Source organism: Pseudomonas reactans, assembly GCF_013385825.1.
Lineage (GTDB): Bacteria > Pseudomonadota > Gammaproteobacteria > Pseudomonadales > Pseudomonadaceae > Aquipseudomonas > Aquipseudomonas reactans.
Genome location: NZ_JACAPG010000014.1, coordinates 510,181 through 564,104 on the forward strand (window position 1 = coordinate 510,181; position 53,924 = coordinate 564,104).

At 56.3% G+C, this 53,924-nt stretch carries 63 protein-coding genes and 1 pseudogene (1 of these 64 running past the window's edge); 23 read left to right on the forward strand and 41 right to left on the reverse strand.

The annotated features are described in order from the left end of the window. Window positions 1-647, reverse strand: the 5' end (the start) of a protein-coding gene (gene pssA, locus HX868_RS18790) for a CDP-diacylglycerol--serine O-phosphatidyltransferase (protein WP_177003941.1). Its footprint begins 697 nt before the window's first position; only the first 647 of its 1,344 coding nucleotides appear in the window; the start codon lies at window positions 645-647; its stop codon lies beyond the left edge, outside the window. A 125-nt stretch (window positions 648-772) separates the two neighbouring features. Between pssA and HX868_RS18795 the strand changes: the two genes are divergently transcribed. Together HX868_RS18795 and HX868_RS18800 are read left to right on the forward strand one after the other, a co-directional pair. Beyond that, window positions 773-1,336, forward strand: a complete 564-nt coding sequence (locus HX868_RS18795; protein ID WP_095016138.1) for a TetR/AcrR family transcriptional regulator — start codon at window positions 773-775, stop codon at window positions 1,334-1,336. Between the two features lie 54 nt (window positions 1,337-1,390). Further along, window positions 1,391-1,870, forward strand: a complete 480-nt coding sequence (locus HX868_RS18800; protein WP_177003942.1) for a nuclear transport factor 2 family protein — start codon at window positions 1,391-1,393, stop codon at window positions 1,868-1,870. Window positions 1,871-1,902: 32 nt separating this feature from the next. Here the strand turns inward: HX868_RS18800 and HX868_RS18805 are convergent, their stop codons facing one another. Then, a complete protein-coding gene (locus tag HX868_RS18805) occupies window positions 1,903-3,060 on the reverse strand; it encodes a PQQ-dependent sugar dehydrogenase (RefSeq protein WP_177003943.1) in 1,158 nt (385 codons plus the stop codon). A 12-nt stretch (window positions 3,061-3,072) separates the two neighbouring features. After that, entirely contained in the window at window positions 3,073-3,387 is a 315-nt protein-coding gene (locus HX868_RS18810; RefSeq protein ID WP_177003944.1) for a hypothetical protein, read from the reverse strand. A 184-nt stretch (window positions 3,388-3,571) separates the two neighbouring features. Between HX868_RS18810 and ku the strand changes: the two genes are divergently transcribed. Together ku and ligD are read left to right on the forward strand one after the other, a co-directional pair. After that, complete coding sequence (gene ku / locus HX868_RS18815) at window positions 3,572-4,402, forward strand: non-homologous end joining protein Ku (RefSeq protein WP_177003945.1); 831 nt, start codon at window positions 3,572-3,574, stop codon at window positions 4,400-4,402. Window positions 4,403-4,405: 3 nt separating this feature from the next. Continuing rightward, entirely contained in the window at window positions 4,406-6,865 is a 2,460-nt protein-coding gene (gene ligD / locus HX868_RS18820) for a DNA ligase D (RefSeq protein ID WP_177003946.1), read from the forward strand. Window positions 6,866-6,886: 21 nt separating this feature from the next. On the opposite strand, the gene lpxO is transcribed toward ligD, so the two are convergent. Next, the gene (gene lpxO / locus HX868_RS18825; RefSeq protein WP_177003947.1) at window positions 6,887-7,786 is read right to left on the reverse strand and encodes a lipid A hydroxylase LpxO; all 900 of its coding nucleotides are present in this window, start codon (window positions 7,784-7,786) and stop codon (window positions 6,887-6,889) included. A 279-nt stretch (window positions 7,787-8,065) separates the two neighbouring features. Here lpxO and HX868_RS18830 point away from each other — a divergent pair, with 279 nt between their 5' ends. After that, window positions 8,066-8,452, forward strand: coding sequence for a TIGR03067 domain-containing protein (locus HX868_RS18830; protein ID WP_177003948.1), 387 nt, complete (start codon window positions 8,066-8,068; stop codon window positions 8,450-8,452). Between the two features lie 8 nt (window positions 8,453-8,460). Here the strand turns inward: HX868_RS18830 and HX868_RS18835 are convergent, their stop codons facing one another. Next, the gene (locus tag HX868_RS18835) at window positions 8,461-9,273 is read right to left on the reverse strand and encodes a class I SAM-dependent methyltransferase (RefSeq protein WP_177003949.1); all 813 of its coding nucleotides are present in this window, start codon (window positions 9,271-9,273) and stop codon (window positions 8,461-8,463) included. A gap of 156 nt (window positions 9,274-9,429) precedes the next feature. On the opposite strand from HX868_RS18835, the gene HX868_RS18840 reads away from it, so the two are divergent. The 7 genes from HX868_RS18840 to HX868_RS18870 all read left to right on the forward strand — a co-directional run bounded on the left by HX868_RS18840 (window position 9,430) and on the right by HX868_RS18870 (window position 15,683). After that, on the forward strand, window positions 9,430-10,668 hold the full coding sequence (locus tag HX868_RS18840; protein ID WP_177004065.1) for an MFS transporter: 1,239 nt from the start codon (window positions 9,430-9,432) through the stop codon (window positions 10,666-10,668). A 698-nt stretch (window positions 10,669-11,366) separates the two neighbouring features. After that, window positions 11,367-12,809, forward strand: coding sequence for an ATPase domain-containing protein (locus tag HX868_RS18845; protein ID WP_177004066.1), 1,443 nt, complete (start codon window positions 11,367-11,369; stop codon window positions 12,807-12,809). Window positions 12,810-12,832: 23 nt separating this feature from the next. After that, window positions 12,833-13,195, forward strand: a complete 363-nt coding sequence (locus tag HX868_RS18850) for a response regulator (protein WP_105523560.1) — start codon at window positions 12,833-12,835, stop codon at window positions 13,193-13,195. 328 nt (window positions 13,196-13,523) lie between these two features. Next, the gene (locus HX868_RS18855) at window positions 13,524-13,733 is read left to right on the forward strand and encodes a hypothetical protein (protein ID WP_177003950.1); all 210 of its coding nucleotides are present in this window, start codon (window positions 13,524-13,526) and stop codon (window positions 13,731-13,733) included. Between the two features lie 459 nt (window positions 13,734-14,192). Then, entirely contained in the window at window positions 14,193-14,879 is a 687-nt protein-coding gene (locus tag HX868_RS18860) for an SOS response-associated peptidase family protein (RefSeq protein WP_177003951.1), read from the forward strand. Between the two features lie 46 nt (window positions 14,880-14,925). After that, window positions 14,926-15,165, forward strand: a complete 240-nt coding sequence (locus tag HX868_RS18865; RefSeq protein WP_177003952.1) for a hypothetical protein — start codon at window positions 14,926-14,928, stop codon at window positions 15,163-15,165. Between the two features lie 200 nt (window positions 15,166-15,365). Continuing rightward, window positions 15,366-15,683, forward strand: coding sequence for a hypothetical protein (locus tag HX868_RS18870; protein WP_177003953.1), 318 nt, complete (start codon window positions 15,366-15,368; stop codon window positions 15,681-15,683). Between the two features lie 37 nt (window positions 15,684-15,720). Here the strand turns inward: HX868_RS18870 and HX868_RS18875 are convergent, their stop codons facing one another. The 11 genes from HX868_RS18875 to HX868_RS18925 all read right to left on the reverse strand — a co-directional run bounded on the left by HX868_RS18875 (window position 15,721) and on the right by HX868_RS18925 (window position 26,517). After that, window positions 15,721-16,200: a DUF2514 family protein gene (locus HX868_RS18875; RefSeq protein WP_177003954.1), complete on the reverse strand. Its 480-nt coding sequence runs from the start codon at window positions 16,198-16,200 to the stop codon at window positions 15,721-15,723. Continuing rightward, window positions 16,197-16,628, reverse strand: coding sequence for a lysozyme (locus HX868_RS18880; RefSeq protein ID WP_177003955.1), 432 nt, complete (start codon window positions 16,626-16,628; stop codon window positions 16,197-16,199). Before HX868_RS18880 ends, HX868_RS18875 begins: the two co-directional genes overlap by 4 nt. Before the next feature lie 56 nt (window positions 16,629-16,684). Continuing rightward, window positions 16,685-16,936, reverse strand: coding sequence for a hypothetical protein (locus tag HX868_RS18885; protein WP_177003956.1), 252 nt, complete (start codon window positions 16,934-16,936; stop codon window positions 16,685-16,687). Beyond that, entirely contained in the window at window positions 16,933-17,223 is a 291-nt protein-coding gene (locus tag HX868_RS18890) for a hypothetical protein (RefSeq protein WP_177003957.1), read from the reverse strand. Before HX868_RS18890 ends, HX868_RS18885 begins: the two co-directional genes overlap by 4 nt. Further along, the gene (locus tag HX868_RS18895; protein WP_177003958.1) at window positions 17,223-17,834 is read right to left on the reverse strand and encodes a hypothetical protein; all 612 of its coding nucleotides are present in this window, start codon (window positions 17,832-17,834) and stop codon (window positions 17,223-17,225) included. Before HX868_RS18895 ends, HX868_RS18890 begins: the two co-directional genes overlap by 1 nt. Before the next feature lie 1,180 nt (window positions 17,835-19,014). Further along, window positions 19,015-22,473 carry a TipJ family phage tail tip protein gene (locus HX868_RS18900; protein WP_177003959.1) on the reverse strand — a complete coding sequence of 1,153 codons (3,459 nt, stop codon included), beginning with the start codon at window positions 22,471-22,473 and terminating at the stop codon, window positions 19,015-19,017. A gap of 590 nt (window positions 22,474-23,063) precedes the next feature. Further along, window positions 23,064-23,666, reverse strand: a complete 603-nt coding sequence (locus HX868_RS18905; RefSeq protein WP_177003960.1) for a tail assembly protein — start codon at window positions 23,664-23,666, stop codon at window positions 23,064-23,066. Between the two features lie 483 nt (window positions 23,667-24,149). Beyond that, window positions 24,150-24,626, reverse strand: coding sequence for a hypothetical protein (locus HX868_RS18910; RefSeq protein WP_177003961.1), 477 nt, complete (start codon window positions 24,624-24,626; stop codon window positions 24,150-24,152). After that, window positions 24,601-25,446 carry a phage antirepressor N-terminal domain-containing protein gene (locus tag HX868_RS18915; protein ID WP_177003962.1) on the reverse strand — a complete coding sequence of 282 codons (846 nt, stop codon included), beginning with the start codon at window positions 25,444-25,446 and terminating at the stop codon, window positions 24,601-24,603. The genes HX868_RS18910 and HX868_RS18915 overlap by 26 nt, the downstream gene beginning before the upstream one ends. Beyond that, window positions 25,443-26,372: a BRO-N domain-containing protein gene (locus HX868_RS18920; protein WP_177003963.1), complete on the reverse strand. Its 930-nt coding sequence runs from the start codon at window positions 26,370-26,372 to the stop codon at window positions 25,443-25,445. The genes HX868_RS18915 and HX868_RS18920 overlap by 4 nt, the downstream gene beginning before the upstream one ends. Continuing rightward, a complete protein-coding gene (locus HX868_RS18925) occupies window positions 26,353-26,517 on the reverse strand; it encodes an Arc family DNA-binding protein (RefSeq protein ID WP_122722362.1) in 165 nt (54 codons plus the stop codon). Before HX868_RS18925 ends, HX868_RS18920 begins: the two co-directional genes overlap by 20 nt. A 112-nt stretch (window positions 26,518-26,629) precedes the next feature. On the opposite strand from HX868_RS18925, the gene HX868_RS18930 reads away from it, so the two are divergent. The 5 genes from HX868_RS18930 (at window position 26,630) to HX868_RS18950 (ending at window position 31,934) form a co-directional block, all read left to right on the forward strand. Continuing rightward, a complete protein-coding gene (locus HX868_RS18930) occupies window positions 26,630-27,298 on the forward strand; it encodes a helix-turn-helix domain-containing protein (protein ID WP_177003964.1) in 669 nt (222 codons plus the stop codon). Between the two features lie 286 nt (window positions 27,299-27,584). Continuing rightward, the gene (locus HX868_RS18935) at window positions 27,585-27,872 is read left to right on the forward strand and encodes a hypothetical protein (protein WP_177003965.1); all 288 of its coding nucleotides are present in this window, start codon (window positions 27,585-27,587) and stop codon (window positions 27,870-27,872) included. 57 nt (window positions 27,873-27,929) lie between these two features. Beyond that, window positions 27,930-28,412 carry a hypothetical protein gene (locus HX868_RS18940; RefSeq protein WP_177003966.1) on the forward strand — a complete coding sequence of 161 codons (483 nt, stop codon included), beginning with the start codon at window positions 27,930-27,932 and terminating at the stop codon, window positions 28,410-28,412. Window positions 28,413-28,826: 414 nt separating this feature from the next. After that, window positions 28,827-29,552 (forward strand): DUF6998 domain-containing protein, encoded by a 726-nt coding sequence (locus tag HX868_RS18945; RefSeq protein WP_177003967.1) that lies wholly within the window; start codon window positions 28,827-28,829, stop codon window positions 29,550-29,552. Between the two features lie 489 nt (window positions 29,553-30,041). Further along, window positions 30,042-31,934 (forward strand): ATP-dependent nuclease, encoded by a 1,893-nt coding sequence (locus HX868_RS18950; RefSeq protein ID WP_177003968.1) that lies wholly within the window; start codon window positions 30,042-30,044, stop codon window positions 31,932-31,934. Between the two features lie 435 nt (window positions 31,935-32,369). Here the strand turns inward: HX868_RS18950 and HX868_RS18955 are convergent, their stop codons facing one another. The 12 genes from HX868_RS18955 to HX868_RS19010 all read right to left on the reverse strand — a co-directional run bounded on the left by HX868_RS18955 (window position 32,370) and on the right by HX868_RS19010 (window position 41,584). Then, the gene (locus HX868_RS18955) at window positions 32,370-32,636 is read right to left on the reverse strand and encodes a hypothetical protein (RefSeq protein ID WP_177003969.1); all 267 of its coding nucleotides are present in this window, start codon (window positions 32,634-32,636) and stop codon (window positions 32,370-32,372) included. 25 nt (window positions 32,637-32,661) lie between these two features. Continuing rightward, window positions 32,662-33,426, reverse strand: a complete 765-nt coding sequence (locus HX868_RS18960) for a C40 family peptidase (RefSeq protein ID WP_177003970.1) — start codon at window positions 33,424-33,426, stop codon at window positions 32,662-32,664. A gap of 2 nt (window positions 33,427-33,428) precedes the next feature. Beyond that, entirely contained in the window at window positions 33,429-34,181 is a 753-nt protein-coding gene (locus HX868_RS18965) for a phage minor tail protein L (protein ID WP_177003971.1), read from the reverse strand. A gap of 11 nt (window positions 34,182-34,192) precedes the next feature. Further along, window positions 34,193-34,531 carry a phage tail protein gene (locus tag HX868_RS18970; protein ID WP_177003972.1) on the reverse strand — a complete coding sequence of 113 codons (339 nt, stop codon included), beginning with the start codon at window positions 34,529-34,531 and terminating at the stop codon, window positions 34,193-34,195. Continuing rightward, on the reverse strand, window positions 34,531-37,881 hold the full coding sequence (locus HX868_RS18975) for a phage tail tape measure protein (RefSeq protein WP_177003973.1): 3,351 nt from the start codon (window positions 37,879-37,881) through the stop codon (window positions 34,531-34,533). Before HX868_RS18975 ends, HX868_RS18970 begins: the two co-directional genes overlap by 1 nt. Continuing rightward, window positions 37,878-38,147: a DUF1799 domain-containing protein gene (locus HX868_RS18980; RefSeq protein WP_177003974.1), complete on the reverse strand. Its 270-nt coding sequence runs from the start codon at window positions 38,145-38,147 to the stop codon at window positions 37,878-37,880. The genes HX868_RS18975 and HX868_RS18980 overlap by 4 nt, the downstream gene beginning before the upstream one ends. A 47-nt stretch (window positions 38,148-38,194) precedes the next feature. After that, window positions 38,195-38,575: a phage tail assembly chaperone gene (locus HX868_RS18985; RefSeq protein ID WP_177003975.1), complete on the reverse strand. Its 381-nt coding sequence runs from the start codon at window positions 38,573-38,575 to the stop codon at window positions 38,195-38,197. A 3-nt stretch (window positions 38,576-38,578) separates the two neighbouring features. Then, window positions 38,579-39,226, reverse strand: a complete 648-nt coding sequence (locus HX868_RS18990; protein WP_177003976.1) for a phage tail protein — start codon at window positions 39,224-39,226, stop codon at window positions 38,579-38,581. A 185-nt stretch (window positions 39,227-39,411) separates the two neighbouring features. Further along, on the reverse strand, window positions 39,412-40,062 hold the full coding sequence (locus tag HX868_RS18995; RefSeq protein WP_177003977.1) for a DUF2625 domain-containing protein: 651 nt from the start codon (window positions 40,060-40,062) through the stop codon (window positions 39,412-39,414). An 84-nt stretch (window positions 40,063-40,146) separates the two neighbouring features. Next, complete coding sequence (locus HX868_RS19000) at window positions 40,147-40,566, reverse strand: phage tail terminator-like protein (protein ID WP_177003978.1); 420 nt, start codon at window positions 40,564-40,566, stop codon at window positions 40,147-40,149. Beyond that, window positions 40,563-41,219 carry a hypothetical protein gene (locus HX868_RS19005; RefSeq protein ID WP_177003979.1) on the reverse strand — a complete coding sequence of 219 codons (657 nt, stop codon included), beginning with the start codon at window positions 41,217-41,219 and terminating at the stop codon, window positions 40,563-40,565. Before HX868_RS19005 ends, HX868_RS19000 begins: the two co-directional genes overlap by 4 nt. Beyond that, window positions 41,216-41,584, reverse strand: a complete 369-nt coding sequence (locus tag HX868_RS19010) for a hypothetical protein (RefSeq protein WP_177003980.1) — start codon at window positions 41,582-41,584, stop codon at window positions 41,216-41,218. The genes HX868_RS19005 and HX868_RS19010 overlap by 4 nt, the downstream gene beginning before the upstream one ends. A gap of 23 nt (window positions 41,585-41,607) precedes the next feature. Here HX868_RS19010 and HX868_RS19015 point away from each other — a divergent pair, with 23 nt between their 5' ends. After that, window positions 41,608-41,910 carry a hypothetical protein gene (locus HX868_RS19015; RefSeq protein WP_177003981.1) on the forward strand — a complete coding sequence of 101 codons (303 nt, stop codon included), beginning with the start codon at window positions 41,608-41,610 and terminating at the stop codon, window positions 41,908-41,910. Here HX868_RS19015 and HX868_RS19020 read toward each other — a convergent pair whose 3' ends face one another. The 4 genes from HX868_RS19020 to HX868_RS19035 are packed head-to-tail and all read right to left on the reverse strand — an operon-like array spanning window position 41,911 to window position 44,812. Continuing rightward, entirely contained in the window at window positions 41,911-42,414 is a 504-nt protein-coding gene (locus HX868_RS19020; protein WP_177003982.1) for a DnaT-like ssDNA-binding protein, read from the reverse strand. 59 nt (window positions 42,415-42,473) lie between these two features. Then, window positions 42,474-43,079, reverse strand: a complete 606-nt coding sequence (locus HX868_RS19025; protein ID WP_246355554.1) for a hypothetical protein — start codon at window positions 43,077-43,079, stop codon at window positions 42,474-42,476. Window positions 43,080-43,105: 26 nt separating this feature from the next. After that, window positions 43,106-44,071: a major capsid protein gene (locus HX868_RS19030; RefSeq protein WP_177003983.1), complete on the reverse strand. Its 966-nt coding sequence runs from the start codon at window positions 44,069-44,071 to the stop codon at window positions 43,106-43,108. Window positions 44,072-44,083: 12 nt separating this feature from the next. Continuing rightward, the gene (locus tag HX868_RS19035) at window positions 44,084-44,812 is read right to left on the reverse strand and encodes a hypothetical protein (protein WP_177003984.1); all 729 of its coding nucleotides are present in this window, start codon (window positions 44,810-44,812) and stop codon (window positions 44,084-44,086) included. 129 nt (window positions 44,813-44,941) lie between these two features. Here HX868_RS19035 and HX868_RS19040 point away from each other — a divergent pair, with 129 nt between their 5' ends. Continuing rightward, window positions 44,942-45,436, forward strand: coding sequence for a hypothetical protein (locus HX868_RS19040; RefSeq protein WP_177003985.1), 495 nt, complete (start codon window positions 44,942-44,944; stop codon window positions 45,434-45,436). A 1-nt stretch (window position 45,437) separates the two neighbouring features. Here the strand turns inward: HX868_RS19040 and HX868_RS19045 are convergent, their stop codons facing one another. The 5 genes from HX868_RS19045 to HX868_RS19065 are packed head-to-tail and all read right to left on the reverse strand — an operon-like array spanning window position 45,438 to window position 50,317. Then, the gene (locus HX868_RS19045; protein WP_177003986.1) at window positions 45,438-46,523 is read right to left on the reverse strand and encodes a minor capsid protein; all 1,086 of its coding nucleotides are present in this window, start codon (window positions 46,521-46,523) and stop codon (window positions 45,438-45,440) included. Continuing rightward, complete coding sequence (locus HX868_RS19050) at window positions 46,498-47,916, reverse strand: DUF4055 domain-containing protein (protein WP_177003987.1); 1,419 nt, start codon at window positions 47,914-47,916, stop codon at window positions 46,498-46,500. The genes HX868_RS19045 and HX868_RS19050 overlap by 26 nt, the downstream gene beginning before the upstream one ends. Further along, entirely contained in the window at window positions 47,913-49,214 is a 1,302-nt protein-coding gene (locus HX868_RS19055; RefSeq protein WP_177003988.1) for a terminase large subunit domain-containing protein, read from the reverse strand. The genes HX868_RS19050 and HX868_RS19055 overlap by 4 nt, the downstream gene beginning before the upstream one ends. Next, window positions 49,201-49,662 carry a DUF2280 domain-containing protein gene (locus HX868_RS19060; RefSeq protein ID WP_177003989.1) on the reverse strand — a complete coding sequence of 154 codons (462 nt, stop codon included), beginning with the start codon at window positions 49,660-49,662 and terminating at the stop codon, window positions 49,201-49,203. The genes HX868_RS19055 and HX868_RS19060 overlap by 14 nt, the downstream gene beginning before the upstream one ends. A 31-nt stretch (window positions 49,663-49,693) precedes the next feature. Next, the gene (locus HX868_RS19065; RefSeq protein ID WP_177003990.1) at window positions 49,694-50,317 is read right to left on the reverse strand and encodes a putative metallopeptidase; all 624 of its coding nucleotides are present in this window, start codon (window positions 50,315-50,317) and stop codon (window positions 49,694-49,696) included. Window positions 50,318-50,513: 196 nt separating this feature from the next. Between HX868_RS19065 and HX868_RS19070 the strand changes: the two genes are divergently transcribed. The 3 genes from HX868_RS19070 (at window position 50,514) to HX868_RS19080 (ending at window position 51,863) form a co-directional block, all read left to right on the forward strand. Then, complete coding sequence (locus tag HX868_RS19070) at window positions 50,514-50,825, forward strand: hypothetical protein (protein ID WP_068936736.1); 312 nt, start codon at window positions 50,514-50,516, stop codon at window positions 50,823-50,825. Window positions 50,826-50,997: 172 nt separating this feature from the next. Continuing rightward, window positions 50,998-51,195 (forward strand): hypothetical protein, encoded by a 198-nt coding sequence (locus tag HX868_RS19075; protein ID WP_246355555.1) that lies wholly within the window; start codon window positions 50,998-51,000, stop codon window positions 51,193-51,195. Between the two features lie 107 nt (window positions 51,196-51,302). Then, a complete protein-coding gene (locus tag HX868_RS19080) occupies window positions 51,303-51,863 on the forward strand; it encodes a hypothetical protein (protein WP_177003991.1) in 561 nt (186 codons plus the stop codon). Window positions 51,864-51,883: 20 nt separating this feature from the next. Here HX868_RS19080 and HX868_RS19085 read toward each other — a convergent pair whose 3' ends face one another. From HX868_RS19085 to HX868_RS19095, 3 genes are read right to left on the reverse strand one after another with little or no spacing between them, the layout of a single operon-like run. After that, complete coding sequence (locus HX868_RS19085) at window positions 51,884-52,075, reverse strand: hypothetical protein (protein ID WP_177003992.1); 192 nt, start codon at window positions 52,073-52,075, stop codon at window positions 51,884-51,886. Window positions 52,076-52,123: 48 nt separating this feature from the next. Continuing rightward, window positions 52,124-52,441, reverse strand: a complete 318-nt coding sequence (locus HX868_RS19090; RefSeq protein ID WP_177003993.1) for a hypothetical protein — start codon at window positions 52,439-52,441, stop codon at window positions 52,124-52,126. Further along, a complete protein-coding gene (locus tag HX868_RS19095) occupies window positions 52,441-52,812 on the reverse strand; it encodes a chemotaxis protein (protein ID WP_025856073.1) in 372 nt (123 codons plus the stop codon). Before HX868_RS19095 ends, HX868_RS19090 begins: the two co-directional genes overlap by 1 nt. A gap of 131 nt (window positions 52,813-52,943) precedes the next feature. Between HX868_RS19095 and HX868_RS19100 the strand changes: the two genes are divergently transcribed. Beyond that, the gene (locus HX868_RS19100; protein ID WP_143192519.1) at window positions 52,944-53,687 is read left to right on the forward strand and encodes a hypothetical protein; all 744 of its coding nucleotides are present in this window, start codon (window positions 52,944-52,946) and stop codon (window positions 53,685-53,687) included. Between the two features lie 21 nt (window positions 53,688-53,708). On the opposite strand, the pseudogene HX868_RS31275 reads toward HX868_RS19100, so the two are convergent. Next, window positions 53,709-53,798: pseudogene (locus HX868_RS31275) on the reverse strand (chemotaxis protein); the annotation flags it as partial. Between the last annotated feature and the right edge of the window lie 126 nt (window positions 53,799-53,924).

Consider the following 53,924-nt stretch of genomic DNA (forward strand, 5'->3'; position numbering starts at 1 on the left):
CGGCTGCGCAAATCGCCGATGTCGTTGCGCAGGCTGCGAGTGGTGGGCGGGTTGGGCAGGTCCAGGCGATTGACCGCCTTGGACGCCACCAGGCCGTGCTCCACCAGGTGCTGCATGGAGTCGGCCAGCGCTTTGCTGTGGATCAAGTGGTACCGGTCGAAGCGGTACTTGTCGAATTTGTGCAGGTACACGTTGTTCAGGCTGGCGCCGCTGTACAGCACCGTGTCGTCAATCACGAAGCCCTTGAGGTGCAACACACCGAACAACTCGCGGGTTTGCACCGGCACGCCGTACACCGGCACTTCGCTGCTGTGGCTTTGAGTCATCGCCTGGTACCAGGCGCTGTTGCCCGGCTGCTTGCCGGCACCGATCAAGCCGCGCTGGGCGCGCAACCAGTCGACCACCACCACGATGTCCAATTCCGGCCGCGCAGCCTTGGCGGCATGCAGGGCGTCGTAGATTTCCTGCCCCGCTTCGTCCTGCTGCAAGTACAGTGCAACGATATAGATGCGCCGGGTGGCCTGGGCAATCTTCTCCAGCAGGCAACGACGATAGGCGTCGGCACCGGACAGCACCTCAAGGGCATCGGGAGTGAGGGGGAAACCACGCAGTTTGGGCAACAGGGAGCGTTTGAAGAACGACGGCATAAGGCTCGCAATGGGTCGAATCCGAAGAGGCCCCGAGCTTACACCATGGGGGTGCTCAGGTCTCGCTGTGGCGCATGCAAAAATTTTAATTGACCAAGAAGAACGATCGTTCTACTGTTCGCAACATGAACGACATGACCCGTAATGAGACCCGCGACATTATCCTCGACGTCACCGAAAAGTTGATCTATCGCCATGGCATCGCCGCCACTGGCATGGACTTCCTGGTGAAAACCGCCGGTGTGTCGAGAAAAAGTATTTACCGCTACTTCGCCAATAAAGACGAACTGGTGATTGCCGCCCTGCAACGTCGTGACGAGCGCTGGATGCAGTGGCTGCGCGATGAAGTGGAACGCCGCGAAGACACCGGGGAACGCCTGCTGGCGCTGTTCAGCGCGCTCAAGGATTGGTTCGGCACGGCTGACTTCCGGGGCTGCGCGTTCATCAACACCAGTGGCGAAACCGGTGATCCGCAAGACCCGGTGCGCCTGCTGGCCAAGGCGCATAAACAGAAACTGTTCGAGTACGCACTTGAACTGTGTCAAGCACATGGCACCCCCGACCCCGAACGGCAGGCCGCGCAACTGCTGATCCTGATCGATGGCGCCATTACCGTTGCCCTGGTGATGGGCGATTCAACAGCTGCCGATAAAGCGCAATGCATGGCGCGAACGTTATTGGGACTTTGAACCCACCGGTAGGCGCAACTTCCGATACATCCTTATTCATTGAGGAACTGCCCAATGTCATCGACTGTAGAAACACGTCCGCCCCTGCCGCCGTTCACGCGCGCATCGGCCATCGAGAAAGTCCGTCTGGCCGAAGACGGCTGGAACTCCCGTGACCCGCAGCGGGTGTCCCTGGCCTACACGCTGGACACAAAATGGCGTAACCGCGCCGAATTCGCGCATAACCGCGACGAAGCCAAAGGTTTCCTCACCCGCAAATGGGCCAAGGAGCTGGACTACCGACTGATCAAGGAGTTGTGGGCATTCACCGATAACCGCATCGCGGTGCGTTACGCCTATGAATGGCACGACGATTTGGGCAACTGGTTCCGTTCCTACGGCAATGAGAACTGGGAATTCGACGAGAACGGCCTGATGGCCAATCGTTTTGCCTGCATCAACGATCTGCCGATCAAGGAAAGCGAGCGCAAGTTCCATTGGCCGCTGGGCCGACGCCCGGATGATCATCCGGGGTTGTCCGAGCTAGGCCTGTAAAACAGTTGGGGCCGGTTTGCCGGCCCCACTGCTTAATCCTGATTCAGCCCCACCCGATACAACACGCCATCGTCCTCATCCGTCAGTACATACAAGAACCCGTCCGGGCCCTGCCGCACATCTCGGATCCGCGCCTTCAGACCGCCGAGCAGGCGCTCCTCGTGGATCACCTTGTCGCCATCAAACTGCAACCGGATCAGCTCCTGGCTGACCAGCGCACCGATAAACACGTTGTGCTGCCAGGGCTTGAAGCGATCCGCATCGTAAAACGCCATGCCGCTGATACCCGGCGACTTTTCCCACACATGATGGGGCGGTACTGTGCCTTCCACCGTCTTGCCCTTGGCTTCGGGAATCGGTGTCAGGGAGTAGTTGATGCCGTGGGTGGCCAATGGCCAACCGTAGTTCTTGCCACGCTCGATGATGTTGATCTCATCACCTCCGCGCGGCCCGTGTTCGTTTTCCCAGATCGTGCCACTCCACGGATTCAGCGCCAGTCCCTGAGGGTTACGCTGGCCGTAGGACCAGATCTCCGGGCGCACGCCTTGCTGGCCGACGAAGGGGTTGTCATCCGGCACGCGGCCGTCCGGGTAGATGCGTACGACCTTGCCTTGCAACTTGTCCAGGTCCTGGGCCGTCGGGCGATCGTTGTTTTCACCCAGGGTCACGAACAGGTAGCCATCGCGGTCGAAGGCCAGGCGCGAGCCGAAGTGGTTACCGGTCGACAGCTTGGGTTCCTGGCGCAGGATCACCTGGAAGTCGGTCAAGCCACTGAGGTCTGCCGCCAGGCGCCCACGGCCCACTGCTGTGCCGGCGGTACCGCCTTTGCCCCCGCCTTCCGCGTAGGACAGGTAGACCATGCGGTTCTCTTTGAAGTCCGGCGATAACACCACATCCAGCAGACCGCCCTGCCCTTTGGCCCAGACTTGCGGCACGCCCTTCAGTGGCGCGGACAGCTTGCCGTCGGGGCTGACGAAGCGCAGGTGGCCAGGACGCTCGGTCACCAGGAAGCCTTGCTTGTCCGGCAAAAAGGCCACCGCCCATGGGTGGTCCAGGCCTTTGGCGATTGGCGTCGCAGTGATGCTGCCCTGTTCGCTGGGGAACTGCTGGGCGTCGGCGGCGTAAGTGGCCGTCAACGGCAGCAGCGTGGTGGCGCACAGGGCGGCTAGCAGGCTTTTGCGTAGAAACATAAGGCGAGATCCTTACCGGCGATTGCCGTTGGCATCATAAGTGGGGGCTTTGGTTTCGGTGGCCGGGCGGCTGGGGGCAGCGTCGCGTTTGGGATAGCTGTTGCCGATGCCGCCGTTTTCCAGGGTCGGCGTGCGTGTGGTTGGCCCGGTCTGGATACCGCGAACGGCCGGCGCATTCGGCTGGGTGCCCTGCATGCTGTTGGGATTGGCCCGGTGGATCGGACCGTTGTTGCCGTTGTTGTTGCCGGGCAGGTTTTGCGCCTGGGCCACCGGAATAAGGGCCAGACCCAACAACAGCGCTACTGCGTGACGCGTACAACTGTTCATGACAAAGCCTCTCTGGGGCGAGGAGTACGTGCTTTCGATAACACGCTACGCCTTGGGTTCGGCTTTCGACACTAAATAGTTTCTCATCAGGTGTAACACGATCTGTCCGCGCATCTGCTCGGGGAAACTTTTCCCACCGCCTCCGAGTCACCAGAACACAGCCTCATCAACAGGAATCCCACCTATGCCACGGGCAATCTGGAAAGGCGCCATCAGCTTTGGACTGGTGCATATCCCGGTCTCACTGGTTTCGGCCACCTCCTCTCAAGGCGTTGACTTTGACTGGCTGGACAAGCGCAGCATGGATCCGGTGGGTTACAAGCGCATCAACAAGACCACCGGCAAAGAAGTGACAAAGGACAACATCGTCAAAGGCGTTGCGTTCGAGAAAGGCCGTTATGTGGTGCTGAGCGAAGAAGAAATCCGCTCGGCCCACCCCAAATCGACCCAGACCATCGAGATCATCGCGTTTGTCGCGAGCGACCAGATCCCGTTGCAGAACATCGACACCCCCTACTTCCTCGCGCCGGACAAGCGTGGCGGCAAGGTCTACGCCTTGCTAAGGGAAACCCTTAGGAAAACCCGCAAGGTCGCCCTGGCCAATGTGGTGCTGCACACCAAGCAGCACTTGGCGGCGTTGATGCCTCTGGACTCGGCGCTGGTACTGGTGATGCTGCGCTGGCCCGCCGAAGTACGCAGCCTGGACGAACTGGATCTGGGCAGCGACGTGACCAAACCGAGCCTGGCCAAGGGCGAGCTGGACATGGCCAAGCGCCTGGTTGAAGACATGAGCGCCGACTGGCAGCCCGATGACTACCGCGACAGCTTTCAGGAAAAAATCATGGCGCTGGTGGCCAAAAAGGCCAAGGCCGGCAAGATCGAAGCCGTGGAGACCAGGGACAGCGAAGAGCGCAAGTCCGCCGATGTGATCGACTTGACGGAACTGCTCAAGCGCAGCCTGGCCGGCAAACCCGCAAAGAAGCCGGCCACGAAGAAATCCACCAAGGCCTCCTGAGTCATGTCCAAGCCCCTCAGCGAATACAACCGCAAACGCGATTTCGGGATAACCGCCGAACCGGCAGGCAGTGCGCCTGGCACTAAACGCAAAACGTCGGCGCTGTCCTTCGTGATCCAGAAGCATGACGCACGCAACCTGCACTATGACTTCCGCCTGGAACTCGACGGCGTGCTGCTCAGTTGGGCTGTGCCCAAAGGCCCGAGCCTGGATCCCAGCCAGAAGCGCCTGGCCGTTCACGTCGAAGACCATCCCCTGAGCTACGGCGGCTTTGAAGGCAGCATTCCCGCCGGTCAATACGGCGCCGGTGACGTCATCGTGTGGGACCGTGGCATCTGGCAGCCCCATGACGAGCCACGCAAGGCCTACACAGCCGGCAAGCTCAAATTCACCCTGGTTGGCGAGAAGCTCTCCGGCGACTGGGCGCTGGTGCGCACGCGCTTGAAAGGCGGCGGCGACAAGGAACAATGGTTGCTGATCAAGGAAAAGGACCAGCAGGCGCGTGCGGCCGACGACTACGATATCGTCCAGGCTCAACCCAACAGCGTGCTGAGTAATGCGTCAGTGGGAAAACCCAAGGCTCGGGCCAAAACCAGGAAAACCGCCCTCCCCGAGCAATTCTCCCCGCAATTGGCCACGCTGGTGGATCGCGCCCCGGAAGGCGATTGGCAATACGAGATCAAATTCGACGGTTACCGCATGCTCGCTCGCATTCACGAGGGTGAAGTGCGACTGTTTACCCGCAACGGACACGACTGGACCGACCGTCTGCCCCGCCAAGTCAAGGCCTTGCAGGCTCTGAAGCTCAAGGACAGCTGGCTGGATGGCGAGGTTGTCAGCCTCAATGGCGACGGCCTGCCGGACTTCCAGGCGCTGCAAAATGCGTTTGATATCGGCCGCAGTCTGGACATCGTTTACTACCTGTTCGACGCGCCCTTTCTCAATGGCCAAGACCAGCGCCAGACGCCGGTCGAAGATCGCCGCGCCGCCCTCAAAGTCGCGCTGGCCGCTAGCCGCAGCAAATTGCTACGCTTTTCCGAGGCATTTACCGCGCATCATCGCGACATCTTTGAAAGCGCCTGCGACTTGGCCCTCGAAGGCGTGATCGGCAAGCGCCTGGGCAGTCCGTACGTCTCTAGTCGCAATGCCGACTGGATCAAACTCAAATGCCGGTTGCGCCAGGAGTTTGTGATTGTCGGTTATACCCGGCCCCAAGGCTCACGCACGGGGTTCGGCGCGTTGTTGCTGGCGGTAAATGATGAGACTGGCCTGGTGTACGCAGGCCGCGTAGGCACGGGTTTTGATCAAGCGTCGCTCAAGACTATTTATGCGCAACTCACATCGTTGGAGCGCAAGACATCGCCGCTTGAGAAACCGCTGACCAGCACCCAAGCACGTGGCGTGCATTGGGTAGCGCCCACGTTGGTCGGTGAGGTGCAGTTTGCCGAGTGGACTCGCGAGGGTGTGGTCCGCCAAGCGGCGTTCGTCGGGCTGCGCACCGACAAACCCGCAGCGCAGATTGTTCATGAACAACCGCGAACGGCCAAATCCATGAAACCCGCCAAAAAGACCGGCAATGAGGTAAATATCACTCATCCCGACCGCGTGATCGATAAACAAAGCGGCACGCAAAAACAGCAGTTGGCGCAGTTCTACGACAGCATCAGCCAGTGGATTCTGCCCTTCCTGCGTCACCGTCCGGTGTCCCTGCTCAGAGCACCCGAGGGTATCGAGGGCGAGCAATTTTTCCAGAAACACTCGGAGCGCCTGGCCATTCCCAACATCAAGCAACTGGATCAGGCACTCGATCCCGGCCATGCGCGCCTGATGGAAATCGACAACGTCGGCGCGTTGATCGGCGCGGTGCAAATGGGCAGCGTAGAGTTTCACACCTGGGGCGCCACCTCGGACAAGATCGAAACCCCGGACCTGTTTGTGCTCGATCTCGACCCGGACCCGGCGTTGCCCTGGAAAACCATGCTCGAAGCCGCGCAACTGACCCTGTCTGTACTGGATGAGTTGGGGCTGCAAGCATTCGTCAAGACCAGCGGAGGCAAAGGCCTGCACCTGATCGTGCCGTTGGCGCGCCGAGACAATTGGGACACCGTAAAAGCGTTCGCCAAGGCCATCGCCCAATTCATGACCGAGCAGTTGCCGGAACGGTTTACCGCGACATCGGGACCCAAGAACCGGGTCGGCAAGATCTTTATCGATTACCTGCGCAACGCACGGGGTGCCAGCACCGTAGCGGCGTATTCCGTGCGTGCACGGCCGGGCTTGCCGGTGTCGGTACCGGTCAGTCGTGAGGAGTTGAAGGGGTTACGCGGTGCGCAGCAATGGACAGTTGCCAATCTGCAGCAACGCTTGGACGCTTTGAAAACGGATCCCTGGGCGGGGTATGCCAATCGACAGAAGATCAGCAAGAAGATGTGGGACAAATTGGGCGCCCATCCACCGGAGTGAATGGCGCCCGCACAGCGAACCTCAGATCAGCAGGAAAATCGCCGCCAACCCAGCAAAGATCGCCCATTTTTCCAGGTAGTAGCGCGTACGATTGCGCTTTTTCAGCTCCTTGCCGCGCAGACGAATCTTGTACAGGCGCGTGAACGCGCGGTTGAGCCCACCGGTCTTGTCCCCGGCATCATTGGGCGAGCCTGCCGCCGCCATCACGTTACGGCTGAACCAACGGTTAAACGCAGCGGCCCAGCGGTATTTCATCGGACGCTCGATGTCGCAGAACAGGATGATGCGGTTCTGCTGCGTGGTGTTTTCGGCGTAGTGGATGTAGGTCTCGTCAAACATCACCGGCTCACCGTCACGCCAGTAGTAGTTTTCGCCATCCACATTGATGTAGCAGCCAGGATCGTTTGGAGTATCGAGGCCCAGGTGATAGCGGTACGAACCGGCATACGGATCACGATGGCGTACCAGTTTGGATCCGGGTGGAAGCTCGGCGAACATCGCGGCCTTGATCGAACCGATGCTTTGCACCAGCTCCGTGGTGCGCGGGCACAGCTTCATCGCTGAAGGATGGCTGTCGCCATACCATTTCAGATAAAAACGCTTCCAGCCCGACTTGAAGAACGAGTTGAAACCCACGTCGTTGTACTGGTCCGAGCGCTTGATCTCCCCGGCTCGCATCAGGTTCTGGCCTTCCAGGCGGATTTCTTCCCAGTGTTCCTGGAGCGGGCTCAGGTCAGGGAAATCGCTGGGCAACAGGTAAGGTCGACTGGGGAGCTTGGAAAAGAGGTAGAGAAAGCAGTTGATCGGTGCCAGGAAGGTCGAATGATCACTGAGCTGGCGGCCCAGCTTGTGTCGCACCCGGCCACGCAGGTGTACATACGCAATCGAGGCAACGTAGAGAACAACAATGATGAGTTTCAAGAGATTTCGTCACATGTCAGAAGAGAACAGGCTGCTCCTGCGCGCCCACAACGGCCGAGGTTGGATAGCAGCACCTGAAATCACAATTCACACAATCGGCACGACCGGCTGAGTGACAACCCGGCTCGTGGCCCTTTGCTAGTTATTTAGCCACAGGTTGTAACTAAAAGTTAACTAGGAATTGTGAAAAGCTGTCTTGTGAATGTGATGCGTAATCAGGCCCCAAGTGCTAAAAGGCAACGCCATCGACGATTAACCTTTCAGCAAAAAGGAATTTGTATGTCATCCCTTACAGACCCGGACTTCCAAGCCCTCCAAGGCAGGTGGGAACAGACCTCACTCGAAGACAGCGGCGTGCTCAACCCCATCGATGCCCACAGCGCCCCTGGCGCGATCACCACGATCACCGGCGACTGCTTCGAAGTGAAGACTGTCAGCGGCGAGGTGTTGCTGGCAGGACGTTTTTTCCTGGACAGCTGCACCTTGCCAAAAAGCATTACCTGGATCGACTCCATGGGAGATGATGCAGGTAAACACTTGCCCGCCAGTTATCGCCTTGACGGTGATGAATTTGTATTCATCGCGGCCGATGAAGGTATGCCCAGGCCAACCACGTTCCGTACGGGCCCGGGACAAACCATGCGCACGTTCCTGCGACGCGACTGAAAAATCCCTCAGTCGGGACGTTTGGTGGCAGTCAACGTAAAACACATCGGCAATTGCGCAGGCTGGTGCTCGTACTGGTCGTACAGCTCTTCGCGGTTGGAATGCGCAAACTCCTGCAGGTGCCTGATCTGCAAGTCGGCGCAGATCGCCGCAGTGACCACGTCGCCCAGGGTGTGCACGTACCAATAAGAAGTCGGCCCCGCAACCTCGCCCTGGCCTTCATAGACAATCGACTCCTGCAGCACAAACGGCTCGCGCTGAAAGTAGGAACTGGCCGGCAGGAAAGGGTTTGGCGCCCGTGGGTCAAACACCTCCAGAAACGGATGGGTTTCATACATCACCAAGGTGCCGCCGGGTTTCAAGGTGCTGGCGACATGGCGCATGAACTGCCCCACATCCGGCATCCAGCCCAGCACGCCAATGGTCACCAAAGCGATATCAAAGCGCGCCTGCAAATCTTGTGGCAACTGGTGGATATCGCTTTCTATGAACTCAGGGTTATGCGGTGAAACCTCGGCCAGTTCACGGGCCTGTTGCAGAAACGCACGGGATTGATCGACGCCCACCACCGAACGCGCGCCCAGGCCATACAGCGAAAGACTTTCGCGGCCATTGTTGCAGCACAGTTGCACCACGTCCTTACCGTCCACGCCCACTTCTTGCAGCAGGCCTGTGAGCGTGGGGTCCAGGCAAGAAAAATCAGCCGCGCCGACACTGTTGAGCAACGCGCTCCAGGTGTCTGTGGTTTTGTGCAAGCTGGCGGATTGGTCCCAGGCGTCCTTGTTGCTGGCAATCGCCTGTTGAGCTGAGGGCATGTCCATTGCGTCTCCAGAAATTCACTACAGCGGGGGTGCAGAAAGTAAGCCAAGTGCCCTCGGATTAAAACCCCGAGAAGCGCACGAAACTTAACGCAGGGCCCACAGGTCATTAACGCAATGCGTGTTCAGCCCTTGAACGCCATCTCCGAAGACCGCGCCGTGGCCAAACACTCCGACCTGCGTAATGCCTTGTCCCTGGACAGCCTGAATTTCTTCCTGGCAGATGTGCGCGACGGCCTCGGCCCGTATCTGGCCATTTACTTGCTGGCCGCGCACAAATGGGACCCGGCCAGCATCGGTGTGGTCATGACCCTGGCAGGCATCGCGGCCCTACTCACCCAAGGACCGGCGGGTGCACTGATCGATCGCACCCGCAGCAAGCGCGCAGTAGTCGCATTGGCCGCCATCGTGGTGACCGGCAGCTGCCTGCTGCTGCCCTTCGTCAGTTCCTTCAGCCTGGTGGCGTTGACCCAGGCCGCCAGCGCCGTTGCCGCGTCCGTATTCGCACCCGCCATCAGCGCCATCTCCCTGGGCATTACCGGGCCACGCGCGTTCACCCGCCGTACGGGGCGCAACGAAACCTTCAACCACGCCGGCAATGCCGTCGCCGCGCTGTTGGCCGGTGGCTTGGCGTATCTGTTCGGGCCGGTGGTGGTGTTCTACCTGATGGCGTTTATGGCGGTGGCGAGCGTCATCGCGATCAGTTGTGTGTCGGCCAAAGCGATCGACCATGAAGTCGCCCGAGGGTTTGACCCGGAGCATCACACGGATCACGAACAACCTTCCGGCATCAGCGTGTTACTGGCGAACCGCCCGTTATTGCTGTTCGCCATCTGCTGCGCCTTGTTCCACCTGGCCAATGCCGCGATGCTACCGCTGGTCAGCCAGAAGCTCTCGCAGATCAACCTGCAAATGGCCACGCCGCTGACGTCGGCGTGTATCGTCGCCGCACAATTGGTGATGGTGCCAATGGCCTGGCTGGTCGGGCTCAAGGCTGACATCTGGGGGCGCAAACCCTTGCTGATGGCCGGGTTCATGATCCTGCCGCTGCGCGGGGTGCTTTATACCCTGTCCAGCGATCCGTACTGGCTGGTGGCCGTGCAGATGCTCGACGGCATCGGCGCGGGGATCTTCGGCGCGCTGTTCCCGGTGATCGTCAAGGACCTGACCCAGGGCACCGGACGTTTCAACGTCAGCCTGGGCGCACTCTCCACCGTCTTCGGCCTGGGCGCGGCGCTGAGCAGCAGCCTGGCCGGATTTGTGGTGCAACAGGCCGGCTATAACGCGGCGTTCCTGACCTTGGCCGGCGTGGCGGCGCTGGCGTTGGCGCTGCTGTGGCTGGCGATGCCGGAGACCTTGGCGAAACCATCCTTCGCCGGACATACAACTGTCGCCTGACATATGCGACAATGCGCGCCAAATTCCAACACACATCCAAAATTTTCTGCTCAGCGACCGGGTTTCGCGCCTTGATGTCGCTGTTGACGCATGCCTGAAGGCTCCTGCCGCCACGCTCGCAACCCATTGATAGGTAAAGTAATTGATCTCCACAGCTAACATCACCATGCGGTCTGAAACGCATACTGGTGATTAGCGGTGATCAGCGTTTATTGGGCGAAGTCGTCGTGAGTCATCACTCGTAAAGCACCGAAATGCACCCGTTGGTCCCAGAAGTGGTCCCAACGGGGGGATTTTGGGCCATGCCGGAAATGCATAACCCCTCCCTCGGCGTCCTGCCGACGAACACAAGCCACCAATAACCCCAACTCGTGAGATAAGTCCGTATGGCCGCTTCCGACCAGAAGCGCTCGAACACATTTAAGAAATCCAGGGGTTCAGGTTCTACCCTGCGTTTTGGACGCAAATGCTGGGGTCAATTACTACAATTGAATCACTGCGAGATTAAAGGGGCATCTACTAGCAACATTGATTTCACCCAACTTTAGGGGGGGGAAGTCAGAGGTGGAGGCGGTTAAATTGCAATTTATCACTCCTTTAAACAGCCATGTTCTAGGCGAGAATGGCCCCAGAGCGAAAATGGCGTTAGCATTCCGCCTCACTTGGCTTAAACAGCCTGTTTTTCAGATCAGGGTCGCATCGTGGAAAAGCTAAAACGCCTCCAAAGTGGAATTGAAGGGCTCGACGCTCTGCTCAAGGGAGGGCTGGTCGCGGGCGCCTCATACATAATTCAGGGGCGGCCAGGGTCTGGCAAGACGATCCTAGCCAACCAACTTGGGTTCCATCATGCGAACAATGGAGGTCGGGTTCTAGTCGCCACACTGCTGGCCGAGTCACACGACCGTCTTTTTCAGTTTCTTTCCACTCTGAGCTTTTTCGACTCATCCAAAGTAGGCGCTGAAATTCAGTTTGTCAGCGCGTTCGACACTCTGGAAAACGAAGGATTGGACGAGGTGGTGAAACTGCTTCGGCGAGAGATAAGCCGTCAGAAAGCCACAGTGATGGTGGTAGACGGCTTGCTCAATGCTCGCTCAAAAGCCGACTCGCACATTGACACTAAGAAATTCATTTCTGAGCTGCAAGGGCACGCTGCTTTCGCTGGTTGCACAGTGCTTTTTCTCACCAGCTCCCGTCTCGACGACGGCAGCCCTGAGCACACCATGGTTGATGGCGTTATTGAAATGGGCGAAGAGTTATTTGGTACTCGCTCGGTACGTCGTATTCAACTGCGTAAAACTCGCGGCAGTGGAGCGATGACTGGGCTTCACGAGTGCGAGATCACCGATAACGGATTGGTGGTTTACCCTCGACTCGAAAGCCTTTACAGCCACCCGTCCGCCCCAGATAGCGCCGACATGACGCGCATTCCGAGTGGCATTGGTTCACTGGACGGCATATTGGGTGGAGGCCTATACAGTTCCAGTGTATCTCTGGTCATGGGCCCCTCCGGCATAGGTAAAACGACTCTCGGTCTCAAGTTTCTTGCCGAGTCGACGGTGGATGCTCCAGGACTGCATTTTGGCTTTTACGAGAGTCCACAACGGTTGCGACTCAAAGGCCAATCATTGGGCATCGATATCAAAGGTATGGAGGACAGCGGCGCCCTGAGCATTGCATGGCAGCCGACTACCGAAGGCTTGCTGGATGGGTTAGGCGCACGACTGCTGAGTATCGTTGAACAAAAGGGCATCAAGCGACTGTTCATCGATAGCCTTAGCGGTATGACCCGAGTCTCGACAAACCCCGCACGGATTACTGACTTCTTTAGTGCACTGATGAACGAGCTGCGATCCAGGGGCGTAACTGTCTTTGCCTCCTGGGAAATGCGCGATCTGTTTGGCTCCGAGGTCAGCGCTCCGAACTCTGATCTGTCTAGCATCGTGGACAACCTGATGCTGATGCGGTTTTCTGAGAATCACTCTGAACTAAGCCGGACTCTATCCATTCTTAAAGTAAGAGACAGCTCTTACGATCCCTCACGATTTGAGGTCGTCATCCGCGATCATGATGTTTTCCTGAAAAAGGCTTCAAGACATGAACCATCAGTCCCCACTGAGACATTGCCCGGTTCAAGATCCTAAGCCTTTGTGCGGATTGAATTAACATGACCACCATCCTAGTCGTCGACGACGAGTATTTGATCGCTGACATCCTCGGCTTCGCGCTGGAGGATGAGGGGTTCATGGTGGTAACCGCCAGCAATGGTCGAAAGGGGCTCGAGGTGCTCGAAAGGGAAAGGCCTTCCTTAATCATTACTGACTTTATGATGCCGGTCATGGACGGCCTTGAATTCGCGACGGCTGTACGAGCACTTCCTTCCGCTAACGATTTGCCGATCATCTTGATGAGCGGTGCCCAGGCGCACATCGGTATGCAGAGATCGGATCTGTTTGATGCAGTGTTGGCAAAGCCATTTAATATCGATTTAATCATCGCCGAGGTTAGAAATCTCTTAGGTTCGGAGTAGCTTGTAGCAGCTCGAGGCAATGTGAGTAGCCCTGGGTTTCGTACACGCTCTTGATGTCCGCTTTCGGCCGATTCTGTTGAAAAAGTCGGCCATGGTTTCCACGGCAGAAAAGTACGTGCTTGAGATAAAATCTTTACTATGAGCGGAGGATTTCGGGCTCAGATTTCGCATAGCTGCGCGCAAAAAAGGCGTTTTCAGCAACCAGTGTGCGGGCAGTCTGGAAGGACCGACTTTTTCAACACAATCGGGCGAAAGCAGACACTCATGACCTTGGAATGGGCTCCCAATCGCCAACTGCTAGGCTGTTCACTGCACCAGAGGAATGCCGATGCCCAACTCAGACCTGATCCCTACGCTGCTCTCCAAGCTCTACGACAACCAACTCGCACTCGAAGCTTCCATCATGGAATTATCGAACTGGGTTGAACAACGTGGTTCTTCCGAAGTGGCCGAAAACATTCGAGGTGCTTTGCACACCATCGATGAGAATGAAGAGTTCATAAAGCTGACGCTGGCAGTGCTAATGTCGCCGGAGTGAGTTCGACAACAAAATTCAGTGCACTCGGATCTTAGGCTCGCTTTGACTCACTGATAGTAACTCGCGACTATTGGTGAAGTCGGCGGCCCGATTCTTCATTCGCTGACCAGTGACAACATAAAGAACGTCGATACCGACCTTGGCGATCGACGCTAGATAGTCCGCCCGCGGAATTCTAGCTCCGGCATCGTAACGACCCTGAGCATTCACCTCTACTCCCCCTGCGGCACCGAGCATGGCTTGGGTTAATCCGAGGCGAAGCCGTTCAGATTTTAATCTAGCACCGATACTCATGTAAAAAACCCTCCAACAAAAGTCTTTCTCAGAAGATTACCATCGTGTTATCGGCGCCGCAGCACAGCTTAAATCTGCAACTCATTTTGGTCTAGCAATCGCGCCCATCCCCACTGCACGCTTAGCGGTCACGATCTACACTGACTTAACATAGGGGGTGCAGGCATGTGCGGAAGGCTTACACAGTATCGGGGAATCCATGACTTTGTTGCAGCGCTGAGCATGCCCAATGCTCTGGCCAACTCCGTGGGCGATGAGCCTATTGAGCGCTACAACGTCGCTCCATCCACCCAGGTCGCACTACTCCACATCCAAGGCGACCTGTTGCATGCCGACTCCGTGCGGTGGGGATGGCGCCCTCACTGGGCCAAAGACCGCGCCGCACCAATAAATGCACGCGTCGAAAAGGTGGCTCACGGGCCATTCTTCCGGGCGATCTGGCCACACCGTGCAATCACGCCTATCGATAACTGGTTTGAGTGGGTGGATGAAGGCGGTCCAAAAAAGCAGCCCTATCTGATCCGTCGACGCGACGGCGCACCGGTGTTGTGTGCGGCCATCGGCCAGTTACCAGATGCTGACGAAGGTCCAAGTGAGCATGACGGGTTCGTGATCATCACCGCCGACAGCGCCGGCGGCATGGTGGATATCCACGACCGGCGGCCAGTGGTGCTGACTCCGGAACTGGCTCGGGAATGGCTGGACCCTGCCACGCCGAAGGAGCGTGCCGAGCAGATGGTGTTACACCAGGGCGAGCCCGCCGAGGCCTTTGAATGGTTCAAGGTCGACGCGGCCGTTGGCAACGTGAGAAACAAAGGGCCGAAACTGATCGAGCCGATGACTACGTGCTAAGTTGCCATGGTCATTCAGAAGGCAATGCAACCTGAAGAGGTGGGAGATGGGTTACAACGATCACGGCAACGAGGACTTGCGGCTGGCGTATGATGATCTGATTGATGAGGGACTTATTGACCCATCTTCAGATGAAGCGGGGGTCGCAAGACAGGTGATCGAACAGGGTTTCGACTCTATGTCACCAAAGCAAAAGCATATATATGAGGCACGTTTCGAACCTGTTCTAGTGCGCAGAGCAAAGCAGCTTGAAGTCCAACGCATCATTGACTCTAACCCGGATTAATAGCCCTGACGTAAGCCTAGCACGCTCGCAGCGCGATCATTCCTTGGTCGCCACTGCATTGCTAACCGTCCTGGCAGTTACTCAAGGAATGCTTGGTCAAATAGCAGCACCAAAAATCCAACCAAAATGCGTTTACGCCAAAGCTGGCGCATAGCCACTGCAAGAGATATCCTGTTTTTTTGATCACAGGAGTGTCCAAGATGAAGAAAAGCAACGCGATTCTAACTACCCTTTCTCTCTTCAGTTGCGCAGTTATGGCTGAGCCTCCCAAATCAACACCGGTACCATATTCAGCAGATCGCGACTTCGGAATCGTCTGCGCAATCAATGGAAAAAATACATACTTCATCAGGAAAGACAGCAATAACAACGACGACCGAATCGCGAGAAATATTGTTTTGACAGATCTAGGATCTGGAAAGATTGCTATTAGCTTTTTGCATGGATTCACGGTGGCAGACAAAGCCGCGACTTACTTACCTGCAACAAATGAGTCCTGCAAAACCTTTGAGCAATAGAGCTGCAGATACTTCTCGATAGATTCAATAATAAGTCTTACCTTTTGAGCGATGTGTAAGCGGCCTCGCACGCTTTCCCGGCTATTCGGGCTCGATCATAAGCCGCCGCCAGCTCTCCCGCTCTTTTGTCAGCCCGCTGGAGCAAGTCGGAGAGCACCATTGCGGCGCGGGTGGCTGGCGCGCCTCGCTGGGTAGCTCCGGGATCGCCGGCGCAGGTACTAACGGCAAACTTGTTGGCGTCGACGCGCAGCCGGTCACCAGCAGCATCAGCGGCACCAGCATCAACATCTGCAGCTTTGTTCTGTTCTCGCGCATTGCTTGCCTCCTTGTTCACGGACGCCTGGCGGCGCTGTTCTTCGGCGCGGGCATCGTTGCCCGCATTGGTGACAGCGATAGCCTGAGCCTTACCGATGTCTGCCAGCTTCGTGCCGTAGCGCCAGTCCTGAACCTGCCAGGCCCCGCCAAACCCCACTGCCAGCGCCAGGAGGATCGCGGCGAGGATCTGTACGGGCGTCATGACACCCCCAAGAACATCGCCCGCTCGGCCAGGCGCCGCTTGGTCAATCCTGCCAGCACCTGGCCACCGGCCTTATTCCAGCGCGGAAACTGCTCGGCCGCACCGACGTAGTCGCCAGCATTAAGCAGTTTTAGTAAGGCCGAAGACCCAAGGTTGGCGGCCCCAAGGTTGTAGGTGAAGCTCATGAGCGCATCCCACTGCGCCTGATTCATTGGCGCCTTTACCAGGCGCTCGATCTCAGGCTCAAACCGGCCAATGTCGTTCATCAGCATTCGCTCGGCCTGTTCGTTGGTGATGACCATGCCGGCAGTGATGCCGCGCGTAGTGCCGTAACCAATGGTCCACACGCCAACCGAGTCTTGGTAGGACTTGAGCCGCAGGCCTTCGAAAGATTTGATCAGGCTCACGCCCTTTTGCGATGTGCGCATACTTTTCTCCAGACGAAAAAAAACCGCTCAAGGCGGCTGGCGGTGTTGAAGTTGTGTTAGGTGTCTAAACCCTCTGCGCTCGCCGGCAGAGGAAAGCGCGCTTTGATGGTTGCAACTGATATGAGCCAGGCGCTGTAGTCCGGCTCAACCCCTTTAACGCGGGCGTCATACTCAAGCTCAAAGCGTAGAGGATCGGACTCAGCCTGATAGGCTGCGCGGCGCAGCGCCACAGCCCCTTCACGCGCCGCTTTATCGGCTGCCAACTGCTTATCCCCTGCTGTAATGATTTTTCCGAAATCGATCTTCATTTAGGGAACTCCAGCAGACCGTTTGCGGGGCGAATGATGGGCGAAGGAAAGCGCGCTGCCCCCGATGAGTCGGGAGTGATCGGCAAAAGAAGCGTGATGTTGAGCTCTCCATTCACTCGCTCTACGTCACCCAGAATGGATTCACACTCCATAGCTGAAGCGGGCAAGGTCGCACCGTCAGGAAGCGGCGAGAAGTCGAACACCTCACCGTTGATGGTAAGCACATCGCCCTTCTTTTTGACGGTCAAGGCAGGCGCATCGAGATTAGGTGAAAGATTGATGATCATCAGAACCACCGTCCTATAGCAATTAAGTCAATCCGGCTTGGCCCGGAGTTTGAGACATGGTTGTAGACGGCCCATGCCCCCCAGGTGCCCAAAGTCGGGAACGAATAGCAGGATCCCCATCCGCCACCGCTCGCCGTAACCACACCTAGTGGAATGACGACGGGGGCAGCAACGAAGTTTGCGGTAAACCCACTATTTGCGCCGGATACGCAAGTAAAGAGTGGGCCAGCTGAAAGGTTCACGGGCCCCATCACGACACTTTTCGTGCAGATCTGTAGACCACTCGCGAACCGCCAGCAATCGCCGTTTACTGAGCTGGTGTACTGCATCAGTGCGCCGTTAGGCACGCCGCCCACTTGGGAGACGGTACCAAGAATTGCTTCCGCAGCTAGCTTCGCCGCTGTACCCGTGGCGTTACCCGTACCGCCTTTATCCAGCGGCAAGATATCGTAGTTGCCTGTGGTTCCAAGTGCGGCGAGCTTGGTACCGAACTGATTGACCAGCAGGTTGAACGCGTCCGATAGCGCTTTGTCGTAGCCCTGCACTGGCATGATCGCGTAGGCAGCACCAATGACTGTCGGCCCCTTGTACGCTGGCAGGATTGAGATCACCGTACCACTCGCGACGTTCGCTACCTCATAGGTAGCTCCATCGGGCCCGACGAAAGAATCTCCTACTCTCGAGGAGGCCGCAAAATCAACGCCTGACCCCGTTACCGTCGTACTGCCGCTTTGGACAGCAACTGTTCCGGATCTTTGCCAAACCATAGTTTTCTCCAGACAATAAAAAACCGCTCAAGGCGGCATAGGTGGTTGGCACTAATTCAGCTTATTGGCTTTGCAAATACTACTGGTACGAAGAAAGACGTGGAGTTGGCTACCCCGACCACCCACATCAATAAGCTGTTTGCTCCATAGTCCCAAGTGCAATACAGTTTTGCCGCTCGTGTGCTCGACCCTGCCACGTCCATGCCTATGTTATTGATGAGCATGAAGTCACCTGTGTCCAAAGGACTAGCCGCCGTCCAATTGCTACGCGTAGTCCCCTGGCCGGTAGAGCTAGAGCCGAGATATGTCCATGCTGAAATAGTCCGAGTGAATTGGGCACAGGGAGTGCCGCTATCAAAAAGCAACTTAGCCGAGCCATCCCATATCCTGATCCCATAAGTTGCCGTAGGGGTTGAACTGTAGGCTGCAACGAAAAAGCTTCCTGTTCCTCCACCAAGAAAAGAAAACCCAGTCCAGTTGCCCGGGCTTCCGGCTATCGTGGCGTAGCTAAACGTAGTGGTGGCGTCCGGCCTTACGAATACAAGTGGGGGCTCCGCGCTGGTTATAGGGGCGCTAAATGACGCGCCCCCTTGATACCTTCCCCTTTGCAAAACCACTAACCGCGAGAACTCGGAATCAAGTGTCACTACATCATTGTTGTTTGTGAACTGTACGCCATAGCTCATTTATCGATACCTCATAACTAAAAGTCTTTGAGGTCCAATCCCAACGGTTCCGCTCGGCGCAGCTCGATTTCCGAACCAAACAACGACACCTCCCTCGTAAACCTGTGGCTCATACTGAATGGCAGATAGATTTTGCGCGCTTGGATCTTGAGGGTAGGCCCCAATGGGAATACATACAGCCGAGTGCGTTGAGGGAGAAACTCCAGCAATTGGAATTGCTTGAGACCGATTACCGCCGGTAACGAAAGCCACAACAGCCGAATACACCACCCTCACAGTAAACGAGGTCTCGTCCAGCTCAAGGGCACCGGTGGAGCTCCAGATTCTTATCCCGAAACTCATGCGGAAAGATCTCCCCACTGGTAGCGTTTCACGCCGTTTTCGTCGTAAACCTTGCCGCCTCTGTTGTTGATCACCTGACGCGCCTGCCCACCGAATGCACCGTTGATTTCAAAGGTGCCGTCGAAGAACAGCTTCCAACCGCTGGTGTTCGCCACGTAGTTATTCGACTGGATATAGTTGCCGATCTTGGCGTTGGTGATCGTGCCGTCCTGGATGAAGGCGGAATCGATAAACGTCTGCCCTCCGGTAACAGCGAAAGGCGAGACAGGCGTTCCGGTTGCCAGGTTCAGCAACATGAACGTGTCAGCCCTGACCACGAACTGCGACGACACACCAGATGGATCGACCTGAAGACCGAGGCCGAACGAGGCCGCGTACTTCTGGCCACCGGCGGTGGTCTCCATCTTCACTGACCACAAGGTCTGCAATTGGCCGTTGGTGTTGGCCAGCGCCGAAGACGTCTCCTGAATGGCCGACGTATTCTGGCCAACTGTTGCTTGCAACTGCGTGGTCTTGGTTGCCTCTGCCTCAATGGCTGTTGCCCGGACTTTGCTCTCTTGGACAATTGCAGCCGTGCTTGCCCACCCCTTCAATGCATCTGCTTTGGCCCCACTGCCGCTGTCATCACGCGCAGAAGCCCTCAATGCGTTGGTTGTGCTGGCCTGGGCCGTGACCACACCATCGAGCTTGGTGATGTCCGCGGTGTTGGTGGTTACCTGCTGCGCCAGGCCGTTTGCCGTTTCCACCGACTGTCCAACGTCCAGCCAGTAGGTGGCATTTGGTGGTGGGTTGTTGGCCGGTACATCCACCTTCGCCTGGTAGATGCGATCCGCCTCCACCACCATCTGCCCTTTCAGGTACACCTGGGTTGGGACATAGCCGCCCAGGGCGTCGAGATCGTCGATCTGGTCCTGCAGGCCGTCCAACTCGCTGATCAGGTCCTGGCCCAGCTGAGTCTTGCTGATCTTCCCGGCCAGCATATCCAGGATCGGACCAGCCTCAGAACTGGCCTGCCCAATAACGCCTTCGCCGACTGGGTAGAACGGACCGACGTTGCCAGTGCGGTCCACAAGGCGCGCCCAGAAGAACAGCGTGGCCCCCGCCTGCAACTGCTGCATGCGGTAGTCAGCTTGCGGATAAGCCAGGTCCGCCAGCTTGGTGGCCACCGACAAATCGTTGGCCGGTCCGTACCAGATCTCGCTGCGCTGGGTGTCTTCGGCGCCAGGCGGGAACCCCCACTTGATACCGATGCCGAACAGTTCGCTGGTGGTGGTCAAGATCGACACCGCCGGCGGCAGGCCGACCTTCCCTTCCAGATTGGTCAGGTTGGAGCTCTTCCAGATAGAGGATATCTCGAAGGCGCTCACAGATCGCACCCGGGCCACGTAGGCGCCCGAGTAGATACCGGTGACGTCGACGCTTGTTGCACCGGTGCGCTGCAGCTTGATCCAGTTCCCGCTGTCCTTGCGCCACTCCACGTCATAGGCAACCGCGCCATTCACGGCAGGCCAAGAAATGTTCATGGTGCTGATGGCGATGCCTTGGTTCACGGCGTAGCTCGACGTCAGCGTGACGCTGGCCGGTGCCGGAACCACGGTGATTGGTACAACGCTGATTGGCCGCTCTTCCAGCCGCGCGCCGGTGTCGATGTGAGCAAACTTGCTCGGATCGTATTGCACGGCCGAGATCTCGAACACGCCAGGCTCTGGCCGGGCCACGCTGACCACTCGGTAAAGCGGGATAGCCAGGTCGTCAGCATCTAGCGCCCACACCAGTTCACGCTCCGGCGGCACGGAATAAGCCAGGGTCACGGTGACCTGCCGACCACTGACCAGTTGCACGGTGCGCCCTTCGCACTTGCCGTCTGGCAGGTTGAGGATCAGCCGGTCACCGGGCTTGGCCTGGGTGTCACGGTCCAGGGTGATGACCTTGCCGTTCACCGCCGAGATACGACCACCCACGGGCCGGCCCGCCAGCAGTTCGTCAGCGATCGGAATGACGTAGCCAGGCAGCGGGATGCGCCCGTCGAGGCCCACCTTGAAGGTGACGGCCCGGTCCTTGGAGTTTGTCAGCAGCGCCCACTTACCCCGGCGCTGTGCCTCAGATTCGCGGGTGCAACCGATTGCGCTGATCTCGAGCGGGTTGTCGCCATAGCGGCGCTGCAGCTTCGCGTCAGTAACGGCCGTGACATCGGTGTCGTAGCTGTTCAGCGGGTTGTCGTAGCTGATAAGCGCCCGGGTGTACCGGGTGCGTTCCGATGCGCTGGAATAAGTGAACTTGCCATCGATCACGTTCGCCCGGGTGTATGCGAAGTCGAAGTCGGTTGCGCGCGGCATATCTGCCAGGGTGAACACCTGGCCCTGGGCCCAGTAAGTCATGCCCCGGTAGATTGTCGAGATATCACGCAGCAGCGACCAGGCATCAGCCTTACTCTGCAGGTTCAGGTTGCAGATGAAGCGCGGTTCTTGACCACCCTTTCCATCCGGCACCAGTTGGTCGCAATACTGCGAGATCCGGTACAGCTCCCACTTGTCCACCATCCACGGTTTGATACGACGGCCAAGGCCGAAACGGTCGTTCGTGGTGATACCGTAAGTGTGCCAAACAGGGTTGTCGGTCCAGGCCTGTTTGAACGTACCGTCCCAGACGCCCGTATAGGTGCGCGATCTGGTGTCATAGTTGCTCGGCACCTGCCATTTCCGACCATCACATTCGATCGTCACCGCGGGGATGCTGCGGAACTGCTCGGCAGAAAACTCGATGTAAAGCAGCGCGGTGTTCGGGTATCGGATCTTGGCGTCGATCACCTCGGTGAAGCCGGCAATCTGCATGGTGTCGGAGATCTTGTTGTTTTTCTGGTTTGCAGTCAGTCGAGTGATGCGCAGCAGCCACCCGGTTGTCGCGTGCGGCAGATTGATACGGCGAGTTCGCTCGTAAAGGCTGGTGGTCTTGCCGGACACGGCCTCGTTCAAAACCTCTTGGTACGTACCCCCATCCGTTGCGAGCTCGACTTTGTACCCGATCGTGTAACCGTTGATGTTGCCGCCGGAGTCCACCGATTGGAGCGCAGGCCAGGCAAAGCGCACACGTACAGCCGAGAGCTGGGTATTGGTGATCGCTCGAACCCATGGCGTGCCGCTGCGCAGCTCGGTGCTGATGGTTGTTTCGTTCTCGATCGATGGAATGCCCTGGATATAGGACTGGTCCACAGCCCCGCTGCGCCACTCCCACTTCACGCTCGGGAAGTTCATGTTCCCCTGCGGGTCTTGCAGCGGCGTGTTGTCGAGAAAGATGTCCTTGGCGGTAGGAGCACCGTCAAACTCGCCCTCACCCACAGCAATAAGCATTTTCGCAATGGCGACGGAGCGCAGGCTGTCTGGTGCCTCGGTTGGGGTTTTAGGCTTCTCGGAACCGCCCTTGGCGCCATAAACATCAATCTTGCGTGCTGCGCCCATGCTTTTCTCCAGGCAATAAAAAACCGCCTCTTGGGCGGTGTATGATTTAAAACTGCGAACGCTACAGAATCTTGTCCCAAGGGATGTTCCCAGCCAGATATCCGACTGCGACTATCATCCCGAGCATGCAGAGCAGAACGAACCGCCAAGCAGGCATTTTCATTGCCATCACTCGTACCTCTCGTATGATTTTGCTAATATCCAATCAAGTTCTCCTCTTGGTCCTAACAAGGGGTTGAAATAAAAACCCCCGGCACGTTGCGAGCGTCCGGGGGTTTTGCTTTTCTGGCCCGGCGATCTTTCGATCATCAGCGCCTCAGGGTGTCGGTTTCCCGACTATTTGTTATCCCTCCATGTGAGGGTTAAGCCTTCTCTCCATGGTAATTGGCAATTTTCCACTCTCGCTGAGCGACCTATCCTGCTCTTGTGAGGGTTTTTGTAGCTTATGGGTGCCCTATTACCTACGCTCGAGGCGCTACCTGTTGTCGGGAGGGCTAATCCCTTCAGACGCCTGCTACCGCAATAGTGAGGGTTTTATCTCTCTACCATTATATGGGGCTTCAAAAGCGCTCTCCTTCCGGATACCGGGTTCACATTTGGTCTTCGGCATAAATCGCCGCACTGATGATCGCGCCACCCCAGCGCCGACGGCCTGCACACAGCGAGACAGGATTGCCGGAGGCCGTGGTGTTCTTAGCACTTCCGAAGGCGTAGCCGGGGGTGTTCTCGGGCGCAGCGCTTGTCTTGAGGCCGCCGGCCTGAGGGCTGAGCATTTGGATCGCCCCCCCAATGGCCATTGAACCGCCACCCATTCCTACCGCAAGAGCCGTAGCTGCTGACCAGCCGAGCGGGTTCCACCACGCCAATGCAACGATTACCACCCCAACAATCGTTTGCAGTAGGCCCGCACGCTTGGAGCCCGTGATGACGGGGACGATCCTGATTTCTCCTTTACCCTGAAAGCATAGTTCGCCCTCTCCGATGTTTTTCTTCCCTCGAAAAACGGCGAACTCCAAGCCTCTGGATTTAGCGTTAGAGATGAATCGCTCAAAACCAGGAATTTGAACGCATAACGCCTTTATGGCCTCGGCAGGCGTGCGCACCGACAACCTGTACTCCTTGCCAAACTGACGCAGCATCCCGCCAAGACGAATAGTTTCTAGCGGTGAATATTCAATAGCCAATGCAGGCATAGCTTTTCTCCAGGTAATAAAAAACCACCCGAAGGTGGCTTGTTGACTATCCCGCCTATTTGGCACAGGACCTCACTACATCAGTGACTCTCTCTAATGGAGATTGCCAAGTTCTGTAAAAGTGATAGCGGATACTTGAGCCGCCCTTATTATTCGGAATTACATCGACCAGGTGCAAAGGCGACTGAGCATCCGGCGCAAGGATCGTGTAGCGATCACCGGACGTTTGCAAAATACCTCCAATACCAGCGCCCAATACCGTAGTTCCCTGCCATCCGTCACGAATGCACTCCGCTACGATCTTGGCCTTGTGAGCTGATGAGATTTGAAGGATGGGTGGATTTTCTCGGGTCTCTGCCACGCTCGAGCAGCCACCTAGCAGCGCAGTAGAAAGCAATGCAAGAACTCCAAAAAAACGCATGACAGTCGCCCTTCAATAGTGATGAAAGAAGACAAACTACCATGCGTCTGCTGACCGTCAAATCAATGGAGGCCCTTCACTTCCATATGCCCGGCAAAGCAGAACTCAAGCAATGACCTCCAATGTTCGACCAATCCGGGCTTAGGCTCCAGGTTCGTATCGAAAAGGTTAAGCACCATTTGATGGTGCCCACCGATAAGGTCCATCAGCTCCTGCGAGGTGAAACCCTTATCCGCAGAAAAGTCGGCCCAGGCTTTCTTAGCTGCGGTTGCTTGGTCGACGCAGTTGCCTAGAACCATCCCTCGATCATCGCCTCTGTAGCAAGCGAACGTGAGCGCAAGCCCTCTCATCTCCATTTCGAAAGAGGTGACGCTCTGAATCAGCCCCTGAAGCGCCTTAGAGTACGCCAGCTCGGAAACCACCACAGACTCGACGGGAGCAGAATCAGAAAGCAACTTCACTTCAGCAAGATCCTGCTTGGCCATAGCCTTCACTGCTAGCTTGATCCGTTCTTTAGCTTCGATTTTTCTGTAATCCATTTTGAATCCCTTTGATCTGATTTTGGTACGCCGAAAGCACCGCATGAGCGGGGTTATTCAGGTTAGTGGGGAAGCCGCTTTGATTTGTTGGTTGGGCGTGACCGAGAATTTCCCGGAATCGTTCTACCGCTAAGTTGTTGTAAAAGAAGGTCTCGCACTGACGATCGCTGTACTTCGACTTATCGAGGCGGATTTCTCCGTACTGATCCGTCTTCAAGCCATGCTGATTCGCAAGCCTGCCGATTTTCTGCGCGCTGACTCCGAACAGCTCACCAACCTCCCCTGCCAACTTCAGACTCTCTTCGACCTTCGGCAACGGAATCAAACGCTGACCGAACGCGAGTTCCGAAATATGGCTGAGTAAGGCTTGTTTGCTGGTGTCACCGAGATTTGGCAGATGAGCAAGAGCAAGCTTTCCGAACTCGACAGCTGAGTCATTAGCCGCTGGTTGCTGAGAGCGAGGATTTACGGCATGCCCGTCGTTCCAGTACTGCCAAAGCGCGTCGTCGCACTCATCTTGGAACTCTTCGATCTTCTGCCGAGCAGCCTCGCTTTTCACCCTATTCGGCTCAAGTGTCGACAGCCAGCCAGGAAGTTTACGAAGTGGTATGCAGACAGCTTCTTGTTCGCCACCAGCAGAAGGTGTGGTCATGATGACCATACCCCAGCGCCTTTGATTTGCGGTCAATTTGCGATGCTGGCTCTTCCAGTCGATACCCATCCCTTCGACCATTGGCTTCATCGGAACAAATGGCTGACCGTCGCGCTCAACCAAATACAGATCAACACCGTGAAAAGGAACCGTCATCAAAGCGCTCATGCTGCAACCCTCCACTTCACTTTTTCCATCGCCGCCAAGGCGAAGTCGAACAGCGCCGCAGGCGGCATATGTAGTCCGTTCGATCCAGTGACGGCCGCCAGGAACTGAGTCGGCGACATTACGCATGCGTCGAACGGGACAGCTTGAACCTGATGCTTACCAGAGCCATCTGTGAATACGAGATAGCGCTGGATTTCCGAAAGGTCGCTCGGGATGTCGACGGATTGATTGCCGCCCTTCGGCAAGTATTCGCCCTCAAGCGCGTAGCCACCAATAAAGTTACAGGCCTGATCGAATTGCGCGGCCGGGATCAGCTCGGTCCGCGGAACATTGAAGCGGGTGTGTAGGCGGTTGTGCATCACCAATTGAAAGCCTTGGCGCTGATCAGCCGGAACAGCTTTGGATTTGTCGCGGATCAAGCCCTTGATGACATTCAGCTCACTCATGCCGATCAGTTCGTCCATGAGGGTTGTCATCTTGCCATGGTCCTCATAGCGGCCAGTGCGTCGAATGTCCGGCAGAACCTCACCGGCAATCCACATCTGAAAAGGCAGAGCCTTGGGCTTGTCCGAGCGCCCCAGAAAGAAATACAGGCCTTGCTCGGAAAGCATCAGCATTTGCTGGGTTCCGCCAGGGGTGTGCAACCGATGCACACCCTTCCATTGGTCAGGAACGTGCGCTGCAGCTCGGGCTGGTTTATAGCTGTCGGTGTAATCCAAAGAGCGCAAGATGTCTTGCACCGAAAACCAAGGATCACCATCAACAAGCAGCGTGCGCACCCGCTGCTTGCCGAAATTGAACGGGATGACATTGGACGCAGCTATGCTAGTATCGCTCATGACGATTTCTTCCTCGAAGTTGATCTCGTTAACCAAAGCCCCGTCGCCTGCCAGCGATGGGGTTTTTTTATGCCTGTTGTTTTTCATGGTCCTGTTCCTGCTCAAGGGATTTTCTCAGCCGGAATACGATTTCTCCGCTTAGGCTGCGGCCGTTTTCAGCGGCCCTCATCTCAAGTTTCTCTCGCATTTCGCACAGCATCCGTACAGCGGTAGTAATTTTCAGGGCTTTCATGGCGACTCCTTGTTTGCGTTTTGTGAGTTTAGTGCGTTTTGTGACTTCGTCAAACAATTTTTGCTTTTTGTGCGTTTGCTGTACGCTTCTAGAGACGTACCCGAGGTCAAACATGTCCCACGATTTCGCAAATAACCTCATCCATTTGAGGGGCCAGAATAACCTTACTCAGCAAGAGCTGGGCGCATTAGCTGGCGTTTCTCCGTCTCAAATTTCTCGCTATGAAGCGGGTCTGGCTATGCCCAGAAAAACAGTACTGAGAAAGCTTGCCGACGCATTGGGAGTGACCGTAGACGAATTCCAAGGCGCAACAGCAAAGCGCCCCCTACGAATCTACGAGGGCTTCTCATCCAGACTGGTCGATTTAAGATCATCATGCGGAATGACCAGAAAACAGCTCTCCGAACATTCCGGCATTAGCACTGAGGTAATCACCCAACTAGAGCTTGGGCAGGTACTGCCTCTTGAAGAAGATGTCATCGCGCTATCCCAAGCCCTGGGATCTTCCGCTTATGCGCTCGCAGGACATGCGGATGAGCAGGAAGTCGTGGTGCTGCGCCTCACCGAAGCAGAGGAAGGCGGCACCGGGAAGGAGTTTGCCAAAGTTCCATTGCCCCCAACGCTCTTCAAGGCCTTTGAAAACTCCGCAAAAGAACGCGGGCTTTCCGCTGGCACGTATTTAAGCGCACTTGTCCGCTTGGATCTAGCAAGGCACAAAAGGCCTCAAGAAAACGTGACACTTGAACAGATCATTGAAGAAATGAAGCTAGAGAGTACCTAATATTTTTCAATAAGCCCGGCTCACGGGTCTTTTTACGACCAATCCCGGCACCTCGCCGATCGTCAAGGAAGAAGGCAATGCGGAAGCTACGAAGTCACGAAGTTATCGGTCTGAGCGTTCAAGAAATCCTTCAGGAGTTCAACGAGCGCGCGCCTGAATTTGGGATAACGGAAGATAACTTGGTTTCAGTAAACGTTACCCCACCTCGTCATGCGATCAAAATTCTGGACGGTGATAAAAGAAAGGACGCAAAGGTGCAAGTGACCTTCATCTATTGGAGCGAGCGATGAGCCATATCAAAACCCGTATCGAAGCTCTCCGATCGCTTGTGGACGAACTCAAGAACGCAGAAACAATCTTCGAGCGCGCATCGCTTTTTGCGGCCATTCGCGGCTTGGCCGAGGACCTCGACAATGACGAGCACCTAAACAGTTACGCTAAAGAGAAAGCAATCGGTGTCCGCTGGCACTCAGCTGCTGCGCTTGGATTCGACGAAACCAACGGCCACTCATCTGAAGCCCATAGGGTTTGGGCAATGGGTGAGCTTAGTACCCTAGAGTCTGCGTACGAGTAAACCTCAAGCCCGGCCGCCCAGCTTTTCACGCGCGTTTCAGGAGGAAAAGTTCATAGCATGAGTAAAAAATCAGCAGATGCTGTAGCAGCAGAAGTATTCAAGATCCCTACACATTATGTGTTTTTCGCTTACGTCCTTACAACGCTTGCACTCGCATTTGGAATCGGCTTGAGCGTGCACTTCAGCGATTGGATGTGGCTAGCGCGATTCGGTGCACTGCTTGTTTGTCTGGCGTTGATGTTTGAGGTCACAGGACTGCCTGAGCAATTCGTAAACAAAACGATGGAGCTCACAGAAGGAATAACCGCTCAGACTGTTTTCAACCAAATAATGGATCGTCGCTATCTATACGGCGTGACCGACGACACGACCGATGAGCAGCTTTCGCTTATCTTTGATAGAGAACATCGTCGACGGTTAATTTTTACAAAAGAAATAATGATTGAAACGATTAGGAAGAAAATACAGAAGCATGAATTTTTTGTTGCCTCGATTGGTACATTGCTTTGGGCCTTCGCAGACCTTTTGAACAAGTTGTAGACCATACACAAAGCCCCATTCTATATGGTATCGAATGGGGCTTTGTGTATGCAGACCTAGGACTACGACCATCGGTGACCAAGTGACAGAATCCAACCTCACCTTCAAATGCCTCGGCCACACCAAACGAGACGATGGCCTGGTCGGGCGCTACCACCTAGAAGTGACCGATACTCGCAGCGGCAAGACCGCGACGCTCTCTGTCGAGCCCAGGCATCTTGCCTCAGCTCGAAGCATGAAACGGATCCTTCTGGATCGGTGCATGCTCTACAGAGCAACTCGTGCGGAGCACGATCAGATGCTGCTTGAAATGCTAGACCCGCAGTCTGCAGCAATCCAAGAGTAATCCGGTCCGCCAGGATTTCACTTACACGTACGAATTACGCAACTTGTTAATTCACAATGGAGTTTGTGATGGCTCTAACCCAAATGCAGATTATTCAGTCACTGGGTGAAGCTATGGCCTGGTTTGAGCGGGAGCGTCAGTGGGGGGTACCACCGACAGAGCTTAGACATCTTTGCGGTCGTATCGGTGAGCTGTATGCAGCGCTGATAACGAATGGCCAAATGGCTGTATCTGTTAACCAGAAAGGTTATGACGTGGTCAGTGCACAGGGCGAAAAGGTGTCCGTTAAAACGACTGCAAAGATGGGTCACGCAGGGCACATATCCTTCAACCCGCGATCACTTTCCGAGGTGGATAGGGTGATTATTCTTCGAATCAATACGGATGACATGGAGGTTGAAACGCTGCTCGATGCATCTCTTGACGATGCGCTGGTGATGATGGGCCCAGAGACGCAAGGAAAACGCTCGATCCCCTTGAGCCGGCTTTTGAAACGATCAAAACCTCAGAGCGAACTGGTGACAGTCAATCAGGTTAGCTACCACGGGTATGTCATACGGGAGCTTGAAACCGGCACCATTGCTGTATTCCGGGACAGCCAACCTGTACAACCGGCAAAACCAGCCCTCAGAGAGATGGCGATAAGTCTCAATGTCTCTCTTGTTAACTCAAACGGGAATCCATTTAACACTAGGCAACTGGGTAGTCTGATCATTCAGAGCGTGAAGGCACTCATGGAAAGCTTGCCAGCGCATCCCGCACCAATAATCCGAGGCACGTCCTGGCCTTGCTAGGAATACAGTTTGGATTGGGCAGTACTCGCGGATAAGACACACCCCACCAGCAGCACCACTGCTACCGCAGCTATCAAAATCCGCATGTCGTTCCCTCGTTGGTTTGGCGGGACTGTAGCACTGAGGGGGGAGATGCAAAAAGCGGCTAGAGGCTTGCCCTTTTCACGCTCCTCTATCGGCTGAAGGCCGAGCCTACAAACAGACGTAGGTCAAATATCAATGCAGTCAGTCAAGCGGCGTGCAGGCCTAGTCATAAGGTTTTGAGACCTGTTTGCAAAAAGAAAGGCGTGGATAGCGGAATTTCGAGACGAACACAGAATCGCAGGGCAATATGACATCGTTAGCGGGATGCTGAAAAAGGCCGATAGACCCAAGGCCCAGCCCACAACGGCTATAATGGATTATAGAAGATAATTAAAAATAATATGAGCAAGATGGCTCTTGAGCTTAGCACATACAAAGTGAATTGAGGAAAAGGATAAGACACTCATGCCTGAAATCAAGAAGTTTACAATAAGAAATTACAAAGGAATAGAAGAAACCTCTATTACCCTAGACGATAGAACAAATAGCCCAATCATCACACTAATCGGGTTAAATGAAAGTGGAAAGACCACAATTTTAGAAGCTCTATCTTACTTTGTAAGTAGCGATAAATTAGTATCGAGTTTATTTGGAAGAAACCGCGCAAAAAACAAAACAAATGAAATAATTCCGATCAATAGACGCTCCGCATTCAATGCAAGCATAGAAATAGAAGCAGTTGTCGTGCTGAATGAAAAAGATATCAGCGAAATCACGACACTCGCAAAATCTAATGACCTTTATATAGATTTAGATAGAATCTCCAAACCATTTACCCTAACAAAAGAAATGCTTTTTGAAGACAGCATACTTATATCATCAAAAGACATGTGGAATGCTGATCTCTGGGCGCGCCCTAAAGCAGGCACTGAGTTCATCGAATGCCTGCCTGACAGTGAAACAGGAGAATTCTGGATTGCAACCATGACTGCAATGCAAAAGAATTTACCTAGCGTTGCGTATTTTCCAACATTCCTTGTAGATATACCAAATAAGATATATTTGAAAGAACATGAAAATGAAACCGCCACAAATCGACATTACCGCACTATATTTCAATCTATTATGGAGGGTATAGATGAAGGATTGGACTTGGAAAAACACGTATCCCAAAGAATCAATACTTACGCACGCAGCCAGTCGAATGCGAACTGGCCTGCGAACTTCATGACTAGCCCTGAAAAATCGTTGATTGATGCAGTATTTAAAAAGGTTTCCAACCTAGTTACAAAAGAAATCATTGGTGGTTGGAAGCGAGTATTTTCAAAAGATTCTTCGGCCAAGCAGATGTCAATAACGTGGAATATTGACTCAAGCAAAGGCAATATTCCATACGCCTCCTTTATGGTATCGGACGGTGAGTCCGACTACGAAATTAGCGAGCGCTCATTAGGTTTTCGCTGGTTTTTTTCGTTTCTTTTGTTCACTGCTTTCAAAGGAGAGAGCAACAAGCCCTCCATCTTAATATTCGACGAACCCGCTGCGAATCTACACGCAAAAGCACAAGCGGAACTCCTGAAAAGTTTCGAAAAAATTGCTACTAACGGAACAAAAATAATCTATTCAACGCATAGCCATCATATGATAAACCCCAAATGGCTAGGCGGAGCATACATAGTAGAAAATACTGCACTCGACCCAGATGAAGGAGAGCACTTTGACTTCTCATTCAACCCTACTAAAATCAAAGCCACAAAATATAAAGAGTTTCTTTCAAACTACCCATCAAGGTCTAGTTACTTTCAGCCAGTCATTGAAAGCCTTGACTATATAGCGCCCGAAATAATAGGCACGCCACCTTATCTTTTGGTCGAAGGTATATCAGACTACTACGCTCTAATGATTGCGCAAAAAATCAGCAAAATCAACTTGCACTTTAGAATATTGCCGGGTGTCGGCTCAGGTGCTAGCGGCCCTCTAATTAGCCTAATGATGGGAAGGGCTGAGCACTTCCTGGTATTACTTGATGATGATGCGGCGGGGAGAAAAGAATGCGCACGGTACAAAGCAGACTGGTTTCTTCCAGACGCAACAGTATTTACTTTAGCGACAGTTGGTGAAAAATTTTCAGAAATGGCTCTAGAAAAATTACTTGATGCCAGCACGATCGAACTAATTAAGAGTCATTACGGGATAACCACCTCACCTTCAAAGAAGCAGATAGGATGGTATTTGTCCGAAAAATGTGCGGAATCCGAAACGGATCGATCCGCTATTTCTAAAGACACGCTAGATCGACTGACAGAAGTGCTTGAGTTCGTAAACTTAAGAGTTAGCCCTGGAGTGAAGCACCCATAACAAAGTCATAAAACTTTTTTTGACTTTGGACCATAATGTGCAAATAACAACTCTTATCGCGCTTAATTTTCGCTACTCCGTAGCATAGCTACGAGCGAGAAAACTGGCATTCAAACAATTGTTCCATGTCCAGGCATCCAGCATGGATGGAATGCCAGTAACCGCGCGCGCGTTCGGCGTAGTAGCGTTGCGTCTTCACCTATAGCAACCAAGGAAAGGACATGCCAATCAGAAGCCTCGCGAAAAATTTACCTGCGGACCCCGACAACAAAGGTCATGTGCTTGGCTGGGGCGTACGTCGAACAGCGACATGGCGTTTTGTCGACATTTTCGCCTCAAAAGACGCTGCGGATGCTGAAGTCGATAGGCTCGGGGAGGGTTACTCCGTGGACTTCGGGTCTCATGAACTGGGAACCGACAACTATATTGGCGGGCTCACCCCGCCGAATTGAAACCTGTTGCGGGCTTTGCATGAAAGCTGATGCGGCCGGGCCCTGCGACCTTGGTCGCGGCAAGACCTGGCTTACCGTAGTAGCTTCGGCTGTAGCCGCCTTTACTCTGGCACTTGCCAGAGAATTTCATGCGATCAATTTCGATGTCGCCATCCAAAATGGCGACCTCGGCTTCAGCGCCGTAAATAGCACCTTCGGCAACACTGAAAAGATCAAGAATGGTCAGCGTGTAGCGTTGCGAGGTTTGCATGCTCTGCTCCAGCGGCAATGCCGCGTCAGGTTGGTTGTTTTGCGTCTTTGTGCCTGAGAATCAAGCGTGTCCGGTCATGCCAGGGACCGCCATAGACGATGATCTCCGACGGCCTTCCGTAAAGGTGGTGGAGCAGGAACGGGCCAGGGCCGAAGGCGCCCGATTCTTCGCCAGGTAGCGCCGGATCGGCGCTCAAATAAATCCCAGCATGGTTCGGGTGAACCGTCCGCCCGACGTGCATGACGATCAGATCACCGCGCTGCGGCCGGTCGACGCGCACAAACCCGGCTCCCTCATAGTGCTGCTCGTACAGGCTCACGTTCTCCGCGCTCTCCCACCAGCCATCAGTACGCTGGAAGGCCTCAAACTCAAGCCCCCACTCACGCTGATACCAGTCGGCGCAGACCTGCCAGCAGTCCCAGGCGCCGTGCACAAATGGGCGCTTGAGCAACGGCGTGCTGCCCATCGGCGTGATCGTGCGTAAATCCCCTTCGGGCCACGACAAAATGTGCCAAGGCAAGGCCGTAGCCTCACACATGGCCAAGTCGTGCGGTGAAGGCCTGCTGGTGGCGTCCGGGTGGGAGTGAACGATGCCGATCACCTCGCCCAGGTCTTCCGCCGCGGCATAGTCCTCAGGATCCAGCCGGAACTCTTCGTTCGGCTCGGTTGCAATATTTCGGCACGGGAAGTACTTCTGCGCCCGGCCGACGGCCAGCAGCAACCCGCAGCACTCGCGTGGGTATTCCGCCGCCGCGTGAGCCTGGATGGCCGCAATGATGTGCTTGCGCATGGTCAGCTCCGGGCAATGAGGGAGACAGCGGGGAATCCGCCAAATGGGAGTTCTTCGTGCTCTCCGAATCTCACCTTACAACCAGTCGAAAGGCATCCATCGCAGTCATCCTTTGCTGGGTCGTCCGTGAGGTTTCCATCAATGTCACGGTACGGGCCGATGTATCCACAATCAGGGCCTCTATATCCCCCTGTCATGCTCCAATGGCACAGCGTCGTCATCTGCCTACCGGGCAGCCCGTGGTTGTCGATCTCGCCCGGGGAAGACAGCTCCCAGACCACGGCCTCGCCGTCTTCACTGGTTTTCTGGTCGATGTACCAGATTTCCAGCGCTTCCTGAGTAGGATCTGCTGTTGGGTTGCCCTCGGGGAAATTCGCTGCGTCCAGGTACTGGGCGAGCGTTTCGCGAACCGTCAGCTTGAACTTGAGCATGTCCTCGAACGCCAGACACAGTGCTGTGACACGCCCGTTGACGTTGCCGGCGGCGAAGGTTGGGCGAGAGGCGGTGCCGTCGCCGCTGGAGGAAATCCCCTCAATCTGCACCGGCCAGGCCGCGTACTCTTGGCCCTGCCAGATAATCGACTTGGCGGGCAGGTCCTCTTCTGATCCCTCATAGGCCAGCAATTCCTCTGGCGTGTGCGGAATCGCGTGCCCGTGGAAACGCAGGTAATCGGCGCCGTACTCGGTCCCGTCGATTTCAAACAGGCGAATCTCGCCGCCGGGCTCCAGTTTCTGGATGTCCGTGATCAGTGCCATGGGCGGTTATCTCAGGGGTGAAAGGTTTGCTGAAAATTGGCGTTGATGGCGTAGACCTGTCCGCCGCGGTGAACGGGCTTGTAGCCGTTGCACTTGTAGAGGCCAAGCTCCCCGAGGGGCGGAGTCCAGAGAAAAGCCCTTGCACCCTTGTGCCGATCAAGGAACGCCTTAATCAACATCACCCGAGGCTTGGCGCCGGTGAAGACGAGCGGCCAGGACTGGGACTGGTTGTTGAGGCCGTCCTCGACTGACTGCTCGTAACCGTCGCCGAACTGCTTGGTGCGGACGCGCTGGGCAACATCCCCTTCCGCGCCCTTCTCCGTTTCCCAGATGAATCGTTCGATGGCCATCAGCGCCCCTTGATTGCTTTGTTGATGACGCCGCCCTGGCGCATGTCCTTGGTCCGCAGCTCCTGATACTTTTGCTCGACGAACGTCGCCAGCTCCTTGCCGAACAGGTCGTAGCCGGGATCATCGGATGAGGACGACGCGTTGCCGTCGCCGTCGATGTGCACCTCGACATTGATCTGCATGCCGCCGGCGCTGCCACCGCCCATAGCCATAACGCCAAGCTTGCCGCTGGAGGTGCGCGTGAGCGGCATGATCGCCTCTTCGCCCGCTTCACCCATGATCCCGGTCTTGCCGTTGGCCATACCGAACGCCGTGGGTTTGCTGACGACAGAGTTGGTGAACGCGCCGCCATCGGCGAACATCTGCACACCACCGGACCAGGCGCCACCCAGTGCTTGAGGAAAGTAGGTATTGGAGTAGCCGCCCGCCGACGCACCGAGATTCGACGAGTTCGCTCCCGCAGAACCAGCAGCAAGCCCATTACCGCCGCCGGCCGCACTGCCGCCGAAGTAGCTCGCTGCCGCCCCCACTAAGCTACCCAGCAATGCCGAACTGGCCTGACGTGTAGCGATGCGAGCCATGTCCGCCAAAATCGACTTGGTGAAGTCCGCAAACGACGACTTCCCAGTGATGGCGAAGTTGACGATCGAGTCCTCCATGGAACTGAAGGCATTGCCGAATAGGTTCTTGGTCTGCCCCGCAATGTTCTGCGCCGAGTCCAGGTAGTTTTCCCAGGCCGCCGTAGCGCCCTTCGTCCAATCGCCTTGGGCAGTTTCCACATCCGCATAGTTCTGCCGGATCTGGTCGGTGGCCTTCTTGTTCGCATCGGCGAGTGCCTGCGATTTGCGGGTGAATTCTTCCTCGGACATGTTGCGCGACGGGTCGGAGCGCTGGTTTTCCAGCTCCAGCGACTGCTGAGCAAACCGATCTTGCTGGCTGTTCAGCTCCCCGTTGAGCGCGTTCTGGCGTTCTCCCTGACCGACGCCCAGAACGGCGCGTTGCCCGGCCAACTCCAGGGCCCGCTGTTGCTGCCCTAGCGCCTGCACGTACGAGCTGATCGCCCGTTCCTGCTTGGCGAGTCGCCCGGCCTCATTGGTCGCCAACACCTCAAGCTGGCTATCAGCATCCTTCTGCGCCTTGACCATCCCTGCGCGCGCGTCGGCGATCTTCTGGTCGAGTTGGATGCTCTGCGCGGCAGATGTGGACTTCTTGCCCTTGACGGCTTCCAACGCCGCAATCTCAGCCTCATACGCTGCCGTGGTCTGGTCGAGCTGGTTGCCGATCAGCGCCTGGCGCCGCAGCAGGTAGTCAGCCTCGGACATCAAGCCGGCCTTCTGCGCCGCGTCCAGTTCCTTCTGGTAGTTTTTGTAGGTGTCGGTGATGGCTGCCAGGTCGTTCTTGGCGTTGTTGAAGCCGGTCAGGTCAACCTGGGCGCCTGCCGCTTTTGGGTCTTTGTTCTTGGTCTCAAGCCCTTTCAGCAGCGTGTCGTACGCACCGCCAGAGAACTTGGCACCATCGAAACTGACACCATCAAGCAATGGTGATTTCTGCCCGGTTTTCTCGGCGTTTTCGTAGAGAGCGCGGAACTGATCGTTGAGTTTCTTCAGGCCAGCCTGGCGCTTGGCCAGAGGGTTGACGTTATCGAGCTGCGCATCGAGCGCCCGCTGGGCCTCAATGGCCTTCTGATTTGCGTCGGTGGCCTCGCCAGTCGCGGCCGTCTGGGCGGTGCTGGCAGAAAGTCGAGACTTCAGCCCCGCCAGTTTCTTTTCCAGCGCTTCGGTCGAGTCATCGTGTTCGCCGGTGCCCAGGCCGAGCGCAGTGTTGAGTGAGCTGAGGCCGTTGGAGATTACGCCAGCTACACCACCACCCTTCCGGGTATCCAGCACCCGCTGAGTGATCTCGATCTGCTTGGCCAGGTCGGGAAATATCTCCGACCGAACCTCGGCATATGCGCCCTTGATGGCTGTCTTGATGTTGTCCCAGTCGCGCTCAACGTCGGATAGCGACTCGCGGTAGGTCTTCAGCCTCGTCAGTGCGGCATGATTCAGGTCTTCACTGAGAACATCCAAGGCACGCTGGCTGTCGCCCTGGTCATCCAGTCCCTTGATCACCTGGTACTGCTCAAGGGTCAACAATCCGTACTGACTGCTGATTTTGCCTGCGGCTTCGGTGGCCGTTTCGCCGGCGGTGGCGAAGGCCTTGGCGAGTTCGCCCGCCCCCTGCCCGGTGACCTCGCTTACAGCGGCGGCAGCTTCGGCTAGGTTGTGCATCTGCGTGCCGCTGGTGGCTGCGCCGGACGCCAGGGACACGACCGCCTCCCGCGCACCGGACATGTTCCCGGTGATGCGCCCAGCACCATCAGCCATGTCCTTCAAGCTGGCAATGGTCTGTCCGGCTCCGTTCGTGCCGCCATTGATTGCGGCATTGAACTCGCGAGCCTGCTTCATTGCGTCGAAGTAGGCGTAACCCAGCGAGCCAATCACAGCGACCAGCAGGCCGGCCGGGATCAGCATTCCCGCCAGGCTTTTCGCTGATTCACCGGCGCCAGCACCGAGCTGTGCAATGGCTCTCGCCCCGCTGCCCAAGTCACCCGCCTGGATGGCGTTGGCGAGTTGCATGACGTTTTCTTGCGCCTGTCGAGTACCGAGCTTCAACTTGTCGAACGCACTGGCTGCGTCGGTCAGTCCAGCACGGTCCTTCCCGATCTTGGCCAGCGCCTCACTGTAACGATCGGCGTCAATGATGCCTGCTTTTTTCAGGTCATTGAGCGCCTTCTCCTGAGTCTCCAGTTTCGCCAGCTTGGCGGTCACCGGGTCAATCCCATTGACGGTACGTTTCAGCGCCTCAATTTGGCGATTTTCCGCTTCGATCAGCTTTTGCTTCTGTGCCAGCTCTTTGGATTCGGCCTTTTCGATCTTGTCGTAGGCTTTTGCCAATTGGTCCTGATACTTCGCCTGCTCCTCGATGGTGACCAAGCCACCCTTGCGAGCGCGCTCCAGCAAGCCCTCGGCCTGAATCAGCGACTCCATGCTGTCGATGTTGCCCGTCATCGCCTTATCGAGCTGGCTGATAACGCTGATTTCCGCTACCGCGCTATCGGTGGCCTTTCGGCTGGCCCCGGCCTGCCGATCCCTAGCGGCAGTGGATTTGTCGATGCTTTGCGCAACATCCGCTTCAGCCTGGGAAACCTTTTTGCCGGTGTTGGCCAGGCCTTCGCCTGTTTTGCCCAGGTCATCAATGGCCTTCTGGGCGCCTTCGGCAGAATCGACCAGCTTATCCAGATCAGTAGCAGCCTTTGCGGCCTGCGAAGACTCGACCGCAATACCCAGGGAAGCGAAGTTGGTGCTCATTTGTTTTCTCTCTGTTCCGCCATCACCTGCAGGGCTTCAGCCTCCATACGGCGGAAGTCGCTGAAAATGGTTTGTCGCTGGCTGAGCGGTACGCCACACATCCGAATCACACCGGAGAGAACGCTGTAGTCCATGCCTGTAGCGCCGTACGCGCCTGTGCGCCACTGGGTGCTCATGGCCTCGAAGACTCTGAAGGTGTCCCAGTTGTCGGGCCAGATGCCGACTTCCTTGTCGGGAATGTCCTGGCGAGACAAGCCGAAGGCCATCAAATCTGCATCTGACGGCCCGGGCTCATACAGCGCGCGGCAGGCGCTTAGGAGTTTCCCAGGCGGGCCTCACTGAAGGCATCGGCGTAAGCGTTCAGAACGGCCTTAGGCGCCGAGTTGATCGAGTTGACGAGGATGTGCACATTTTCAGGCGTGAACTCCTCTTCGATGTCCCAGCCCACAACCACATCCAGCAGTTGATCCGCTTGCAGTGCGATCTGGGCGGCGGTGAAAGCTTTGAGGTCCATATCGCCGACCTGCTTGCCCAGTTCGTCGTGACGCTCGTTCCAGCCGGTGTACAGCTCGGCAAGCGCGGTACGGTCCAAGTACTTAAACTCGAACTCCACCTTTTCGGCACTGTAGCCCGCCCGCTGGATCATCACCGGCGCTTTGAAGGTCGGTTTCTGAATCAACTTGAACTTAGCCATGGGTTACACCGCAGCTGCGTAACGGGTCGGGCGGCCGGTCAGCGCCAGGCTGATAACACGGGTCATCAGGTTGTTACGGGACATGGTCGGGGTCGACGTGATGGACACGTAGCCGTTGTAGATAATGCTGCTACCGCCCGGCAGGTTCAGGCGAAGCAAGCGAGCTTGCTTATCATCGTCCGCCGCCTCACAGACGGCCACATATGGCTTGGACGGATCGTCGGCGACGGTGAAGGTCAGCGTGATCGGGTTCTTTGTGGTCGGCATCTGGCGATCATCATCGTCAGCCAGGAAGCCGAAGGTCAGGAACTGCTGATCACCACCACTGGAATTCATCTCAGTAATCTGCGAGATTTCGGTGAAGGCTGTCACCTCGCGAACGGAACCAATCCCCGAGCCCGTGGGATACTGTTGAATGCTGGTCGTGTTGACGCTCTCCAGCGCGAACGTGCCGCTGGCGATCTCCCCAACTCGGACGCCGCGACCATCCAGGCGGGTCCAGCCAGAATTTACGGCAATGACGTCGCCCTCGGCCAGGCCGTGCGCCGCAGCAGTCGCGACGGCTGGATTGGCGTTGGTCAGAGCGGTGAATGGGATCGCCGTGCCGTAGATGGACGCGATCTCAAGAGTGGCGCCGTTGGGCATTTGCATGGGTGTTTCCTCTTTTCAGAAATGACAAAACCCGCACAGAGGCGGGTTCATTGGTAAACCGTAGGAGCGGCGGATGCCGATACAGCTGACTAGCTATTCTTCATAAGGCAACATCCCGGAAGCTGAATGTTCTATGTAGGAGTAGCACTCATTGAGTGAAGGACGCAGGTGTCTCAGTTTGTCCATCAATCTGGTTTGTCGAGTTTGGAAGCTAACTCGACGTTTATCTCAAACTGCTCACCGACATCGATCAGCGTGCGGCTGCTTTCGTTGATTGAGCCTTCCTTAGTCCAGAGAAACGGAAAGAATGAAAAGCACTGATCTGCTCTCAATTCCCGCAGGTCATGACGCCAGCCATCCCAGCGCAGGCCGTCGTAAAAAGTAGCGAGCCGATCACTTAAGGCCCAACCAAAAAAGTCGGTATAACCAATATCTAACTGCTCCCACCGCAATGTATCGGGTGCCCAGTAATACATCGATCCTACATCATCGCCCAGACCGCCGCCGTTGATGGAAAAGAACCCTCCAGCAGCATCGTCGGCGACCAGTAAATAACCATCGGCACGGCCCTTGTTCCAATCAACAAGATTTCGGGGCAATTGCGGATGGCCGGAGCCGATCAAGCGTAACCAGCCGTGATCAATGAGCAGACCACCAGTCTCGTAGGCTATCGCCCCCAGCGGAGATCTAGTTGTAATCTGCAGGCCGGAAAGAACACGAGCTCTATCAGTGGACGGAGGGAGCAACTGATAACCCAAGGCGGCTTCTCCCAACATTTTTTCAATGAGGGGTAGCGCGGGTTCTCGGCTGTCTATCAGGTCTTCCAAACTTGTCATCTGCCGGTCCTTGGGAAAAAGGAGCCGATTATAGCCGCATAGGCAATATCGCGGATTGAGGCTCAGTGGGTACTAACAAAACACCTATGAGCCGGTATCTGCTCGATACTCGAAAGAGACCGGAACCATGTATGTCGCTGCGTCTGTGATCCCTGGCCCCTGCTCTACCGGCGACATGGTGACCACTGTGACGCCGCTCTTCGTGTCTCGGGCATACAGCCGGAACAGACCAGTCAACTCGACCACAAGTGGGTTTGTCTTGGCCTTGCCGGTGCCAGCCGGGGCCACAATGCTGACCTGGTACACGCCGATGAACGCCCGATGGTCGCCGGCTAGCGTGCTGCTGGCCGTATCACCCGGGAGCATGAACGCCCGCAGGTAGGTCTCGCCGTCCGCAGGGTCGTACTGAGTGTTTTCGAACACGACCTTGATGGGCTCCGCACGCGCTTTGCTCCAGGCGAGCAGCTTTGCCTCATAGATCGATGCGATGATGGCGTGGCTCATACTTGGTTATTCCTGATGGCGTCATCGACAGTTTTCTGGAACTGAGACAACGTGACCCGAATCATCCCGTGAGGAGCTTGCTTGCTATGCCCATACTCAAGTGGGATTCCGTAGGGCAGGTTATTCACGATGTAGGCCGTCTGCCCCGCGGTCAGGGTTCGAACCTGTGCCTTGAGCACGGCGATGCTGACGTTACCGCTGACATCGATCTGATCAAGCACTCCCTCGGCCGGCACATCAATTGAAAACTGCCAGTTCCCGCGGAACCGACCTCCGACATAGCCCTTCCCCGCAACCAAACCGTTCACGTTGAAGTTCTGGTCGCGCTCGGTCTTGGTCAGGGGCTTGGCGTACTTCACGCCCTTTCGCAGCTTGCCGGCCTTTGTGAAGTTCGATTCGTTGAGGTTGATGATCGTGTTGCGCACCGAAACCTTGAAGTCGTAGTCATCGGCGGCTCGCTTGTTCGCCTGTCGGTGAACGACGTTCGCTGCCCAGATTTCAGGATTGCCGACTGGCGACTTGAGGATAACGCTGCTGCCGATCTCAATCACAATCTCGCGAATGGTTGCGTCGATACCGTCTTTCGCCCGTTCGGCGAAGTCACGGATGTTCTCGGCAAAGCTGCCGTTCATACTCGCGTATTTGTTCGTCATGACCGCACCTGCAACTCATACAGGATCGGCGTGCCCGCCGGGTTGATCTCTTTCAGTGGCGGCACGATTGACCAGGTACGACCCTGAGCAATCACTTTGTCGAGCAGACCCGGCACCCAGGCCAAGCCCTGCGCCGCGATCTTGAGCTTCTTGTCGCCCTGCTTGATGAGGCTGTTGTTTTGGAATTCGATGCCAGTGAAGTCGAGCAGGATGCCCTGGGCGATTTGCTCGACAGTAACCCCTGGAGCTTCCCCGCCCGTCTCCGGGTCGTACTCGCCTGGCGCCATACTGCTGATCGTCACAGGCTGGCCGAACTCTGTGATTATATCCAGAGCCATCACTGCCATTTCGTTGTAAATTGCCACCACCACGTCCTCAAGGAAGAAAGATGAGCTATCAGCAAGCCAGCGACGACCTGAACGAGTCTGCGCGAAAAATCGCGCGCTCTGTTCCTGAAGGTGCCAAACCATCTCTTGATGAAAAGTGCGCCGCACGCAGAGCAATTAAGAAAGCAGTCAACGAGACGGACTTTCCTTACATTGCTGATGCTGCTGCAGAGCGGGAAGTGCCACTTGTGGAGGAGCTTGATATCTCGACAATCGAGCAGGTGGCCGATGCCATTGCAAACGGCAAGGACGGAATGTACGAGCGGTTTGGCGACTTAATAACCAAGCACTGGGAAGGCTATTGATTACACCCGTACGGCGAGTAGTCCGCGTTGCTTTAGATAATCCGCAAGCTGCGTAACGCTCGGTCGATCAGGCGCCGCCGGCAACAGTCGGCCGCTAGTGTTAGAAATCGTCGCGTATTCGCGGGTTACCGCACCTTCGACACGCTCCAGCGTCACAGCGCCTTTGCGCTTCTCAACCGGATCGATGTCGTCATGATGAATCTCGGCGGCCAGGGCCATTTGGCCGTACTGGATGCGCGCCGGCAGGTAGTTGTTCGGCTTGATCTCGTGATCCAGCAGCACTTCCCGGCGCGGCCAGGACAGTGACTGCTCGCTGTTCGTCTTGCGCCCCTTCCAGGTCATGCCATCCATCGCCAAAGCGGCCCGACGCAGCAACGCTTCCTGCGCTGGAACACCCTCAGGAATGACCGCGCCGAACTTCACGGCATACATGGCCAGGTCCTCGGCGCTCGCGTAGCTTTCGGCGTCAGGCTTGCCGGTGCCGTCCTCGATGATGAGTGTCATGCGTCAACTCGCTCGAATGGTTTGTAGATTGGCCGCCGGGTGACCGACAGCCAGCAGTATTACTCCTTGGGCAACTCAGCGACGAGCTTTTCCAAGGATTCTTTCGAGGCGTTGGCCCGATACTGGACCCTGGCATCATCGAGCTTTGCTTTCAGCGCCGCGATTTCACCGGCCTCATCAGCCGGGGGCATGATGACAGGCTTCTTCAGCGCTTCAACCTCGCCACGTAGTGCGTCGACAGTCAAGGCCAGGCCGTCACGTTCAGTGGTCAACTCATCAACCGAAGCATGGATCGTGCCCAGCACGTCAAACAAGCGCAACGCCAGGTCGCCGGACTCTGGACGATGGATTTCGCCAGCTTCCAGGCCGTCAACAAGGATCTGGATCGATCCATGCTCAGCACGCAAAGCCGCGATAACCTTTTCCAGTTCGGCTTGGTTGCCCGCACCAACAATCTGCGCCCGCTTGGCTTCCTTCACCGACACATCGATGCCGGCTGCTTCGTACGCATTGACCACGCTCGGCCATTCGCCAATCACCAGCACGCTGGTCACACCCGCTTCGGGCTTATCGAAGTGTTCCGGATTGCGGTAACGCTTCTCCGGGTCGAAGCCGCTCAGCTGGTTGCTGTAAGTCAGTTCCATGTGTTTCTCCAAGGCGGCCATTGCTGACCGCGCGTTGAGTTTGAGGCTTAACCGCCAGTAACAGGAGGCGTTGCGGTCAGCGTGATCATCACGCCGGCGGTGACTTTGTTGCTGCCCGCATGCTTGACCCAGTTGGCAGCGGAGCCGACGGCAGCAAGGGTTGGGTTGGAACCGCCAGTGGTGGCTTTCCAGCTGTAACCCAGCACATCAATGTTCACGGTGCCTTCAGCGCGGTAGCCGATGCTCAGGTTCTCTTCGTCGTTCACGTCGTACGAACGGAAGCCTGGGGCCTGCGACTCGGTAATGGTCACGGCGTTTGGCAGCAGGCCGAAGATCACGTCCGCCGGCGCGGTATCGGTCACCAGTACCGGCTTGCCCAGGGTGCCCGGCAGGCCGCCGTAGATCACGACGCCAGCTTCTTCGTAGATCTTGTTGGTGATGGCTTCATCGACGATGTCGAAGTAGGCGCTGGAGTGCATGACCCACAGAGCAATACGGCCGAACTTGTCGCCGAACTTGCGCATACCGCGAGTCAGCGTCTTCTTGCCATCGGTTTCGATGTTGGCCGAAACCACCATGTCAGCGTTGGAGCCGATGGCGGCACGCAGGCCAGCAGTTGCGTACTGGATGAAGCCTTCCAGGGTAGCGTCAGCAACGTCGGCGCCGACGATCTGGGAGAACTCCTCGACCGGACGACCGCGACGCTTGAACGCCTCTTCGGTGGTCTGGTACGGGCCGTACTTCCATGGAGCTTTGACGCCAACAGCTTCGCCGGCGCTGATTTTCTTGGCGATTACCTTGCCGTCGGAGTTGACGTCGCGGTGCTCCAGAGAGCCGTTCAGCTTGTACAGGGCGCGCTTGCGGAAGTCGCCTTCAATCAGCTCGTTGTCCAGCACCATCGCGCCGTTGGACGATGCGTTGAACACGTCGAGGTTGTCCTGGACACGCTCCAGGTATGCGGTTTGCGCCTCATCGTTATAGATGATCAGGTCGCTGTTAACGGTTGTAGCCATGGGTTAATCCCCTTACTTGGGCAATGCGAGATATGCGGTTTGGCCGTGCTTGCGCTGAAAGTCGCGCTTCTGCTCGGAGGTCATTTCGGAGCGCTTAAATGCAGCCTTGCCGCCACCCCCGCCCGGGGCAAATGTCCCTGAAGCCCTTGGCCACAGGTGAGGTGCGCTTTCGCGCAGAGATTCCGCCCATTCGAGCGGAGTCAGAGGGGTCTTGCCGTCTTTACCGAGGATGACCTGGCCGGATTCATCAACGGCGACTGCATCGCCATCTTCGTTAAGGGTGAACACGCCTTTGGCGCGCAGGATGATGTCGTCGGTTGCTTCAGGTAGAGCGCCAGCTTTCAGTGCTGCTCCGCGCACGGAGTCGCCCAGGACTTTGCCCTGGAACTTGGCAGCGAAAGATTCAGCCTTCTCAGCGCGCTCGCTGATGGCCTTCAACTGCTTGTCGTAGTCACCGCGCAGGCGCTCAGTGCGGCGGTTGAAGACCTCGTCCACCTTGCCCTCGGTCAGCAGCTTGGTTTCTTCGTCTTGTCCAGCCCGACTGAGCAGACCTTTGACGGCGTCGATGTCGATGCCTTCAAACTGGGTTTCGAACTGGGTCAACTTGCCGGAGGTTTCCTTCAGCTTGCCCAGCAGCTCCGAGTTCTTGGTTTTCAAACCGGAAACGGATGCTTCAACGGCAGTCGCGATAGCGGCCTTGATTGCCGGATTGTCCAGGTCGATTTCGTTTTCTTCTGCCACGTTGATGCACCCCTTGGGTATGTTTCGCCCACTTTGCAGGCATAAAAAAGCCCGCGTGAGGCGGGCATATTCATTTAGAATTTTGGTCTCACTTTCCTCTAGAAAAGTGACTTATCGGATAGGAAGCCAATGAGCGAAGCCAGCACAAGCAAATTCAGCATTATCTTTCCCGTCGTATGCACCCTAATTGGCGTATTTGCCACTGGTACTTTCACTTGGTTGACGAGTTATCAAACGGCATCTCTAAGTCAAAAAAACGCTTGCATTCAGCGTATCGACACACAAGAAAAACTTCTTCGAGAAAAAGGTGAGAACTTTCTCGCAGCATTGGGAGACATGCTCAACTACACGATCTTCCCGAAAACCTCTACACCGCAAGAGTTGGCTGAAAACGCGGGCCCACTAATCAAGGCGGGTATCGTTATGTCCGCCTATGCCCCACCGGAGCTAGGTCTTAGATCAATGATGATCTCCAACTCCGTAAGGGCTGGAGCGCTTGCGTCCATGCATAAGCTCGACGAAGACGCAGCAATGGGTACTATCAATGACTCCTTTGGAAAGTGGCACACTGCTTATTACGATGCGCTGAATTCACTTGATAAACAGCGTCGAGCGTGTGAATAGCCTAGATTCCAGCATGTTCGAACGCCATCGGCTCTAGGCTCTTCATCTGCACCAAGGTCAGCGGCGCGAAGTTGCGATCAAGCTGCAGCTCTGCGAAACGCTCAACGGTCAGGCCGCCCTCACGAAACAACTTCGCTCGCACCGGCCCAATGGCAACGTCCTGAAACGCTGCGGGCTGAAGCTGAAGCCAGTGGTAGTAGTTGAGGTCGGCACTTACCTGCTTGCCGCCATCTGCGCCCACTGAAGCCCGCGTAGCGCCCTTGGCGAACATCGCGCTGAGCTTGGTCAGCAGGATGAAGGTGGTGCGGCAGTTCGGGTGAAATGGCGGCCTTGGGCCGGAATCCACTGGAAACTTGCGCTTGTCCATCGAGCGGCATTGCTGGCTGGTCTTGCTGTCCAGCGTGGCCACCATTTGGATCTCTTGCACGATATCCGTGTTGGCCTTCGCGACCTCCATGCGAGCCTGGGACGACACATGCTGAATCGCGGTGTGCACGACCGTGCTGGCATTATGGTTGGTGGCGGCCAGGATGCCGTCTTTGTACCCTGCCGCCTTGGTGCCGCGAATGTTGCGAATGATCTGGAAGTTCGTCTGCCCTTCGAAGAAGCCCTGCCGGATCGTGCCGGTGAGGCGCTCACGCTCTGCACCGGTCCAGTCCTTGATGAAGGCCTTCAGCAGCTTCCCGCCGCCGGTTCCGCGCACGCTTAGCGGGTTCGTCAGCACCGCGGTGCGAATTGCAGCAGCTGTGGGCGCCACCACATCGAGCGACACGCCCACCGGTGCAGACCTGGCCAGGCTGGTCGCTTCGAACTCCGCCTCGTAGTTGGCGATATCTACAAGGTCGAGGTTCAACTGCGCGCTGTATCGGTCGAAGATACCCAGCAACAGGCTGTCGACCTCCTTAAGTAACGTTTCCAGGCGCTTGACGTTGTACTCGGTCAGATCTGACTGGGTGAGTCGGTCACGGATCGAACGATCAATCTCCTTGAGGAAGGGAGCAAACTTGCCCACCTCCCCAGCCTTGAGCTTTTCGAGGAAGACCGCGTGCCGTATGGTCGCGTCAAGGATTGCTTGGTTTGCCGCCATTCGGTTTGTCCTCGTCGTCTAGGCCCAGTCCGTCACCCTGCTCTTCCAACTCGCCGTCGATCTGCAGGTCAGTACGCTCTGGTGCGATCAGGCCCAGCTTGCGGAGGTACGCCCGAAGATCCGCTTTCGCAAAGCCGCCGTTCTGCCACAAGCCAACCAAGGCGGTGATCATCTGCGGATCAGCAGTCAGCTCGACGAACTCCTGATTCACCTGGTAGGCAACCTTCTTGTCAGCAATGCCCATGTAGGCGCAGCACCACATGATCGCCCGGGTGTAGGCCTCGCTGACGTTTGCCACGCAACCGGCCAGAACCGAAGTGGATGCCGACTGATCGCCGCGGGACTCCGTTGCGGTCTTGGCGGCCAGTGACGCCACCACCATCCGGGCACCCAGTTCGATCATCATCTGGTTCTTATCGGCCATTGCCTCCTTGACCAGCGTGTTCGGCGCCGGTTGCGCGTAGCCGAATGCACCACCCGCCGGCAGCATCATGGGAGCCCTGGAGCCAACATAAACGCCGTTCTTCTCCATCCAGTCGCGCCACTGCTCATCAAGGCCGCTGATCCACGGCTGAGCCTGACCACACCAGAAGACGCTATCTTCGTAGTCGGCACTGTTCCGGTAATGGCCCAGGTTAATCATGGCAATGTCGTAGAGCGGCGACTCATCAATGCTTGGGTCGTTGTTCTGCGCGCCAGCGAAGGTGAACGGGATCTCCTTGAGACGCCCCGTGACGCCCTCCGGCCTGAACTCTTCGATGACGGCCAGTGGCCCGCCACCTTTCGGCCCGGATCGGCGCCAAACACGACAAACGAAACCGTCCTCCTCAAGCGCCAGTTCCCGGTACTGCTCAGCCGTCTTGTAGCCGAAGCCTTCAGGAATCTCCGGAGACTCGCGCAGCACCACCAGCGTCAGAACGCTGTGACCGTTCACCATGCCCGTGCGCCAGTTGATGATGTCTTCGGCGCAATAGGACAGGATCACCGAGTGACCTCCAATGCCGTCGTCTTGGTGATAGTCGACGTAAAGCCCGTGGCGCCCAGCTTCAAGCACCTTCTCCAGCGTCCCTTGGGAGTGCTGGTAAATGCTCACCCCGGAGCCGTTAGCGTTGTCTTGCAGGTATTCCAACTTCTTCGGGACCGTCAGCGTCGGATCTTTGTGGAAGGCCAAGCCCAGCAGCCCGTTACGGGTGTGCCCGGTGGCGTTCTTGAAAACCGCCCGCTCGCGGTAAGCCCGATTCCGGTCTTCGTTCTCCGGCGACTTGTCGTGCGCGTTGATGTACGGCAGCCGATCGACTACCCGGTGCTGGCCCGCGCAGACGTCGCGAACGGTCGCCCAACGGTCCAGCACTGCCGTGTATTCCGCCCGCTTGAAGGAGACGTCGTTGCTCATCGGGCGTATCCCATTTTGATAGCGGTGACCGGTTTGATGATCGGGTACTCGCGGTGGATGAAGTAGCCGCCGGCGTCGTTCGCGTGATCGATGCCGGCGGTTTTGTCTGGCTCCCCGTTCGCGCCCCACACTTGCTGCTCCAGGCCATCGGCATAAGTAGGACAGGTGAAAGGGTTGATCAAGTAGCGGCGATCCCCCTGCGCATTGCAGAAGACGGCGTTCATCGCATTGATACGGTCCTTCACCGGCGGGTTTGACGCGGGCGCGATGACCATGAACCCGGCCTGCTTGAGCATGGCCAAGTCGGTGATGCTTGCGTTCACGGATTTGCGTGAGTCGCCAGAGGCATCCGGGTAGATCCTGATCTCGCACGTCTTCTTGAAGTCGTTGCCGTCGTGCTGCCAGTAGCGCTCTTTGATTCGGCGGATCATGTCGGGCGTGTCGTATCCGTCGATTAGCTCATCCACCGCCCTGGGCAGCCCCTGGTCACGTTTGACATGGGTGATCGCCGCCATTTTGCCCACGTTGAAGTCCATCCCGATGAACAGCGGCTCGCCGGGCTGCACGGTGTCGAAGCATCCGTTGAGCTTGCGGTCGTAGGCGGTGTAGATCGTGCCGGACGTGAGGTTGACGAACTGGCCCTTGAGGTACGCCATGATCAGCTGTGGCGGATACGACTCCATCAGGGATGCAATGTAGTCATCCGGCAGGTTCAGCTCGTTGTCGAAGGTGCTGGCCTGCACCAGGCCGTACATCTCCTTGAGCGACGGCTTGTCGCGCAGCTGCTTCACGAACTGCAGGAAGACGAACTTGAAGCCTTCCGGCGTAGTGGTGACATCCACCCCGTTCTTCAGCCCGGGCAAGTTGTAGCGCATACGGGCGATGATCTTGCGCCAGGCCTGTTGAGCCTTGACGGCAGTAAGAACGTCCAGCTCATCCACCAGGGCATGGCCAATCTTGAAACCGACAATCGTCTGCGGCTTCTCCATCGACCGACAGATCACAGTGCCGCGGTACTGCCGGCCGCTGTAGATGTGAACTTCGTGGTTCGCCTGGTTGATCTTGGTCTTCAGCCCCCAGTCGTAGGCCACCTCATCCATGGTCGGATAAAAGATGTCCCGAATCTGCGGGTAGGTCGGTGCGAAGTAGCCAGCGTTGACGCCGGGCCACTCCATGAAGTGTTTGCTCAGTGCCGAACAGCCCACCCAGGTCTTGCCTGAGCCGAAGCCTGCAACGAACGCGCGGAATTTGTGAGGCAGCGTGAGGAACTGAGCCTGCGGAACGTTAAGGCTCGGCATTCGGCTTCCTCGCATCCACCACATCAACCTGGATGCGGGTCGGGATAACTGGTTCGTCGCCAGCCTCTTCCTTCTTTGAGCGGTTCACGAACATATCACCGGTTTCTTTCGCCGCCTGCTCCAAGATCTGCATGGCCAAACCGATGTTTTTCATCGACTCAGCTCTCTCCACGAAACGGTTCATGGCGCGAAGGCGAAAGGCACGGTTGGCTATCGGGATCTCGACAGTTTCTTCCCTGAAGCGCTTGCGGCACTCTTCGAAAAACGTCTTCCACTTCTGCCCAAGGTCACGACCGGAATACTTCGTTGGGTCGTATCGCTCACACAGTTGGCGGGATACTTCGATGCCGTATTGCTCCTTGACGGCCTGACAAACCTGACTGGGGGTGTCGAAGCAGGCCAGGGCTTGGACAATAAAGGCCTTCACCTCATCTTTCAGGGCTGCCATAGATTCGTTTTCCGTCAAGGGCTGTCAAGGATTAAGCCGACTTGAGCAGACAGGTTCCGCAGGCCCTCGCAATGTTCAATTTCCCCACCTCAGCAGGACTGTTTGCAGCATCCACCAACGCTTGAACGTCAGGGCTTGCACCGTAGCGGCGGACCACACCGACGAACTCTTCAACGTCATGGCCCTGCAGCTTGATCTTCGGTGCACCGTCTTGGGTGAATGCTGGTTGACCGTACTTATCGGTCGCGTGAGCCAGGTGATACAGCTCGTGTTCCAGGAGCGCGCAGAACTCGAGGTCGCTGCACTGGGCGCAGTATTCGGCAGCCAAGGTGATGATGAAAGCCGGCACATCGCCGAACCAATCACGCATCTGTTGCTCCATCCGTGCCTTCTGCCAACCGCCGGCGCGGAACGCTACCTGCTCGGCCTGGCCCAACACTGTTCTTCCCTGCTTCTCGAAGCTCGACGACGCCCACATGATCCGGATGTCTGCATCCAGTAGGTGGGCATGGTCTTCGTTGTGAATGCTGCCTGTGCTGGCAAGGATCTCGGTTTGGAGCCATTCCCACACCTCAGGTGCAGGTGTTAAACGCATACCTAAGTCCGAAAGCTCGGACAACTCAAGAAGTGACGATGGAGGGTATGGCCTATCCATGGATCACCTTGAGCTTGAAATAGTGGAGTGTTACCGGTATTGGTGGCGGCTTCAAAAAGTAAGGAAGCTCAATTCAATGTCTCGCATTAAATGTATTTGCCTTAGCGCTCTCGCAGTTGCAACTCTATCAGGATGCGTTACCGCCCCTACCTGGGTTAACAGGGGCCCAGTAGATCTAGACGTTTGGAACGGCCTGATGAACTGCTACACCGATGCCAATATCATCGACGGAGAAAGGATGGAGGGTACGCTCTGCGCCACGCAGGAATCTGGTTTCTTCGGAGGCGGCGAACCTGAAGTCTATTTCGGGCCATGGAATCGGAAATTCATGAAAGAGTATGCAAGCGCAGCCACTGCTGGTGTAGCTCAGGACTGGAAGGGCAAAAAGGTGTTCTTGCAATGCGACCCCACACTCGCGAGTGATAACAAAACAGTTGCAAAGCGCTTTTGCAAAGTCACAGTCAACGATCAGTTACTGGTTAGTGCAACCGTCAAGTACGTGAAGTAGAAATAGGCCTCTCAAGCCATCAGGCTCAAAACCCGGCCCGGTAGGCGCGTTCGATTGCCTCCCAGTCGGGTTGCTTGGTTGTCGTAAATTGTCTCACGTAAGCCTAAGGCGGCATTGAAATAGTGGCGCGTTGCCGGTATTGGTAGGTTTCAACTCACCAAGGGAGCAACACATGTCGATTGATATGACCCGCTACAACAACCGCACTGCATCAAATGAAGACAAGCGTGCCTTCGCGGTATCTGCTGCACTAACCCTGATTCAGGCAAAGGTTTCTAACGCGCCAACCAATGGAACAATCCTTGAGTCTGAAATGAGCAGCCTCAGCTCTTACGCCGATCAGATTGAAGAAGCGTTGAAGGTGAAGTAATCCATCCGTGCCGCACTCACCTGCGGCACACCTCCCCCCATCTCGTCAATCGACAGAGCGTCGACTAGCTACAAGTCACCCAGTCGAGAAAACAAAAAGGAGGCGCCATGTTAAGGAAACTTTTAGCAACGCTGTTCGGCCCCAAACCGTCTAGTCGACCCGCTATTAATCGTCAGATCGCCACCGAAGCTCCAAACCAGCTCACTGAGTATTTTAGGAACGAGATCGCGGCCTCTCCGCACATCAAGGAGTCGGGGAGGCTCGCAGTTCTGAACGACTTTCTTCACACAAAAAAACTTGCAGATGAAGAAGCACTTACTACTGAACAGAAACGTGCACTGGGCCTCAATGCCCGAATGAAAATTACTAAAGGGCATCTGGCCACCCTTACAGATGAAGGGCTTGCAATCGGGCCAAAGCCTGTACTGCATCGTCTCTACCTAAGAGCCACTCACAAACATTTGCGCAGGGAAGGCATCTCACGTATCAAATCTGCTGGCCTCAACAGCTATTCAGTCCTTAGCTGTGGGGATGAGCGCGATTGTGCTTGGTGTAAGTCTATGGATGGAAAGTCGGTAGCCGTGACACAAGATTTTGATGACTTGGCTGATCAGAGTTGCAGCTGTGAATACTGCCGTTGCACACTGATCGCAAAGATGAAGCGTTAACTCATACGGCACGCCCTGAGTTACGAGCTCACCATCCTAGCCGTTTCAGCATGTGCCTGTCCGTGGAGGATAGCCACGACGATGCCCTGGGGCAGGCCTGCTGATCTCGCGGCGTCCACAGCTTTAGCTATGGCGATATCCAGATCAGCCAGGACCTTGTTGATGTCCTGGCTCATGGGCAACGCATGCCGCAGGCGGGTGACGTTGCTCATCTGAAAACCTCGCGCCACGACTTGGCGCATTCGAAAACGTGGCGCGGATTACTGCGATACCCGGTTGAGGGCTTCGTCCGCTTTGCCGGCAGCCTGGGCCGCAGTAGTTGCAGCCTTCGTGGCCTTGTCGGCGGCGGTTCCGGTTTGGCGGGTCAACTCTTCCAGGCGCTTGTCTCGCTCGCCCATGGCAGTGTCGTAGGCCTTACGAATATCGGTCACCTGGTTGCTCTGGTTCTCGGCAAGAGACCAGTAGGCGACTTGGTAACCAAGAACGGCGCCACCTCCCACAAGCACGACGGCAATGGCCCAGACCTCGGCCCGGCGCCACCAGCGGCGTGCGATAAATTCCAATGCGCATCTGTCCATCAGGCGATCCCCCCCAGCTTAGTGCGCAGGCGGGTGATCTCATCACTCTGCTGCGTCACTCGATCAGTGAGTTGAGCGACCTGGCTTGTCAGCGCTTCGATCTTGCCTTCCATGCGGCCGACGGCGGCGGCCAGGTCGTTCCGCTCTTTCGCGAATTGATCGGCGCGGGCCTCGGCTTCTTTGCGGGCGGCGCGCTCCTGGTTCAGCAACTCGTTCAACCGCTTCAGCGTGCCGATATCGGCGCTGTCCATCGCGCGGTCGGTCGCATCCTTGGAAAGGAAGCGGCGCAGCCAAAGCAGGCCGCCCAATACAACTGTGGCGCTACCGCCCAGCCAGGTAGCTGTGCCTGGGCCGAGGTCAGTTGGGTCCATCACTACTCCAGAAATGAAAAAACCTCGCACGATGGCGAGGCTTAAGTTTGCGTGTGTCGCGCTGAAACAGCTGAACACCGTGGCATAAAAACAGAATCTTTCCGTGCGGAAAAGCACTTTTCGAAAATGTCTTGAGTGCGGATAATGCACTTCCCTACCGCACTCATCCTTCAAATTTGGATGACCATTTATCTTGGACGATGATGAATAACAACGGACCCATTGCAGAAGACAACGTCGCGGACTTTCCTGGCCGAGAGCAGAATGGCGAAAAGGAGGGTCAGCCGAAACCCGCTACGCCTGAACTTGACGCCGCCCAGGAAGCGCGCATTCGACTCGAAATGAAGCTCCACCGTGAACAATACGAGGCGGATGAGGTTCAGCGTAAGAAGAGGTTCATGAACAGGCTCGTCATATCGACTGCCGCTGGATTCGTCTTCCTCGTTTTTAACTTCTTATCTCTGCGCAACCCCGAAATCTACGACGTGGATCCGGAAACACTCAGAATTGTCAACCAAGCCATCAACGCAATCATTCTGCTGACGGTGCCTTTTGTTCTAGGAACAATAGGCGCTTCTGCGAGAATACTGATTTCCGACATAAATCCTCAGCACAAAACCGCTTTGATTGTGTCGTCTGGCCTGATGGCCGTTTTTTCATGGGTTAGTATTAAAAGCGGTGTATTGGTAGCCTTGCTAGCTCCGCACATTGAAAGAGCTAACCTTTCAAAAGAAACCGTTACAACAGGCCAAAGCGATTTCTATACCTTGGCATTGGTCGCAATCGCGGTAGGCATGTTTGCGACGAACGTATATTTAATGATCGCGCAAAGGGTTGATCAACTAACACTGCGATCCAAGGACGACAGACCTTGAGACACTGAGGAAGTCTGTGGGCTTCCTCAGCAACAGCAGACCACCGAGCAAAACAGTGCCGGTACCGCCAAGCCACGCGAACGTGCCAGGGTCCAGGTCACTAGTATCCATCGCCACTCCATAGAGAAAGGTGGCCGAGGTACGACCTGTACAAATAAGTCAGCTCCAGCAGCACTCCCAGTTCGGAGCAATGGGTGTGATGGGGCCGAAAACGAAAAGGCCCCGCACGATGGCGAG

Excerpts from the sequence above, each read along its gene's own strand:
- HX868_RS18925 (WP_122722362.1), bottom strand. The coding sequence starts at position 26,517 with ATGAAAGCCCTGAAAATTACTACCGCTGTACGGATGCTGTGCGAAATG.
- HX868_RS18855 (WP_177003950.1), top strand. The coding sequence starts at position 13,524 with ATGCCCAACTCAGACCTGATCCCTACGCTGCTCTCCAAGCTCTACGAC.
- HX868_RS18970 (WP_177003972.1), bottom strand. The coding sequence starts at position 34,531 with ATGGCCATCGAACGATTCATCTGGGAAACGGAGAAGGGCGCGGAAGGG.
- HX868_RS19050 (WP_177003987.1), bottom strand. The coding sequence starts at position 47,916 with ATGAGCAACGACGTCTCCTTCAAGCGGGCGGAATACACGGCAGTGCTG.
- HX868_RS18930 (WP_177003964.1), top strand. The coding sequence starts at position 26,630 with ATGTCCCACGATTTCGCAAATAACCTCATCCATTTGAGGGGCCAGAAT.
- HX868_RS18795 (WP_095016138.1), top strand. The coding sequence starts at position 773 with ATGAACGACATGACCCGTAATGAGACCCGCGACATTATCCTCGACGTC.
- HX868_RS18935 (WP_177003965.1), top strand. The coding sequence starts at position 27,585 with ATGAGCCATATCAAAACCCGTATCGAAGCTCTCCGATCGCTTGTGGAC.
- ligD (WP_177003946.1), top strand. The coding sequence starts at position 4,406 with ATGTCCAAGCCCCTCAGCGAATACAACCGCAAACGCGATTTCGGGATA.
- HX868_RS19075 (WP_246355555.1), top strand. The coding sequence starts at position 50,998 with ATGTCGATTGATATGACCCGCTACAACAACCGCACTGCATCAAATGAA.
- HX868_RS18875 (WP_177003954.1), bottom strand. The coding sequence starts at position 16,200 with ATGACGCCCGTACAGATCCTCGCCGCGATCCTCCTGGCGCTGGCAGTG.
- HX868_RS18865 (WP_177003952.1), top strand. The coding sequence starts at position 14,926 with ATGGGTTACAACGATCACGGCAACGAGGACTTGCGGCTGGCGTATGAT.
- HX868_RS18915 (WP_177003962.1), bottom strand. The coding sequence starts at position 25,446 with ATGAGCGCTTTGATGACGGTTCCTTTTCACGGTGTTGATCTGTATTTG.
- HX868_RS19080 (WP_177003991.1), top strand. The coding sequence starts at position 51,303 with ATGTTAAGGAAACTTTTAGCAACGCTGTTCGGCCCCAAACCGTCTAGT.
- HX868_RS18950 (WP_177003968.1), top strand. The coding sequence starts at position 30,042 with ATGCCTGAAATCAAGAAGTTTACAATAAGAAATTACAAAGGAATAGAA.
- HX868_RS18885 (WP_177003956.1), bottom strand. The coding sequence starts at position 16,936 with ATGAAGATCGATTTCGGAAAAATCATTACAGCAGGGGATAAGCAGTTG.
- HX868_RS19070 (WP_068936736.1), top strand. The coding sequence starts at position 50,514 with ATGAACTGCTACACCGATGCCAATATCATCGACGGAGAAAGGATGGAG.
- HX868_RS18850 (WP_105523560.1), top strand. The coding sequence starts at position 12,833 with ATGACCACCATCCTAGTCGTCGACGACGAGTATTTGATCGCTGACATC.
- HX868_RS18830 (WP_177003948.1), top strand. The coding sequence starts at position 8,066 with ATGTCATCCCTTACAGACCCGGACTTCCAAGCCCTCCAAGGCAGGTGG.
- HX868_RS18810 (WP_177003944.1), bottom strand. The coding sequence starts at position 3,387 with ATGAACAGTTGTACGCGTCACGCAGTAGCGCTGTTGTTGGGTCTGGCC.
- HX868_RS18980 (WP_177003974.1), bottom strand. The coding sequence starts at position 38,147 with ATGGCCTTCGGCTTGTCTCGCCAGGACATTCCCGACAAGGAAGTCGGC.
- HX868_RS18990 (WP_177003976.1), bottom strand. The coding sequence starts at position 39,226 with ATGCAAATGCCCAACGGCGCCACTCTTGAGATCGCGTCCATCTACGGC.
- HX868_RS18985 (WP_177003975.1), bottom strand. The coding sequence starts at position 38,575 with ATGGCTAAGTTCAAGTTGATTCAGAAACCGACCTTCAAAGCGCCGGTG.
- HX868_RS19030 (WP_177003983.1), bottom strand. The coding sequence starts at position 44,071 with ATGGCTACAACCGTTAACAGCGACCTGATCATCTATAACGATGAGGCG.
- HX868_RS18800 (WP_177003942.1), top strand. The coding sequence starts at position 1,391 with ATGTCATCGACTGTAGAAACACGTCCGCCCCTGCCGCCGTTCACGCGC.
- HX868_RS19085 (WP_177003992.1), bottom strand. The coding sequence starts at position 52,075 with ATGAGCAACGTCACCCGCCTGCGGCATGCGTTGCCCATGAGCCAGGAC.
- HX868_RS19060 (WP_177003989.1), bottom strand. The coding sequence starts at position 49,662 with ATGGCAGCCCTGAAAGATGAGGTGAAGGCCTTTATTGTCCAAGCCCTG.
- HX868_RS18960 (WP_177003970.1), bottom strand. The coding sequence starts at position 33,426 with ATGCGCAAGCACATCATTGCGGCCATCCAGGCTCACGCGGCGGCGGAA.
- HX868_RS19055 (WP_177003988.1), bottom strand. The coding sequence starts at position 49,214 with ATGCCGAGCCTTAACGTTCCGCAGGCTCAGTTCCTCACGCTGCCTCAC.
- HX868_RS19025 (WP_246355554.1), bottom strand. The coding sequence starts at position 43,079 with ATGGCCGCCTTGGAGAAACACATGGAACTGACTTACAGCAACCAGCTG.
- HX868_RS18965 (WP_177003971.1), bottom strand. The coding sequence starts at position 34,181 with ATGGCACTGATCACGGACATCCAGAAACTGGAGCCCGGCGGCGAGATT.
- ku (WP_177003945.1), top strand. The coding sequence starts at position 3,572 with ATGCCACGGGCAATCTGGAAAGGCGCCATCAGCTTTGGACTGGTGCAT.
- HX868_RS19090 (WP_177003993.1), bottom strand. The coding sequence starts at position 52,441 with ATGGACAGATGCGCATTGGAATTTATCGCACGCCGCTGGTGGCGCCGG.
- HX868_RS18945 (WP_177003967.1), top strand. The coding sequence starts at position 28,827 with ATGGCTCTAACCCAAATGCAGATTATTCAGTCACTGGGTGAAGCTATG.
- HX868_RS18955 (WP_177003969.1), bottom strand. The coding sequence starts at position 32,636 with ATGCAAACCTCGCAACGCTACACGCTGACCATTCTTGATCTTTTCAGT.
- HX868_RS19095 (WP_025856073.1), bottom strand. The coding sequence starts at position 52,812 with ATGGACCCAACTGACCTCGGCCCAGGCACAGCTACCTGGCTGGGCGGT.
- HX868_RS18805 (WP_177003943.1), bottom strand. The coding sequence starts at position 3,060 with ATGTTTCTACGCAAAAGCCTGCTAGCCGCCCTGTGCGCCACCACGCTG.
- HX868_RS18900 (WP_177003959.1), bottom strand. The coding sequence starts at position 22,473 with ATGGGCGCAGCACGCAAGATTGATGTTTATGGCGCCAAGGGCGGTTCC.
- HX868_RS19040 (WP_177003985.1), top strand. The coding sequence starts at position 44,942 with ATGAGCGAAGCCAGCACAAGCAAATTCAGCATTATCTTTCCCGTCGTA.
- HX868_RS18860 (WP_177003951.1), top strand. The coding sequence starts at position 14,193 with ATGTGCGGAAGGCTTACACAGTATCGGGGAATCCATGACTTTGTTGCA.
- HX868_RS19015 (WP_177003981.1), top strand. The coding sequence starts at position 41,608 with ATGAGCTATCAGCAAGCCAGCGACGACCTGAACGAGTCTGCGCGAAAA.
- HX868_RS19020 (WP_177003982.1), bottom strand. The coding sequence starts at position 42,414 with ATGACACTCATCATCGAGGACGGCACCGGCAAGCCTGACGCCGAAAGC.
- HX868_RS18940 (WP_177003966.1), top strand. The coding sequence starts at position 27,930 with ATGAGTAAAAAATCAGCAGATGCTGTAGCAGCAGAAGTATTCAAGATC.
- HX868_RS18920 (WP_177003963.1), bottom strand. The coding sequence starts at position 26,372 with ATGAAAAACAACAGGCATAAAAAAACCCCATCGCTGGCAGGCGACGGG.
- HX868_RS18995 (WP_177003977.1), bottom strand. The coding sequence starts at position 40,062 with ATGACAAGTTTGGAAGACCTGATAGACAGCCGAGAACCCGCGCTACCC.
- HX868_RS19065 (WP_177003990.1), bottom strand. The coding sequence starts at position 50,317 with ATGGATAGGCCATACCCTCCATCGTCACTTCTTGAGTTGTCCGAGCTT.
- HX868_RS19000 (WP_177003978.1), bottom strand. The coding sequence starts at position 40,566 with ATGAGCCACGCCATCATCGCATCGATCTATGAGGCAAAGCTGCTCGCC.
- HX868_RS18835 (WP_177003949.1), bottom strand. The coding sequence starts at position 9,273 with ATGGACATGCCCTCAGCTCAACAGGCGATTGCCAGCAACAAGGACGCC.
- HX868_RS18910 (WP_177003961.1), bottom strand. The coding sequence starts at position 24,626 with ATGGATTACAGAAAAATCGAAGCTAAAGAACGGATCAAGCTAGCAGTG.
- HX868_RS18870 (WP_177003953.1), top strand. The coding sequence starts at position 15,366 with ATGAAGAAAAGCAACGCGATTCTAACTACCCTTTCTCTCTTCAGTTGC.
- HX868_RS19005 (WP_177003979.1), bottom strand. The coding sequence starts at position 41,219 with ATGACGAACAAATACGCGAGTATGAACGGCAGCTTTGCCGAGAACATC.
- HX868_RS18975 (WP_177003973.1), bottom strand. The coding sequence starts at position 37,881 with ATGAGCACCAACTTCGCTTCCCTGGGTATTGCGGTCGAGTCTTCGCAG.
- HX868_RS19045 (WP_177003986.1), bottom strand. The coding sequence starts at position 46,523 with ATGGCGGCAAACCAAGCAATCCTTGACGCGACCATACGGCACGCGGTC.
- HX868_RS18905 (WP_177003960.1), bottom strand. The coding sequence starts at position 23,666 with ATGCCTGCATTGGCTATTGAATATTCACCGCTAGAAACTATTCGTCTT.
- HX868_RS18880 (WP_177003955.1), bottom strand. The coding sequence starts at position 16,628 with ATGCGCACATCGCAAAAGGGCGTGAGCCTGATCAAATCTTTCGAAGGC.
- HX868_RS18890 (WP_177003957.1), bottom strand. The coding sequence starts at position 17,223 with ATGATCATCAATCTTTCACCTAATCTCGATGCGCCTGCCTTGACCGTC.